Annotated in this window: 46 protein-coding genes; 31 read left to right on the forward strand and 15 right to left on the reverse strand. The window is 63.5% G+C overall.

The features are described from left to right. The first annotated feature begins 474 nt into the window (after window positions 1-474). The 3 genes from gmd to ACOJSI_RS18690 are packed head-to-tail and all read left to right on the forward strand — an operon-like array spanning window position 475 to window position 3,751. On the forward strand, window positions 475-1,548 hold the full coding sequence (gene gmd / locus ACOJSI_RS18680; protein WP_420139826.1) for a GDP-mannose 4,6-dehydratase: 1,074 nt from the start codon (window positions 475-477) through the stop codon (window positions 1,546-1,548). 1 nt (window position 1,549) lies between these two features. Continuing rightward, a complete protein-coding gene (fcl, locus tag ACOJSI_RS18685) occupies window positions 1,550-2,515 on the forward strand; it encodes a GDP-L-fucose synthase (protein ID WP_420139827.1) in 966 nt (321 codons plus the stop codon). 3 nt (window positions 2,516-2,518) lie between these two features. Beyond that, entirely contained in the window at window positions 2,519-3,751 is a 1,233-nt protein-coding gene (locus ACOJSI_RS18690) for a WcaI family glycosyltransferase (protein WP_420139828.1), read from the forward strand. Window positions 3,752-3,773: 22 nt separating this feature from the next. Here ACOJSI_RS18690 and asd read toward each other — a convergent pair whose 3' ends face one another. Then, window positions 3,774-4,631, reverse strand: a complete 858-nt coding sequence (gene asd, locus ACOJSI_RS18695) for an archaetidylserine decarboxylase (RefSeq protein WP_420139829.1) — start codon at window positions 4,629-4,631, stop codon at window positions 3,774-3,776. A gap of 38 nt (window positions 4,632-4,669) precedes the next feature. Between asd and ACOJSI_RS18700 the strand changes: the two genes are divergently transcribed. Continuing rightward, window positions 4,670-6,319: an aminotransferase class III-fold pyridoxal phosphate-dependent enzyme gene (locus tag ACOJSI_RS18700; protein ID WP_420139830.1), complete on the forward strand. Its 1,650-nt coding sequence runs from the start codon at window positions 4,670-4,672 to the stop codon at window positions 6,317-6,319. A gap of 114 nt (window positions 6,320-6,433) precedes the next feature. Here ACOJSI_RS18700 and ACOJSI_RS18705 read toward each other — a convergent pair whose 3' ends face one another. Continuing rightward, on the reverse strand, window positions 6,434-7,069 hold the full coding sequence (locus tag ACOJSI_RS18705; RefSeq protein ID WP_420139831.1) for a hypothetical protein: 636 nt from the start codon (window positions 7,067-7,069) through the stop codon (window positions 6,434-6,436). Between the two features lie 11 nt (window positions 7,070-7,080). Beyond that, window positions 7,081-7,713, reverse strand: coding sequence for a class I SAM-dependent methyltransferase (locus tag ACOJSI_RS18710; RefSeq protein ID WP_420139832.1), 633 nt, complete (start codon window positions 7,711-7,713; stop codon window positions 7,081-7,083). Between the two features lie 215 nt (window positions 7,714-7,928). Between ACOJSI_RS18710 and ACOJSI_RS18715 the strand changes: the two genes are divergently transcribed. The 4 genes from ACOJSI_RS18715 to ACOJSI_RS18730 are packed head-to-tail and all read left to right on the forward strand — an operon-like array spanning window position 7,929 to window position 11,755. Then, window positions 7,929-8,834: a UDP-2,3-diacylglucosamine diphosphatase gene (locus ACOJSI_RS18715; protein ID WP_420139868.1), complete on the forward strand. Its 906-nt coding sequence runs from the start codon at window positions 7,929-7,931 to the stop codon at window positions 8,832-8,834. Further along, complete coding sequence (locus ACOJSI_RS18720) at window positions 8,831-9,865, forward strand: glycosyltransferase family 4 protein (RefSeq protein WP_420139833.1); 1,035 nt, start codon at window positions 8,831-8,833, stop codon at window positions 9,863-9,865. The genes ACOJSI_RS18715 and ACOJSI_RS18720 overlap by 4 nt, the downstream gene beginning before the upstream one ends. A 52-nt stretch (window positions 9,866-9,917) precedes the next feature. Then, window positions 9,918-11,177 carry an NAD(P)/FAD-dependent oxidoreductase gene (locus tag ACOJSI_RS18725; protein ID WP_420139869.1) on the forward strand — a complete coding sequence of 420 codons (1,260 nt, stop codon included), beginning with the start codon at window positions 9,918-9,920 and terminating at the stop codon, window positions 11,175-11,177. Between the two features lie 2 nt (window positions 11,178-11,179). Further along, the gene (locus ACOJSI_RS18730; RefSeq protein ID WP_420139834.1) at window positions 11,180-11,755 is read left to right on the forward strand and encodes an NUDIX domain-containing protein; all 576 of its coding nucleotides are present in this window, start codon (window positions 11,180-11,182) and stop codon (window positions 11,753-11,755) included. Between the two features lie 464 nt (window positions 11,756-12,219). Here ACOJSI_RS18730 and ACOJSI_RS18735 read toward each other — a convergent pair whose 3' ends face one another. Next, entirely contained in the window at window positions 12,220-12,684 is a 465-nt protein-coding gene (locus tag ACOJSI_RS18735; RefSeq protein ID WP_420139870.1) for an Lrp/AsnC family transcriptional regulator, read from the reverse strand. Between the two features lie 127 nt (window positions 12,685-12,811). Between ACOJSI_RS18735 and ACOJSI_RS18740 the strand changes: the two genes are divergently transcribed. Both ACOJSI_RS18740 and ACOJSI_RS18745 read left to right on the forward strand, forming a co-directional pair. Next, window positions 12,812-13,885 carry a Leu/Phe/Val dehydrogenase gene (locus ACOJSI_RS18740; RefSeq protein WP_420139835.1) on the forward strand — a complete coding sequence of 358 codons (1,074 nt, stop codon included), beginning with the start codon at window positions 12,812-12,814 and terminating at the stop codon, window positions 13,883-13,885. Beyond that, on the forward strand, window positions 13,882-14,178 hold the full coding sequence (locus tag ACOJSI_RS18745; protein ID WP_420139836.1) for a hypothetical protein: 297 nt from the start codon (window positions 13,882-13,884) through the stop codon (window positions 14,176-14,178). Before ACOJSI_RS18740 ends, ACOJSI_RS18745 begins: the two co-directional genes overlap by 4 nt. On the opposite strand, the gene ACOJSI_RS18750 is transcribed toward ACOJSI_RS18745, so the two are convergent. From ACOJSI_RS18750 to ACOJSI_RS18760, 3 genes are read right to left on the reverse strand one after another with little or no spacing between them, the layout of a single operon-like run. Beyond that, complete coding sequence (locus ACOJSI_RS18750) at window positions 14,175-15,095, reverse strand: Gfo/Idh/MocA family protein (RefSeq protein ID WP_420139837.1); 921 nt, start codon at window positions 15,093-15,095, stop codon at window positions 14,175-14,177. The genes ACOJSI_RS18745 and ACOJSI_RS18750 overlap by 4 nt on opposite strands. Next, entirely contained in the window at window positions 15,088-15,726 is a 639-nt protein-coding gene (locus ACOJSI_RS18755) for a 2-dehydro-3-deoxy-6-phosphogalactonate aldolase (RefSeq protein WP_420139838.1), read from the reverse strand. Before ACOJSI_RS18755 ends, ACOJSI_RS18750 begins: the two co-directional genes overlap by 8 nt. Then, the gene (locus ACOJSI_RS18760; RefSeq protein WP_420139839.1) at window positions 15,723-16,607 is read right to left on the reverse strand and encodes a 2-dehydro-3-deoxygalactonokinase; all 885 of its coding nucleotides are present in this window, start codon (window positions 16,605-16,607) and stop codon (window positions 15,723-15,725) included. The genes ACOJSI_RS18755 and ACOJSI_RS18760 overlap by 4 nt, the downstream gene beginning before the upstream one ends. A 496-nt stretch (window positions 16,608-17,103) precedes the next feature. Between ACOJSI_RS18760 and ACOJSI_RS18765 the strand changes: the two genes are divergently transcribed. The 12 genes from ACOJSI_RS18765 to ACOJSI_RS18820 all read left to right on the forward strand — a co-directional run bounded on the left by ACOJSI_RS18765 (window position 17,104) and on the right by ACOJSI_RS18820 (window position 31,198). Next, entirely contained in the window at window positions 17,104-19,005 is a 1,902-nt protein-coding gene (locus tag ACOJSI_RS18765; protein ID WP_420139840.1) for a hypothetical protein, read from the forward strand. Window positions 19,006-19,219: 214 nt separating this feature from the next. Next, on the forward strand, window positions 19,220-20,359 hold the full coding sequence (locus tag ACOJSI_RS18770) for an aldose epimerase family protein (RefSeq protein WP_420139841.1): 1,140 nt from the start codon (window positions 19,220-19,222) through the stop codon (window positions 20,357-20,359). A 10-nt stretch (window positions 20,360-20,369) separates the two neighbouring features. Next, window positions 20,370-21,506 (forward strand): cellulase family glycosylhydrolase, encoded by a 1,137-nt coding sequence (locus ACOJSI_RS18775; RefSeq protein ID WP_420139842.1) that lies wholly within the window; start codon window positions 20,370-20,372, stop codon window positions 21,504-21,506. A gap of 266 nt (window positions 21,507-21,772) precedes the next feature. Beyond that, window positions 21,773-22,519: a GntR family transcriptional regulator gene (locus ACOJSI_RS18780; protein WP_420139843.1), complete on the forward strand. Its 747-nt coding sequence runs from the start codon at window positions 21,773-21,775 to the stop codon at window positions 22,517-22,519. A 202-nt stretch (window positions 22,520-22,721) separates the two neighbouring features. Next, window positions 22,722-24,113: an amidohydrolase family protein gene (locus tag ACOJSI_RS18785; RefSeq protein WP_420139844.1), complete on the forward strand. Its 1,392-nt coding sequence runs from the start codon at window positions 22,722-22,724 to the stop codon at window positions 24,111-24,113. Next, a complete protein-coding gene (locus ACOJSI_RS18790; RefSeq protein ID WP_420139845.1) occupies window positions 24,110-25,435 on the forward strand; it encodes an MFS transporter in 1,326 nt (441 codons plus the stop codon). Before ACOJSI_RS18785 ends, ACOJSI_RS18790 begins: the two co-directional genes overlap by 4 nt. Then, window positions 25,432-25,842, forward strand: coding sequence for a c-type cytochrome (locus tag ACOJSI_RS18795; protein ID WP_420139846.1), 411 nt, complete (start codon window positions 25,432-25,434; stop codon window positions 25,840-25,842). Before ACOJSI_RS18790 ends, ACOJSI_RS18795 begins: the two co-directional genes overlap by 4 nt. Window positions 25,843-25,847: 5 nt before the next feature. Further along, complete coding sequence (locus ACOJSI_RS18800; protein ID WP_420139871.1) at window positions 25,848-27,074, forward strand: iron-containing alcohol dehydrogenase; 1,227 nt, start codon at window positions 25,848-25,850, stop codon at window positions 27,072-27,074. A gap of 14 nt (window positions 27,075-27,088) precedes the next feature. Then, the gene (locus ACOJSI_RS18805) at window positions 27,089-28,573 is read left to right on the forward strand and encodes an NAD-dependent succinate-semialdehyde dehydrogenase (protein WP_420139847.1); all 1,485 of its coding nucleotides are present in this window, start codon (window positions 27,089-27,091) and stop codon (window positions 28,571-28,573) included. A 61-nt stretch (window positions 28,574-28,634) separates the two neighbouring features. Further along, the gene (locus ACOJSI_RS18810; RefSeq protein WP_420139848.1) at window positions 28,635-30,548 is read left to right on the forward strand and encodes a PQQ-binding-like beta-propeller repeat protein; all 1,914 of its coding nucleotides are present in this window, start codon (window positions 28,635-28,637) and stop codon (window positions 30,546-30,548) included. 15 nt (window positions 30,549-30,563) lie between these two features. Beyond that, a complete protein-coding gene (locus ACOJSI_RS18815) occupies window positions 30,564-30,743 on the forward strand; it encodes a hypothetical protein (protein ID WP_420139849.1) in 180 nt (59 codons plus the stop codon). Between the two features lie 8 nt (window positions 30,744-30,751). Further along, entirely contained in the window at window positions 30,752-31,198 is a 447-nt protein-coding gene (locus ACOJSI_RS18820; RefSeq protein WP_420139850.1) for a c-type cytochrome, read from the forward strand. Between the two features lie 202 nt (window positions 31,199-31,400). Here ACOJSI_RS18820 and ACOJSI_RS18825 read toward each other — a convergent pair whose 3' ends face one another. Then, on the reverse strand, window positions 31,401-31,604 hold the full coding sequence (locus ACOJSI_RS18825; RefSeq protein WP_420139851.1) for a hypothetical protein: 204 nt from the start codon (window positions 31,602-31,604) through the stop codon (window positions 31,401-31,403). Window positions 31,605-32,051: 447 nt separating this feature from the next. On the opposite strand from ACOJSI_RS18825, the gene ACOJSI_RS18830 reads away from it, so the two are divergent. Next, window positions 32,052-32,687, forward strand: a complete 636-nt coding sequence (locus ACOJSI_RS18830) for a hypothetical protein (RefSeq protein ID WP_420139852.1) — start codon at window positions 32,052-32,054, stop codon at window positions 32,685-32,687. A gap of 33 nt (window positions 32,688-32,720) precedes the next feature. Here the strand turns inward: ACOJSI_RS18830 and ACOJSI_RS18835 are convergent, their stop codons facing one another. Next, the gene (locus tag ACOJSI_RS18835; RefSeq protein WP_420139853.1) at window positions 32,721-33,581 is read right to left on the reverse strand and encodes a glucose 1-dehydrogenase; all 861 of its coding nucleotides are present in this window, start codon (window positions 33,579-33,581) and stop codon (window positions 32,721-32,723) included. A 5-nt stretch (window positions 33,582-33,586) separates the two neighbouring features. Then, window positions 33,587-34,387, reverse strand: a complete 801-nt coding sequence (locus tag ACOJSI_RS18840; RefSeq protein WP_420139854.1) for an SDR family NAD(P)-dependent oxidoreductase — start codon at window positions 34,385-34,387, stop codon at window positions 33,587-33,589. Window positions 34,388-34,654: 267 nt separating this feature from the next. Here ACOJSI_RS18840 and ACOJSI_RS18845 point away from each other — a divergent pair, with 267 nt between their 5' ends. Next, window positions 34,655-35,218, forward strand: coding sequence for a hypothetical protein (locus ACOJSI_RS18845; protein ID WP_420139855.1), 564 nt, complete (start codon window positions 34,655-34,657; stop codon window positions 35,216-35,218). Window positions 35,219-35,232: 14 nt separating this feature from the next. Here ACOJSI_RS18845 and ACOJSI_RS18850 read toward each other — a convergent pair whose 3' ends face one another. Together ACOJSI_RS18850 and ACOJSI_RS18855 are read right to left on the reverse strand one after the other, a co-directional pair. After that, window positions 35,233-36,015 carry an enoyl-CoA hydratase gene (locus tag ACOJSI_RS18850; RefSeq protein ID WP_420139856.1) on the reverse strand — a complete coding sequence of 261 codons (783 nt, stop codon included), beginning with the start codon at window positions 36,013-36,015 and terminating at the stop codon, window positions 35,233-35,235. Continuing rightward, on the reverse strand, window positions 36,012-37,199 hold the full coding sequence (locus ACOJSI_RS18855; RefSeq protein WP_420139857.1) for a CaiB/BaiF CoA transferase family protein: 1,188 nt from the start codon (window positions 37,197-37,199) through the stop codon (window positions 36,012-36,014). Before ACOJSI_RS18855 ends, ACOJSI_RS18850 begins: the two co-directional genes overlap by 4 nt. A gap of 177 nt (window positions 37,200-37,376) precedes the next feature. Between ACOJSI_RS18855 and ACOJSI_RS18860 the strand changes: the two genes are divergently transcribed. The 4 genes from ACOJSI_RS18860 to ACOJSI_RS18875 are packed head-to-tail and all read left to right on the forward strand — an operon-like array spanning window position 37,377 to window position 40,646. Then, entirely contained in the window at window positions 37,377-39,302 is a 1,926-nt protein-coding gene (locus ACOJSI_RS18860) for a PQQ-binding-like beta-propeller repeat protein (RefSeq protein ID WP_420139858.1), read from the forward strand. A gap of 13 nt (window positions 39,303-39,315) precedes the next feature. Continuing rightward, window positions 39,316-39,633: a hypothetical protein gene (locus ACOJSI_RS18865; protein ID WP_420139859.1), complete on the forward strand. Its 318-nt coding sequence runs from the start codon at window positions 39,316-39,318 to the stop codon at window positions 39,631-39,633. Beyond that, window positions 39,633-40,166, forward strand: a complete 534-nt coding sequence (locus tag ACOJSI_RS18870) for a gamma carbonic anhydrase family protein (protein WP_420139860.1) — start codon at window positions 39,633-39,635, stop codon at window positions 40,164-40,166. Before ACOJSI_RS18865 ends, ACOJSI_RS18870 begins: the two co-directional genes overlap by 1 nt. Window positions 40,167-40,205: 39 nt before the next feature. After that, window positions 40,206-40,646: a hypothetical protein gene (locus tag ACOJSI_RS18875; protein WP_420139861.1), complete on the forward strand. Its 441-nt coding sequence runs from the start codon at window positions 40,206-40,208 to the stop codon at window positions 40,644-40,646. A gap of 39 nt (window positions 40,647-40,685) precedes the next feature. Here the strand turns inward: ACOJSI_RS18875 and ACOJSI_RS18880 are convergent, their stop codons facing one another. Together ACOJSI_RS18880 and ACOJSI_RS18885 are read right to left on the reverse strand one after the other, a co-directional pair. After that, window positions 40,686-41,690 carry an SMP-30/gluconolactonase/LRE family protein gene (locus tag ACOJSI_RS18880; protein WP_420139862.1) on the reverse strand — a complete coding sequence of 335 codons (1,005 nt, stop codon included), beginning with the start codon at window positions 41,688-41,690 and terminating at the stop codon, window positions 40,686-40,688. A 33-nt stretch (window positions 41,691-41,723) separates the two neighbouring features. Then, window positions 41,724-42,626 carry a cupin domain-containing protein gene (locus ACOJSI_RS18885; RefSeq protein WP_420139863.1) on the reverse strand — a complete coding sequence of 301 codons (903 nt, stop codon included), beginning with the start codon at window positions 42,624-42,626 and terminating at the stop codon, window positions 41,724-41,726. 115 nt (window positions 42,627-42,741) lie between these two features. Between ACOJSI_RS18885 and ACOJSI_RS18890 the strand changes: the two genes are divergently transcribed. Further along, window positions 42,742-44,058, forward strand: a complete 1,317-nt coding sequence (locus ACOJSI_RS18890; RefSeq protein ID WP_420139864.1) for an MFS transporter — start codon at window positions 42,742-42,744, stop codon at window positions 44,056-44,058. Here the strand turns inward: ACOJSI_RS18890 and ACOJSI_RS18895 are convergent. Then, window positions 44,036-44,542 (reverse strand): hypothetical protein, encoded by a 507-nt coding sequence (locus ACOJSI_RS18895; RefSeq protein WP_420139865.1) that lies wholly within the window; start codon window positions 44,540-44,542, stop codon window positions 44,036-44,038. The two genes, ACOJSI_RS18890 and ACOJSI_RS18895, sit on opposite strands and share 23 nt — an antisense overlap. Window positions 44,543-44,640: 98 nt before the next feature. On the opposite strand from ACOJSI_RS18895, the gene ACOJSI_RS18900 reads away from it, so the two are divergent. Next, a complete protein-coding gene (locus tag ACOJSI_RS18900) occupies window positions 44,641-45,612 on the forward strand; it encodes a cupin domain-containing protein (RefSeq protein ID WP_420139866.1) in 972 nt (323 codons plus the stop codon). Window positions 45,613-46,009: 397 nt separating this feature from the next. Next, window positions 46,010-48,190, forward strand: a 2,181-nt coding sequence (locus tag ACOJSI_RS18905; RefSeq protein ID WP_420139867.1) for a TonB-dependent receptor plug domain-containing protein, incomplete at its 3' end; no start/stop codon positions are given.

Below are 48,190 nucleotides of genomic sequence, written 5' to 3' on the forward strand. Positions count from 1 at the left end.
AAGCTGTTCCGCAAGGGGAGGGGCGCTCCGGCGCGTCGCGCCACCACGCTACCGCCGATGAGGGATCGGCGCCGGCTACGGCCTGCAAGGCGGCAAGGCTGGTCTATCTCCCCATTGACTCTCCCTCTATGTTCGCTATATGTTCCACGAAGGACGTCTCCCGCCATCGGGCAAATCATCTAGTTCGTTTCTGGTGTTTTTTCGTTTTTAGCCATGTTTTGGGCTCTTTGAACCGTCGTCAGGCCAGCCGGGCCCGGACGATCTAAAAAAAATTGCGCGGAGGCGGGCGATGGCCCGAAGCCTCCTCGATGCGCCACCGCGCCGCGCTCTCGTGGGTCAGGCTCCGTTGATGACGCGCGGCTACCGCCGCCGTTCGCACCCGCGCAGCGATGTCGTCGATAATGCCGCGCCGCAGCAAACCCCTTGATAAACTCGCTCCGGTCTGCGACCTGAGGGCCCGTTATTCCGGGGGGAATGAAATTGACGGAACGTAAGGTCGCCTTGATTACCGGCGTGACGGGCCAGGACGGTGCCTATCTCGCCCATCTCTTATTGTCGAAGGGCTATGAGGTTCACGGCATCAAGCGCCGCTCCTCGTCGTTCAACACCGGCCGGATCGAGGATATCTATCAGGATCCGCATGTCGAAGGCGCCCGGTTCAAGCTCCATTATGGCGATCTGACCGATTCGACCAACCTGATCCGCATCGTCCAGGAAACCCAGCCGGACGAGATCTACAATCTCGCCGCGATGAGCCACGTCCATGTGAGCTTCGAGACGCCGGAATATACCGCCAATGCCGACGGCACCGGCACGCTGCGCCTGCTGGAGGCGATCCGCATCCTCGGGCTGGAGAAGAAGACGCGCTTCTATCAGGCGTCGACCTCCGAATTGTACGGCCTGGTGCAGGAAGTGCCCCAGTCGGAAAAGACCCCCTTCTACCCGCGCTCGCCTTATGCCGTCGCGAAAATGTATTCCTACTGGATCGTGGTGAACTATCGCGAAGCCTATGGCATGCACGCTTCCAACGGCATCCTGTTCAACCATGAAAGCCCACTGCGCGGCGAGACCTTCGTCACGCGCAAGATCACGCGCGCGGCCGCCGCGATCAAGCTGGGTCGCCAGGGCAAGCTGTATCTCGGCAATCTCGATGCCCAGCGCGATTGGGGGCATGCGCGCGAATATGTCCGCGGCATGTGGCTGATGCTGCAGCAGGATACGCCGGACGATTATGTCCTCGCCACCGGCCAGACGACGCCCGTGCGCACCTTCGTCGAATGGGCCTTCCAGGATGTCGGCATCACGCTGCGCTGGGACGGCGAGGGCGTGGAGGAGAAGGGCTATTGCACCGAGACCGGCGCCTGCCTGGTCGAGGTCGATCCGCGCTATTTCCGCCCGACCGAGGTCGATCTGCTGATCGGCGATCCGGCCAAGGCCAAGGCCCAGCTCGGCTGGACCCACGACACGCCGGTGCGCGAGCTGGCGCGCGAGATGGTGCTGGCCGACCTAGAGGTGATGAAGCTCGCGCCGATCGACAAGGGCGCCTAAGATGGCCCCGGGTGGCTCCTACGATCTGCGCGGCTCCTACGATCTGCGCGGCAAGACCGTCTACGTCGCGGGCCATCGCGGCATGGTCGGCTCGGCGATCGTGCGGCGCCTGGCGGCGGAGGATTGCACGATCCTCACCGCCACCCATGCCGAGCTGGATCTCAAGGATCAGGCGGCGGTGCGCGGCTGGTTCGCGGCCCACCGGCCCGACGCGGTCTTCCTGGCCGCGGCCAAGGTCGGCGGCATCCTCGCCAATGACAGTTTCCCCGCCGACTTCCTCTACGACAATCTGATGATCGAGGCGAACATCATCGAGGCAGCCCATGCCCAGGATGTCGAGAAGCTGATGTTCCTCGGCTCGTCCTGCATCTATCCCAAGATGGCGCCGCAGCCGATCGGTGAGGACGCGCTGCTGACCGGCCCGCTCGAGCCCACCAACGAATGGTATGCGATCGCCAAGATTGCAGGGATCAAGCTGTGCCAGGCCTATCGCCGCCAGCACGGCCGCGACTTCATCTCGGCCATGCCCACCAATCTCTACGGCCCCGGCGACAATTTCGATCTGCAGTCGAGCCATGTCATGCCGGCTTTGCTGCGCAAGGCGCATGAGGCGAAGCAGCGCGGCGCGCCCAGCATCGAAATCTGGGGCACGGGCACGCCGCGCCGCGAATTCCTCCACGTCGACGATCTCGCCGACGCCTGCGTCTTCCTGATGAAGACCTATTCGGGGGATGAGCATGTCAACGTCGGCTCAGGCTCCGATGTGACCATCCTCGAGCTTACCGAGATGGTCAGCCGCGCCGTCGGCTATGAGGGCACGATCGAGCGCGATCTGACCAAGCCGGACGGCACGCCGCGCAAGCTGATGAGCGCTGATCGCTTGCGGGCGCTGGGGTGGAGCCCCAGCATCGCGCTGCAAGACGGCATCGCCGCGACCTACCAATGGTTTCTGGACCACCGCGCCTGACGCATGCGCATTCTCGTCCTGGGAATCAATTACGCACCTGAAGCCATCGGGATCGCGATCTATACGACGGGGCTGTGCGAAAAACTGGTCGAGCTCGGGCACGAGGTTCAGGTCGTCACCGCCAAGCCTTATTATCCCCAATGGCAAGTCCATGAGGGCTTCCGGGGCAGGGGATGGCGAACGACCGTCGAACATGGCGTGACGGTGACGCGCTGTCCGCTCTACGTGCCGGCCCGGCCCGGCGGCGCCAAACGCCTTGTCCATCATGCGAGCTTCGCCGCATCGGCCTATCGGCCCATGATGAAGGCCGCGCGGTCCTTCAAACCCGATGTCGTACTGACGATCGCACCCTCGCTGGCCTCGGCACCTTTGGCCTTGCGCGCCGCGCGCGTCGCCGGCGCTAAAAGCTGGCTGCACATCCAGGATTTCGAGGTGGATGCGGCCGTCGCAACCGGCCTGCTTCCGAAAGACGGCGCCGCCGCGCGCGCCGCGCGCTCGCTGGAGCAAAGGGCGCTGCGCGGCTTTGATCGCGTGAGCAGTATCAGTGCCGAAATGTGTCGGAAGCTGGCGACCTCAGGTGTCGCGCCGGCGCAGATTGTGGAGTTTCGCAACTGGGCCGACATCGCCGCGATCACGCCGCTTGCGGCACCGTCGGCGTATCGGCTTGAATGGAGCATCGAAACGCCGCACGTGGCGCTTTACTCAGGGAATATCGCCAACAAACAAGGTATTGAGATCGTCCTCGACGCGGCAAATCTGCTCCGCCATCGCGAGGACCTTACCTTCGTGATCTGTGGGGAGGGGCCCAATCGCGCCACGCTGGAGGCACAGGCGGCGGAGCAGGGAATATCCCGGATCTTATTCCACGACCTTCAGCCCAAATCGCGCTTGAGTGAATTGCTTGGATTGGCGACGGTGCACCTGCTGCCGCAGAAGGCAGAAGCAGCCGATCTCGTCCTCCCCTCCAAGCTTACCAACATGCTCGCGTCGGGCCGCCCGGTCATCGCGACGGCGGATCCGGACACCGGCCTGGCGCGGGAGGTAGACGGTTGCGGCGTCCTCACCGCGCCAGGCGACGCGCGTGGTTTTGCGGATGCCATCCAGCATCTTCTCGACGCGCCTGCCGAGCGTCAGGCGTTTGGCACAGCCGCGCGCCGCCGTGCGGAAACGTCTTGGGATTACGACGCTATCGTGCGCGCGTTCGAACGCGAGCTGAACCAGCTTGTCGCAGTGTAAGGATCCGAGCGCTTGCCAGGCGCTACCTTCGATCGAACAGGCCGACTCCGGCGTGCATGCGGGCCGGGGTGTCGATCTCCCGCTTTAGTTCGTAGCCTCGCGGTACCAGCATCACGATCGTCGAACCATGTTCGAACCAGCCCATGTCAGCCCCTTTAGTCAGCTCTGTAGCCAATTTGACCTTCCGCGGCCCCCCGATCCGTAGCGCACGCTCCGTATCCATGAAGGTCAGCCGGATACTCGCCACCAGCACCGCTGCCACCGCCACCAGCATGATCGGTGTGCCGTCGTTCAGCCGACAGCGTATCGCCGCGCGCTCATTCTTGCAGAATAGACGCTCCACCCGCTTCAGCGCGATCGGGTTCACGTTCCAGCAGTCACCCGAAATATAGGTCACCTGTTCCACCGTCAGGTCATGCGGCGCGTGGAAACGATGATACATGCCGGCCGTCAGGCGCAGCGTCACATAGGTGCCGCCCTCAAAATCGCGCGCGGCATCCGCGTCGCCCAGCAATTCGCTGAGGCGATAGGGTGCGCCTTTGATCTGGTGTACTTCGTCCCCCTCGATGCGGCCATGCGCGCCGACGATCGCATCGCAGGGGCTGACGATCACGTCCGGATCGGGGTCTATCGGGCGTGCGCCCGGCCGCAGGGTACGTGTGAAGCAGGCGTGCATGCTCTTGAACCGCATCTCTTTGGCATCGGCCAGATCGACATCGGAGAAGAAGCGCCACACCGCGATCGACGTACGAGCCACCAGCGGCTGCTCGATCTTGCTGAACCAGCCGATGAAGTTCGTCGCCAGCCGCCGCGGCAGGCGGTTGGTCAGCAGGAAGTTCAGATCCTCGTTGGCAACGAGACGGCCGATCGCCTTACGCATTGTCATATTCCCGTTGCCGAAGCGCGGTAGCAAAAGTCATGAACTGGTCTCTCGCCTTCCTTGCGGCTGGATCGGTCGGCCTCGGCGCCACCGCCGGCCGGCGTCGCCTGTTGCTGTCGCAAGCCAAACACCCGTCGCTGGCCGGCCATTCCAAATGGTCGCGCCGCATCGCCCGGCTCATTCCGGCGGTCGAATATGATCGTGATCGCTTGTTCCGCTGCGATGGCGCCCCCGACGACATCGTCGTGAAGCGGGAGCAGGGCTTTGATCGCCTCGCCGCATTGTTCGCGGCCCGCTTCCCCAAGGGGCGGGCGCTGACGGCGGAGACGCGGACCGGACTGTCCGACCTTCAGTTCACAGGCAGCTATCGCGTGCCCTTCCAATTCGCGCGGATGGTGCGCGAGCATCTCGCCGTGAGCGCCTTCGTCGAGACGTCCGCCGGCGTCACCGTGACCGACCTCGACGGCAATGATTTCTACGATCTCACCGGATCCTACGGCGTCAACCTGCTCGGCTACGATGCCTACAAGACGATGATTGCCGACGCAGTCACGCAGGTGCGGGATCTGGGGCCGGTCCTGGGTGCGCTTCACCCTATTGTCGCCGACAATGTCGCGCGCCTGCGGGCGCTCACCGGACTCGACGAAGTCTCCTTCCACATGTCGGGCACCGAAGCCGTCATGCAGGCGGTGCGGCTCGCGCGCTATCATACCCGGCGCAGCCATGTGGTCCGCTTCTGCGGCGCCTATCATGGCTGGTGGGGCGATGTGCAGCCCGGCATCGGCAATCCGGTCTCGGCGGATCGCACCTTCACGCTCGCGGAAATGTCGGAGAAGGCGCTGCGCACGCTCGCGACGCGGCGCGATATTGCCTGCGTGCTGATCAATCCGCTGCAATCGCTTCACCCGAACGCCGCCGCCCCGTCCGATAACACCCTGGTTGATGGCAGCCGCAATGCCGGCTTCGATCGGGCTGCCTATGCGGAATGGCTGGCACGGCTGGCGGACGTCTGCCGCGATCGCGGGATCGTACTGATCCTGGACGATGTCTTCACCGGCTTTCGCCTCGCGCGCGGTGGAGCCGCCGAATATTTCGGGATCCGCCCCGATATGGTGACCTATGGCAAGACGCTCGGCGGGGGGCTGCCGATCGGCGTCCTGGTCGGCAAGGCAGCGCTGATGAAGCGCTTCCGCGACGATCGCCCGGTCGACATCTGCTTCGCGCGCGGGACCTTCAACGCGCATCCGTACGTGATGGCGACGACCAATGCCTTCCTGCGCACGCTCGACCTTCCGGAAACGCAAGCGCTCTACGCCGGGTTGGACGAGCTTTGGAGTGGTCGCGCGGCACGGATGAATGCCAGCCTGGAAGCGGCGGGCGTGCCGGTGCGGGTCGCCAACCTGTCCTCGATCTGGACGGTGCTGTACACCGCGCCGTCGCGCTTCAACTGGATGCTGCAATATTATCTGCGCGAGGAAGGGCTTCTGTTGAGCTGGGTCGGAACCGGCCGCATCATCTTCAGCCTGAACTATACGGATGCCGATTTCGACCAAGTCGTCGATCGTTTCACCCGCGCCGCGTTGCGCATGGCCGCGAACGGCTGGTGGTGGCACGCGCCGGACGCCACCAACAAGGCCGTTCGTCGCGGCATTCTGCGCGAACTGATCGCACGGCGGCTGGGTCGGTAAGGCAACGCCGCGTCCGCCCTGAGCCTGTCCAAGCGGCATTTTTCCGTCTGCACCGCCCCAACGAACAGGGCGGTGCTTCGACAAGCTCAGCACGAACGGATGTCTCAGATGCGCTTAACGGGTCGCAATCCCGGCATCGAGCCGCTCGCCCTTCAACAGCCGTACCGGCGCGTGGCGGTACTGCATGAAGTCGTTGAACGGATCGGTCACGATCTTGGCCGCCCATACCAACCCGGTCGGCACGTCGCGGATGAAGAAGAGCTGGAAGGTCCGGAATAATAGTCCGCCAATGCCCAGCACCAGCCACATCAGGCCGACATGGCGCAGGAAGCCCATCGGCCCGGGGATCGGCGCGAACACACCGAACAGCGTCGGGTTGATCAGCAGGACCAGCGGCATCAGCGCCCACATCGTCATGAAGACGACCTTGCGGGCCAGATTATAGCCGACCTTGATCTCTTCCTTATATGCGTGAGTCGCATCGTTGACCGCATCATAGCCCTTGGGCTCGAAGAAGAAGTGGCCCGCCTGGCGGCTCGTCATCGCCACGCACCAGCCGAGCAGGCTCGCCAGCGCCGGATCGTGGAACATCAGGATGTAAGCGCCGATGAAGGTGCTTGCGCTCAGGAAGTGCAGGCTCTGATTGATCAGGCTGTGATGATAATAACGGTGATCGTCCCAACGCTGCTCATCGAGTTGTGCGCGGAAGGCGGCGATCTTGCCGGTCGGTTGTTCCAACATTTCGCTCATGTGCGGTCCGTTCAGTTCTTGCGGAAGCGGAGGAGCTCGAAATGGCCGAGCGGGGGGAGGGGGCTGCGTTCGACCAGCTCGACGCTGCCATTGGCAGACGCCCAGTCGGCATAGCGTTCGAACGGGAATTCGGTGCGGAACCCCAATCGGCTGGTGATGGGCATCAGCAGCTTTTCGACCCGTCCCCGCAGGCCCTTGCCGGCGCCGATCCGCGTCGTGATGATGATCTCGCCGCCGCGGCGCACCGTGCGGGCAAATTCATCGAGCGCGCGTTCCGGGTTCGGGACGGCGGTGATGACATATTGCGCGACGACGACGTCGAATGCGCCATCGTCGAAACGCAGATCCTCCGCGTCCATCACGGCGATCGCCTCGACATTATCGAGCGTCTGCGCGCGCATGCGCGCCTTGCCGAGAATACCGTCCGAAATGTCGATGCCGTAGAGCGTGCAGCGTTTGCTGTAATGCGGCAGCGATATACCCGTGCCCACGCCGACTTCCAGCACGCGGCCGCCGATGCGGTTGGCCGCATCGATCGCGATGCTGCGCCCCTGGCGGAAGACTGCGCCGAATACCAAATCGTAAATCGGCGCCCAGCGGTCATAGGCCGCTGCTACCGATCGCGTCTGCATTGCTGTCGCCACGCCAACTTCTCCCGTGATCCGGAGAGCTATCGGTCAGTTCCGCGACAGACGCGCTACGGGTTGATCACGCTTTTGTGACAGTCGGCGGTGAAATGGCCGCGCGCGTTCATCAATCTGCCACGGGACTGACCCGCAGCTTTCATCAGTCTGCCGTACAAGGCCATCATTGAAACGGCGCGAGGAGCGAAAGCTTGGCCTCTCTCCCAGACCTTCCCGTGGCGCTACGCGTCAAGCCGGGTGGCCCCAAGAAGCCGTTTTCGGCGCCCACGAACTTGCCCGCCTGGTTCGATGAACCCGACGCGAAGCCGGCCCCACGCCAGCGCACGCACTATCGCACGATCTGGATCTCGGATATTCATCTCGGCACGCCCGGCTGCAATGCCGAATTGCTGTTGGATTTCCTGAAGTCCGTCGAGTGCGAGACGCTCTATCTGGTCGGCGACATCATCGATGCCTGGCGTTTGCGCAAAGGCTGGTACTGGCCGCCACAGCATAACGATGTCGTGCGCTGCATCCTCAAGATGGCCAAGCGCGGGACTCATGTCGTCTACGTGCCCGGCAACCATGACGAGGTGCTGCGCGATTATACCGGCCTCGCCTTCGGCGATGTGACGGTCGTCAGCGAGGCCATCCACGAAACCGCCGATGGTCGACGCTTGCTGGTGCTGCACGGCGATCAGTTCGACAGCATCGTGCTCTACGCCAAATGGCTCGCCTTCCTCGGCGATAGTGCCTACGAATTCCTGCTGAAGGCGAATTCGGTGGTGAACTTCGTGCGTCGCCGTTTCGGATTGCCGTATTGGTCGCTCGCCGCGCATCTGAAGAAGCGCGTCAAGAATGCGGTCCAGTTCATTTCCAAGTTTGAGGAAGTGGTGGCGCACGCGGCCGGCGAGCGCAACGTCGACGGGGTGGTGTGCGGACACATCCATTCCGCCGAAATCCGCGAATTTGGCGACATCACTTATTATAATGACGGCGATTGGGTCGAAAGCTGCACCGCGCTGGCCGAACATGACGATGGTCGCATGGAGATCATCGACTGGGCCGAGCATAAGCGGCAGGAAGCGGCGCGGGCCGGCACCGCCAAAGGTGTCGCTCCGCTCGTGCTTGTGCCTGCATGAAGCTGGCGCTGGTTACCGACGCCTGGCGCCCGCAGATCAACGGCGTCGTTCGTACCCTTGAGACGACGGTCGGCAAGCTGCGCGCGCGCGGCCACAGCGTCGAAACGATCACGCCCGACCAGTTCCGGACGATTCCCTGTCCGAGCTACCCTGAGATACGCTTGGCGCTCGGCTGCGGCCGTGAGGTTGCGCGCCGGTTGGATCATTGCGGCATAGAGGCAGTCCATATCGCGACCGAAGGGCCGCTCGGCTGGTCAGCGCGACGCTGGTGCCTGGATCGGCGCCTGCCTTTCTCGACATCCTTCCACACGCGTTTCCCCGATTATGTGGCCATGCGCACCGGCTTGCCCGCCGCATGGTTCTGGCCGGTCGTCCGACGCTTCCATGCGCCGGCCAAGCGGATCATGGTTGCAACCGGGATGCTCGCGGAAGAACTGGCTCAGCAGGGTCTGGCGCAGACACATCGCTGGTCGCGCGGCGTCGATCTGGATCTGTTCACGCCCGACGCGGCTGTTTTGCCCGCGCTCGCCGATCTGCCCCGTCCGATCCAGCTGTATGTCGGGCGTGTCGCTGTCGAGAAGAATATCGGTGCTTTCCTCGATACGCCTATCGCCGGATCCAAGGTCGTGGTTGGCGACGGGCCGGCGCGGGCGCATCTGGCGCACCAGCATCCCGAGGCGCATTTCCTTGGCGCCTTGCAGGGGCCGTCGCTCGCCTCGGCTTATGCCTCGGCCGACGTCTTCGTCTTTCCCAGCCGGACCGACACATTCGGCCTCGTCATGATCGAAGCCCTGGCCAGCGGCACGCCCGTGGCCGCCTATCCCGTCCACGGCCCGCTCGACATCATCGGTACTGCGCAGCGTCGCGTCGGGGCGATGGACGAGGATCTGGCCACCGCGATCCGCGCGGCGCTCTCCGCCGACCGTGCTGACTGCGCAACGGAAGGGCGGCGCTACAGCTGGGACGCCTGCACCGACCAATTCTTCGCAGGTCTATGCCCCTTCCAGGCCGGGCAACGCCTCGCTGCCTGAGCAAAGTCCCTCCTCCCTCCTTTGTTGCACCACATTGAGCCTGCGGGTCGCTATGCTACAGGCAGGGCGAAGCGGGGGAATTCGCGTGCAGCATTATGACATTGTCATCGTCGGTGGGGGGCATGCCGGCGCAAATCTTGCCATCGGTCTGCGGCAGCGCAAATTCGCCGGCTCGATCGCCATCGTCGGCGAGGAACCGGAGCTTCCCTATGAGCGCCCGCCGCTTTCCAAGGAATATCTCGCGGGGGAGAAGCCGTTCGAGCGGATGCTGATCCGGCCCGCCGCCTTCTGGCAGGAACGCGAAGTTGCGATGCTGACCGGGCATTGCGTCCTCGCGGTCGATGCGGAGGCGCACACCGTCACGACCGCGGCGGGGCTGGCAATCGGTTATGGCGAGCTCGTCTGGGCCGCTGGCGGGCACGCGCGACGCCTCAGTTGCATGGGCGGCGATCTCGCCGGCGTTCATTCCGTTCGCTCCCGCGCAGATGTGGATCGGCTCATGGCCGAACTGCCCACCACCGGCCGGGTTGCGGTGATTGGCGGCGGCTATATCGGTCTGGAAGCGGCTGCGGTCTTGACCAAGTTCGGCAAGACCGTGACCTTGTTCGAAACGCAGGATCGCGTGCTGGCACGCGTCGCCGGCCGCGCCTTGTCGCACTTCTATCAGGAAGAGCATCGCGCCCACGGAGTGGAATTGCGGTTCGATGTGATGGTTGATACCATTGTCGGCACGAATGGTCGCGTCACCGGCGTGCGCCTGGCAGACGGGGAAATCAGCCCGTGCGACATGGTAATCGTCGGTATCGGGATCGTGCCCGCGGTCGGTCCGCTGCTGGCGGCCGGTGCCGAGGGTGGCAATGGTGTTGCCGTCGATGAATATTGCCGGACCAGCCTGCCGCATGTTCACGCGATCGGCGACTGCGCGCTGCACGCCAACCCCTTTGCGGACAATCTGCCGATCCGGCTGGAGTCGGTTCAGAATGCAAATGATCAGGCCACCATCGTTGCCAAGGCGCTGACAGGTGCCCCCGAGCCCTACGCGGCGGTGCCCTGGTTCTGGTCGAACCAATATGACCTGAAGCTGCAGACCGTCGGGTTGAGCGCGGGCCATGACGCCGAGGTCGTGCGGGGCGATCCTGCCAGCCGCAGTTTCTCGATCCTTTACCTGAAAGAAGGGCATGTGGTCGCGCTCGACTGCGTCAATTCGACCCGCGATTATGTGCAGGGCCGCGCGCTCGTCATCGCCCGCAGTCGCGTTGCGGCCGATCGGCTTGCCGATACGGCCATCCCGCTCAAGGACATGGCCCAATAGCCATGGGCGACGTCGAAGCAGAGATTATCGACCGCCGGCTGATCCATGACCGCTGGTCCACCTTCTCCGAGGTGCTGTTGAAGCTTCCGAACGGCGCGGTGGAGAAGCGGGTGATCGAGGATCATGGCAATGCTGCCGCGGTCCTGCTGTACGATCCCGATCGGCGGGTGGCGCTTTTGGTACGTCAGCCGCGCGCCCCGGTTCTCGACCTGGGCCATGCGCCGCTGCTGGAAGTGGTCGCCGGGCGGGTCGAAGGCAAAACGCCAGAGGACACCGCCCGCGCTGAAGCGATGGAGGAGGCTGGCGTCGCGATCGCCCAATTGGAGAAAGTCGCGACGCTGTGGCCGATGCCCGCCGTCTCGACCGAGCGCATTTCGCTGTTTCTCGCACCATATTCCCCCGCACAGCGCACCGGCCCAGGTGGGGGCGCCGACGACGAGAATGAGTGCATCACGCTCCAGGAAATTTCACTGCTCGACCTTTCTGCGCTCGCCGACAATGATCTCCTGGGCGACGCAAAGACCTATATGCTTGTGCAGGCGCTCAAGCTGCGACAGCCACAGCTCTTCACATCTTAGGCTTGGGCTGTCGGGTCCTCACAGCAGCCGTCATTGCAGAAACTGCGCGAGACCCCCCAGCGCAATCGCGGTGGCACCAAGATAGAGAGCGCCGGTTCGTCCTGCCCGCACCCTGGCCTCACGCTTGCGGCGCACCGTCCAATGTTCCGCAACCGCCCTCGGCGCATTCTGCCAGGCAAATGAGAGCGAGGCAGACAGAATCGCACAGACAAGACACAGCAGGGCAATGACATACATTCGGGGCATCTCTCCTCCCGCGTCAGCGCCTCTCTAACGGGCTGCTTCGGGGTAGTTTGAACAGCTTCACAAGCGACGCTGATCGCCGCCAACGAAGAACGCTTGGTCGGTCTATGCGCGTGCGCAACGATCCCCGCAAGCGTCTCCTCGCTGATGGAAGACATTGGCCCAAATAGATTTTTCCCACACGCTGAACCGTGCTGGACAAGCAAGCGGGCGGCATCGGGTCAGCGGATGGGGAGAGCGGTTGTCGATTTCAGTTCTGACAGCGCCACGGTCGAATTGATTTCCTGGACGCCCGGCAGCTTCGACAGATGATTGAAGAAGAAGCGTTCGTAGGCGTGGATATCCTCCGCCACGATCCGTAGCATGAAATCGAACACGCCCATCAGCACATAGGCCTCCAATACCTCGGGGAAACCGCGGATGGCAGCGGCGAACTCGTCGAGATTGGCGCGGCCATGCGCATTCAGCTTCACCTGTGCGAAGATCTGGGCGTTTAGGCCGACCTTTTGGCGATCGACGATCGCCACGCGCTTGACGATCACGCCCTCCTTCTCGAGCCGTTCGATCCGCCGCCAGCAGGGCGAGGTGGATAATCCCACCTGTTCGGCCAGCTTCGCCGTGGGCTGGCTGGCATCCTCCTGCAGCGCATGGAGAATTTTGCGGTCGAACGGATCGAGCGAAGTCAGCAAAGAAATTCCTCCAAAGGGATCATTCCCGCAAAAATTGACCGATAGGCCCGACCTGAGCGCCAAGATAGCTCAGAAATTCCCGACAAGGGCTGCGAGAATGGTCGCGACGACGAACGGGAATGAAATGACGCGGCTCAGACATTTTGCAGGCTCTCCGCCGGAGCGGGTGGTGGTACTCGACGATGCGCGCGCTCGTCTGAAAGGCGTGGTCGTGCTGCATTCCAGCCGGCTCGGTCCAGCGGCGGGCGGGTGCCGCTTTTGGCGTTACCCCAACATGGCCGCGCTGCATTTCGACGCGCTACGGCTCGCCGAAGGCATGAGCTACAAGAATGCCCTGGCAGGTCTGCCGCTCGGGGGCGGAAAGGCTGTGCTGGCCCTACCCGACGGACCGTTCGATCGCACGCGGCTGTTTGAGGCAGTCGGCAGGGCCGTCGCTGATCTCGGCGGGAATTATGTCATGGCGGAAGGTGTCGGCACCACGATTGCGGATATGTCTGCAGTGCGCCGCACCACGGATCACGTTGCGGGGCTTCCCGCCATGCCCGGGCGCGCCGGCGGCGATCCGTCGCCGTGGACGGCGCGCGGCGTATTCCGCGCTATGGAGGTCGCGGCGCATTATCGGTTCGGCTGCAAACTCGAAGGATTGACCGTGGCCGTCCAGGGCCTGGGCAATGTGGGTACGCATCTGTGCGCACTGCTCCATCGTGCGGGTGTCCGGCTGATCCTCGCGGAGCCACGGCCGGGTGTGGCCGACGCTCTCGCCGCGCGCTATGATGCAGCCATTCTGCCGCCGGATCAGATTGTCGGTGCGCGAGCCGACATCTTTGCGCCATGTGCGCTTGGCGGCATTCTCGACACATCTGCCATCGCCGCGCTTCGGGCCAAGTTGGTGTGCGGCGCGGCCAATAACGTGCTGGCGACGCCTGAAGACGGCGATCGACTGGCGGATCGCGGCATTCTCTATGCGCCGGATTATGTCGTGAATGCTGGTGGCATCATCAACGTTGCCGCAGAATATCTCGGCTGGGATCTCGCTGAGGTGGAGAGACGGGTCGAGGCCACCGGCACTCGGCTGGAGCGCGTGTTGGCATCAGCCTGGGACGAGGGCGTGGCGCCATCGCGCGCCGCCGATCAGATGGCGCGTCGCATGATACGGGACAGCCCCGTCCGTGCGGGGCGGTCGCTGCTATGGGCGTGACCGCTTTTTATCTGGAGATGGCCGGCGCCGCAGACCTGCTGTGTCGCATCGTCGGCCTGCTGGCGCAGCATGATGTCCGGATCATCGCGATCGCGTCGGAAAGAATGTCCGTGGACCGCCTGCGTCTGCGGATCGACGTGACTGGGCTCGATCCCGCGTCCGCCCGCATCGTTGCCGCCAAGATGCTCCGATGTATCGGCGTTGAGCACGTCGAGACCGAGGCAATCGACGCGTGTTCAACCGGCAACGGCATTGCGTGCGCGCCGGCGGCGACGATCGTCGCGGCGCGTTAGCGGATTGTCAGCCGCTCTCCGACCAGCAAGGCGTCGGCGACGATCCGCAGCGGCTCGACGTCGACGTCGCTGGCCTGGTCCGCGATCAGCGCGGCAAAGCGCTGATAGATTTGGGCATATTCGCGATTGGCGGTTTCGCGGATTGGGCCGTCGTTGACCGACAGCTGTGCGCCGCCCGCGGACAGAGCGAGGCGGGTGCCCGCTTGCGTGGTGATATCGATCGTCCAGCGCTCGCCGGTCGTGTGCCGGAAGTGGAAATGGGCGGCGATGCCGATCTCGATGCCGCCGGTCGCCAGGCGCAGGGTTGCGACTTCCGGCTGTTGTCCTTCGTCGTTCATGTCCAGCCTGGCGCCCTTTACGAGCAGCGGGGCGGGGCAGAGCAAGGTCGCAATGGAGAGCGCGTTGATGCCGGGATCGAATACGCCAAAGCCGCCCGCCTGCCAAATCCACGCCTGGCCTGGATGCCATTTCTCGACATCCTCGAGCCACTGTATGTCGAGCGTCGCAATCCCTTCGCGCCGTGTGATCGCCGCCGCCTCGGCGACATTGTCGTTGAAGCGGGAATGCCATGTTACGAACAGGCTGCGTTTCGATGCGCCCGCGCGTGCCTGCAGATCCGCCACCTCCCCCAGGGTAGTGGCGGGCGGCTTTTCCAGCAAAACGTGCAAACCCGCCTCCAGGCAGGCGCGCGCAAGATCATGGCGGGGGCCCGGCGGTGTGCAGATCGCTACCGCATCCAGCGACATTGCCTCCAGCATGGCCTTCACGTCCGCGAAGGCCGGGACGGACATATCTGCAAGCGGCTCGGGCGAAACCACCGCGCTTAGATCGAAATCTGCGTTGGCTGAGATGGCTGGATAGTGCTGATCCCGCGCGATCTTGCCAAACCCAACCAGCCCAAGTCGGATTTTAGCCACGATGCGCCTTCACCGCCGCCACGAAGGCGTCTGCCTGCTGGCCGACCTGTGCGGCAGATTGGCCGGGTTTGTACAATGCGGAGCCCAGGCCGAAGCCGTTGGCACCGGCATCGAGCCATTTGCCGACATCGCCCGCAGTAACGCCCCCGACGATCAGCAAAGGCATATCCTTTGGCAGCACGGCGCGCTGCGCCCGCACCACCGCCGGCGTGGCGGCCTCAGCCGGAAAGAGCTTCAGCGTGTGGGCGCCGGCTTTCAAGGCGGCGAAGCCCTCGCTGGGCGTGAAATAACCTGGGGCCGAAACCAGCCCGGCGGCAACCGATGCGGCGATCACCTCGATATCCGTGGATGGCGAGACGATGATCCGTCCCCCGGCGGCCGCGACCTGGTGCACCTGATCCACCGTCAGAACGGTACCGGCACCGACGATGGCCGTGTCGCCAAGATGTGCCGCCAGCGCCTCGATGCTGCGCAACGGCTCGGGCGAATTGAGCGGCACTTCGATGATGCCGATCCCAGCCTCCACCAGGGCGTCGCCAATGGCGATGATCTCGTCGGGCTTCACCCCGCGCAGGATCGCGATGAGGGGCGCTTCTGCGAGCTTGGCCCGGAACAGGTCGAGTGCCGTCATGCAAGTTTCTCCGCTATGGCCTTGATACCGGCAAGGAAGGCCGTCTCACCATCGACTTCCAAAGTCTCGCGGCCAACTACCTTCAAGGCGGCAGCATAGAGCGCCGTGAGCCGGAGATCGCCGATCAGGGCGATCGTGCCGGGCGGCACCATATCGACCCCGATCGCGATGTCGGCACCGATCAGCAGGCCGCTGACGTAAGAAGCTGCATCGTCTGGCTCCAGCCGTCCCAGCAAGATGCGCGCTCGCGTGCCGAATAGATCTGCTGTCAACGCTCGGTCGTCAAAGCCGCGCGCCACGCCTTCGCGGAAGGCGGGCCCATCCACGGCGTCCCCCTTCATCTGCGCCGCCAGCAGCGAATGGGCGCGCAGCAGCGCGAACAATTCACCCGTCATCACGGTACGGAAATTGACCAGCGCGCCATCTTTTAGCTCGGCCCATTTGGCATGGGTGCCGGGATGGCACAGGCCGACATCCGCGGGTACCAAACCCGCCGCGGCTGCGCCCAGCAACTGAACCTCCTCGCCGCGCATGACATCGACGCGCGCACCGTCGGTGATACAGGCGCCGGGGACGATCGCGGTGCGACCAGGCTCGACCCATTCCAGGCGGCTGACCAGGTCGTCCAGCGACAGCGGGCAGGGGATATAAGGCGCCTCGACCCAGCCGCGATTGGACCCGATCATGCCGGCGAGCAGAAACAGGCGATCGCCGTGCACTGCGCGAAGGTCGTCGATGATCGCCTGAAAGCCGCCCGCGGCGACCGCCGTCACGCCGAGTGCGTCGGCCTGGCGCAGGCTGGTCTTGCCAGCGCTATCGAAGGCGAAGATGCGGCGATTGGTCGTGCCCCAGTCGATCGTGATCAGCTCGCCGACATCCATCCTCTGCTCCGCGCGATATTATATGATGAATCGTGCGGCTGGTTAGGGCGGATTTTGGGGCAGCGCAATCGTCCTGGCGGCTGGAATTGGATATGACATGCGCCAGCGTCGCGGCGGTTTGCAGCGCAGATTGGATCGAGCCTTGTCCTGCCTGTTGCGAAGGGGGGGCACCGCGACCGGCTCGAACCTTATGCCGAAGGACGTATCGAAACACCGATCGGCAGCACCTCTTCATCGAGCGTGTTTCCGCTGAAGCGCTAGAGGAGTTGGAGTGTCATGTCTGCCAGCCGAGCTGCAGCAGCAACTTCAAAGTAATAGCACCAAAGCGGATGTAACGAAGCTGCCTGTACTTTAGCATGATGGTAGCATGAGGTTATTGTAATCATGCCGGCTATAAGCCGATGCGATTCTGGGGCGCAGCATTGTACATGCTGCTTTGATAATGCTGAATCTGATGTTGTCTGTTTTCCGATGAAATATGATTTGGAGAAAGAGGATGGCAGCTGTTGGTGAAAATCAGCAATCAGGTGCGGGCGAGATCAAGGGAACCGATGTCGTTCCTGGCGAATATACTGCCACAGGCCCTTATTTTACGGAATTATTCCTGACGGGCAGCAGCGCCGCGCCGGACGACACCGGCAGCTTCGTCCCACGCCAGACCCCCGGCAATGTCGGCATTTGCCTGAGTGGGGGCGGTTCGCGCGCCTTTTCCGCGGGGATTGGTCAGCTCCAGGCGTTGCAGGCGCTGCAGGCAAACGGCTCCAGCTTGCTCAATCAAACGCGCGCTTTGTCGACGGTGTCGGGCGGCGGATGGATCGGGATACCCTTTATCTTCCTGCCCGATCGCTTCAGCGACAGCGACTTCCTGGGCGCGTATGTCGAGCCCGCAAACTTGACGGTGGATGGGCTGGGCAATTTGCCGCCCAACGGCATTGCCGGCCAGATTACCTCGGGCTTCTCGCTCGCGGCGCTCGCCGTCCAGGCGCTGCTGCTCTATGACCATTATGGCGTGCCAAGCAGCGAGTTATGGCAGGTGCTGATGGGGGAGACCTTCCTTCAGCCCTATGGTTTGTACGTGCCCGGCATCGATCAGCTGCCGACGCAGTTCTTTTCCTATGACGCGACCTCGCTTGCGAGAATCCGGGGCGACAATCCTGGGCTGGCGAACGAAAACGCGGATCTGGTGGCGTCCGTGTCAGGCCAGCAGCGGCCTTATCTAATCAGTTTGTGCAGTCTGTCGGTAAGCGTCGGATCGCAGCAGGCGCTGCTCGCTCCGGTCCATTCGACGCCGTTCATCACCGGTATATTGGCGAGCCCTCCCGGCGCTATCGACGTGAACAATCGTGCGGTCGGCGGCGGTGCGGTGTCCAGCTTCGCCTTCGATTCCGATCCGATCCCTCCGACGAACAGTCTCACCCGGATCATCCAGTCGAGCCAATGGTCTCTGACCGACGCGCTGGGCACAAGCAGCGCCGCCTTTGCGGAGACGCTGATCGAACATATGAAGCTCTGGGCAGGTTCGCCCGCGCGGTTCGCCGCCGCACTGCGCCTGCATGGACCGCGGGCGATCGAGAAGGTGGCGCGCGGGCCCGAGGAAAGGGCGCAGCTGCACGCCAAGGTCGACGCAGCGATCGCCGCATCGCCGGCCGGTCCACTGGCGGCTTCGGATCTCCACCAGAGCCTGCGGGACCTCGCCATCCTCCAGTCCATCGTGCCCAAATATCAATATTGGAGCCCGGTGAACCCGCCCGTTGCCGAGCGGGTGGCAGAGTCCGAATTTGCGGATGGCGGTTCGCTGGAAAATAGCGGCGTCGCGTCGATCCTGTCTTACGCCGATATCGATAACGTTATCGCTTTCCTGAATGTGGAGACGCTGCTGCGGTTGGATAGCGCCGGCACCATCGTGGTGGATGATTGCCTGCCGCCGTTGTTCGGCTACCAGCCGTATGTCGAGGGTCAGGGTTATGCTCTTTACGAGGGGGCGATCGATCCGCCCCAGCCCGTCTTCCAGTTCAACCAGGTTTTCAGTTCCTCCGATTTCCAGCCATTGCTTGAAGGTCTGTGGAACGCGAGCAAGAATGGAACTGCGGCGCCGATCTTCGCGCAGACGCTCACGACGGTGGACAATCGCTGGTTCAACGTGGCGGCGGGCAAGACGGTGACGCTGGTCTGGACCTACCTTGCTTATGCGAGCAGCTGGTTCGACAGCATCTCGGACAATTGGGTGCGAGGCCTCGTGGACGTCGAGCAGGACGTCTACGGTTTCCCGAATTATGACACGTTCAATACCGAGCTATCGGCGACCCAGGTCAATCTGCTGTCCAACCTGACGTCATGGTCCGTCCGGGCGAATGCGCCGACATTCCAGGCGCTATACGGCGATAAAGAGACCGGTTGAAGCGGCCGGCACGCTGACAATCTGGGTGCGACCGGCCGAGTGCTGGGATCCCCGGCCGGCCCATTGGCGCCTCGACGATCGACTGGTCTATTTGCCCCCTCCCTTCTGGCGGATCACATGCTAAATCGCGGCGGCCGTCGACACTCCGGCGGCGCCGAAATCATATAAAATCAACGTTCGGGTGAGCCGGGACGCTGGCGGAAAGGGAAGAGCGATGCGCAACTGGAGAATGATCATGTCCTTGCTGGCTGCTGCCGGCGCCGCCTCCGGTGCAAGCGCGGCAACCGTGTCCCGCGCCTCGTTCGGCCAGGCCGATGGGCGTTCCGTCGAGGCGATCACGCTCTCCAACGGCGCCGGCATGCAGGCGCGCATCATCACCTATGGAGCGTCGATCCAGTCGCTGATCGTGCCCGATCGGGATGGCCAGAAGGCCGACGTGGCTTTGGGTTTCCCGACGATCGAAGGATATCTGAAGAAGCCGGCCTTCTTCGGCGCAACCGTTGGGCGGGTCGCGAACCGGATCGCCAAGGGCCGCTTCACGCTCGATGGGAAAAGCTACCAGACCCCGGTCAATGACGGTGCCAATGCGCTTCATGGCGGTACCAAGGGCTTCGACAAGGTTATCTGGGACGTGGTGTCCGTCAAGGATGGTGCATCGGCCAGCGTGACCTTGCGCTATGTGAGCCCGGATGGTGATCAGGGCTATCCCGGCACGCTGACAACGCTCGCCACCTATGCGCTCGACGAGAAGAACCAGCTGACGATCGATTACAAGGCGACCACCGACAAGCCGACCGTCGTCAACCTGTCCAATCATGCTTATTGGAATTTGGCAGGCGAGGGGTCTCCACTCGGCGCGATGGGCCATCTCCTGACGATCCCGGCCGACGCTTACACGCCCACCGATGCCGGTGCGATCCCGACCGGCGAGATCCGCTCGGTGGCCGGTACCGTCTTCGATTTCCGCCAGCCCACCGCGATCGGTGCACGCGTGCGGGATGCGTCCGATCAGCAGATCGTCTTCGGCAAGGGCTATGATCATAATTGGGTGATCGATCGCAAGATCGCCGCGCAGCCGCGCCTCATGGTACGCGTCGAGGAACCGGTCCATGGCCGCGTGATGGAGATGCTGTCCAATCAGCCGGGCCTGCAATTCTATTCGGGCAACTTCCTGGACGCGAGCCTGATCGGCAAGGCCGGCAAGCTCTATCGCGAGGGCGATGCGATCGTGCTGGAGCCCCAGATGTTCCCGGATACGCCCAATCAGCCGTCCTTCGGCTCGGTCCGGCTCGATCCCGGCCAGACCTACCACAATGTGATCGTGCTGCGTTTCTCGACCGCGCCGGCGCGCTGAGCGCAGGCTGATGAAGGCCGTCGTCCGGTTTGCGCTTGGGGCGGTCGCGCTGACTGCCTCAGTCGCGCATGCGGCGGTGGCCGAGCGTTGGTCCACGGCTCAGGCCAATGGCTGGTATGCGCGGCAGCCCTGGCTGAGCGGGGCCAATTACGTCCCCGCCAACGCCATCAACCAGCTGGAGATGTGGCAGGCAGCAAGTTGGGATCCTGTCCGGATCGACAAGGAATTAGGGTGGGCGCAGACCCGGTTCGGAATGAACACGATGCGCGTGTTTCTCCACGATCTGGCGTGGCAGGAAGATCCGGCGGGGCTGAAGCAGCGGATCGGCCAATTCCTGACGATCGCGGCCCGCCACGGCATCAAGCCCGTATTCGTGCTATTCGACAGCTGCTGGGATCCGGATCCGCATATCGGCCCGCAACGTCCGCCGATCCCCGGCGTGCATAATTCCGGCTGGGTCCAGGGCCCGAGCCGCACCGACCTGGTCAATCCCAAACAGGATAGACGGTTTCGATCCTACGTCGAGGATATCGTCGGCAGCTTTGCCCGTGACGAGCGCATTCTCGCCTGGGACGTCTGGAACGAGCCCGATAATGGTGGCGGCGGCAATTATAACGGGCTGCAGCTGCCACAAGAAAAAGCGCGCATCACCGCGCTATTGCCGCAGATCTTCGCATGGGCCCGGGGCCAGCATCCCATTCAGCCCCTGACCAGCGGCGTCTGGAACGGCGGCGACTGGTCTCCCGGCAATCGCCCGAAGCTTGATCCCATCCAGCGGATCCAGCTCGATCAATCGGATGTCATCACCTTCCACAATTATGATTGGCCAGAGCAGTTCGAGCAGCGCGTGCGTCAGCTTAAAGAATATGGCCGGCCGATCATCTGCACCGAATGGATGGCGCGCAGCGCCGGATCCACCGTCGATACGGTCCTGCCGCTGGCGCGGCGGGAGAATGTCGGCATGGTCAACTGGGGGTTCGTGCAAGGCAAGATCCAGACGAACCTGCCATGGGACAGCTGGGAACGACCTTATACGCTGCAGCAGCCGGTCGTCTGGTTTCACGACCTGGTCCGGCCCGACGGCACACCCTATCGTGCACGGGAGGCGGAGATCTTCCGCGCGTTGCGCGCGCAGCCAGCCGGCTAGCGGCTCGTGGTCTTGAAGCAAGCCTGTCGGTCAACGGCGTCAGGCGCATGAGACTCGGCGATTAGCGCGCGCGAGCGAACGACCTTTCACAACGAATGAAGCGGCTCCGCCCCCGCACTGATACCGGCAAATCGGCGTGAACATGGGCTATCTCGCTGATCGTGATAGGTTTAAAATCGTTGCGATCGTCATGCGACGGATGGGGCGTGTAAGCGTGGATCGGCCTTTTCCCCAATGGCGCAATATCCTATAGGGTTTATGTGTCCATGCAGCCGGTCCCTCGCACTAACCATCGTTCCGCCATTACCGCATCGCCGCCGGCCATCGTCCCGCCGACGGCCAAGGCAGGGCGCCCCGCAGCCGGGCCGACTTTGGTCGAATGGGCTTATGATCATCTGCTGGAAATGCTGATGACGGTGCAGATCGCGCCGGGTGAGCGGATCGCGATCGACACGGTCGCGCGCCAGCTCGGCATTTCGCAAACCCCGATCCGGGAAGCTTTGAGCCAGCTGGAGGCGGAGAAGCTGGTCTCCAAGATGCCCAATGTCGGCTATCGCGCCAGCCCGCGCATGTCGCGCGAGGAGGTGCAGGACCTGTATGCGCTGCGGCTGCTGATCGAACCCTATGCGGCGGCGCGCGCGGCCGAGAAGATGGATGACGAGACGCTCGTCACGCTGCAGGAAATCGACGAGGGCATGCGCGGTGTCGCCGAAGGCAATGACCGCGATTTCGCACGCTTTGCCGAGGCGGATGCGAAGCTGCATCGCCTGATCGCGACCGGCAGCGGCAACCGCCTGATCGCGGAGACGATCGAGCGGCTGCATGCGCATCTTCAGATCTTCCGCTCGCTCTACAGCACTAATGCTCCGGAAGAGGCCGCAGCGGAGCATCAGCGGATCATCGAGGCATTGATGGCGCACGATCCGGCCGCTGCCGAAGAGGCGGTGCGTGAGCATTTGAAGCGTTCACAGGAACGTATGGATCGCGCTTCGGCGGGCGCGGCGGCAGAATAATCCGGGCGGTTCAACGTTCCCCAGGATCGGGCGTCCCCTCCTCAGAAGGAAGGGCAGGAGATGTCCAGCCGCACCAAAATTCTTCTACAAATCAACGGCGCATAAACTTGGTCGGGGGTGCTTGACGGCCCGCCGTCCGACCCGTACCACCATCCTAACCGGATCATATATGATATGAAACTAGGTCTGGAGAGGATGTCAGATGGGATCGATCAAGAGGCCGGTGTTCCGACGTAAGGCTGCCGTGATTGCAGCATTGGCGGCAACGGCATTGGCAGGCGGAGCGAGCGCGGAAACCGTCGTCCTTCGCAACTTTACCCTGATCGACGGTACCGGCAAGGCGCCGATCGCGAACCAGGCCCTGATCATTACCGATGGAAAAGTATCCTGGGTTGGTCCGTCCGCGCGGCTGAAGGCGCCGGCCAGTGCCACGACGGAAGATCTGTCGGGTAAATATCTGATGCCCGGCCTGATCGACAGCCATGTCCATCTCGGCCTCGTCAACGGCATCGCGCAGGATCTGAAATATCAGACTCCGGAGAATATCGACGGCCAGCTCCACCTCTATGCCGCCTATGGCGTCACCAGCGTGCAGACGCTGGGAACGGAGAAGGATCTGATCTTCCCGATCCGCGATGCCGAACGCGCGACCCGCCCCGACAAGGCGCGCGTCTTCACGGTGGGTCAGGGCGTCGTCTTCAAGGGCAGCTATGGCGGCGTACCCGGGCTCGACCAGCAAGTCGCAACGCCGGAAGAAGCGCGGCGCATGGTCGACGCCCAGGCCGCCAAGAATGTCGACATGATCAAGCTGTGGGTCGACGACGAATTCGGTCAACTCTCCGAAAGGATGCCGCCCGCGATCAGCACCGCGGTGATCGATCAGGCGCGCAAGGACGGCAAAAAAACGGTCGCCCACATCTTCTATTATGACAACGCCGCCGAACTGACGCGCGAGGGCGTGAGCGCCTTCGCGCATGAAGTACGGGATCGTGCGGTGGACGCGCCGCTGCTCAGCCAGATGAAGGCCAAAAGCGTGTGGCAGATGGCGGCGACGCTCAGCCGTGAAGCCTCCTTCACCTACGCCACGCTGCCTTTTCTGAACGATCCTTTCTTCACGCGCGGCGTCACCCCCGATGTGCTGACCCAGCTCGCCAGCCCGGAACGCGCGCAGAAGCTGTCGTCCGCGCCGAACTTCCCCAAATATGCGCCGACCCTGCGCTACGCGATGCAGAATTTCGCTGCCGAGGCGAAGGCCGGCATCCGCTACGGCATGGGGACGGACAGCGGCCCAACCGCGCGTTTCCCCGGCTATTTCGCGCATTGGGAGCTGGAATTGATGGTCCAAGCGGGGATCACCCCGCTGCAGGCGCTGACCGCCGCCACCAGCGCGAATGCCGAATTCATCGGGGCGCGAGACATCGGCACGGTGCAGACGGGCAAATGGGCCGATCTGCTGGTGCTCGACAAGAACCCCGTTGCCGACATCCGTAATACCCGCACGATCCATGAGGTCTTCATCGCCGGCAAGAAGGTGCCGACGATCTGGCAGACCTGCACCGGCCGTCCCGCCGACGCCTGCGGCGCGGCGCAATGAACGACACTATGGCCGATGCCATACCGCCGCGCGCCGTAGCGTCCGGCCTGCTCGTGCGGGCGAGCCGCGCTCGTTACAAGGTGCTCGGCTTCGTCATCGCCGCTTACTTCATCACCTATATCGATCGCGTGCTGCTGTCGGTCGCCGCGCCCTTCATCGAGAAGGATTTCGGCATCAGCACCATCACCATGGGGTGGGTGCTGTTCTGTTACAGCATCGCTTATGCCGCCTTCCAGATTCCAGGCGGCTGGTTCGGGGACAAGGTTGGCCCACGCCTGGCGATGACCTGCGTGGTGATCTGGTGGTCCGTCTTCACTGCGTTGACCTCGCTCACCTGGTCGGCCGCCTCCATGGGGGTCTGCCTGTTCCTGATCGGCATGGGAGAGGCGGGGTCCTTCCCGATCGCCAATCGTGCCTTGTCGCGCTGGATGCTGCCGTCCGAACGCGCGCTCGCGCAGGGCGCGACCCACGCCGGATCGCGGTTCGGCAGCACCGTCACGCCGATCATGGTGGTGACGTTGGTCGGCCTGACCGCGCTCAGCTGGCGCCTGCCCTTCCTGCTCTTCTCGCTCGTCGGTATCGTCTGGGCGCTGCTCTGGTATCGGTTCTACCGTAACACGCCGGCCGAGCATCCTTCGGTCAATGAAGGCGAACTTACCCGCATCAACGATGCGCTCGGCCATTTTCGCAAGGGCAAGCGCCAAGTCCCGTGGGGTCAGATCCTGCCAAACCCGCAAATGTGGCTGCTGGGGGCGATGTACTTTTGCTACGCCTATGACATCGGCGTTTTCCTGAGCTGGTTTCCCAAATATCTGAATGCCGCTCGCGGGCTCGATCTCAAGACGATGGGCTTCTACGCGAGCCTGCCGTTCCTGGCCGGTCTGATCGGGGATATCACCGGCGGTGTCGTCTCGGACGAGATCCTGAAGCGCACCGGCAAGTTGCGCTTCGCCCGCGCCGTTGTTTCCGTGTTCGGCTTCTGGGTCTCGGCTGTGGCCGTATCGCTTGCGGCGTGGGTGGCCGATCCGTTGGTCAGCATCGCCTGGTTCGCCTTGGCTCTGTTCGCGCTGGAATTGACGGTCGGCGTTTCCTGGGCGGTCACGCTCGACGTCGGTGGCGAATTTGCCGGATCAGTGTCCGCGGTGATGAACACACTCGGCAATATCGGCGCGGCGATCGCGGTCGCGGTCACGGCGCGCCTTGCCACTTATTATGGTTGGGGCTCGGCATTCGCCGTCATCGCAGGGCTGGCGTTCCTTGCCGGGCTGCTGATGCTCACGGTCAATCCCGAGCGCAGATTTTATCGTGAGGAGGCAGCGTGAAGAGTAAGCCAACGATCGGTCGGAGGTTCCTGATTGCCGGCGTGACCCTGATGTCGGCCGCTGCCGCATCGGCCGCGCCCAAGGGCGATGCCACGCACGGCCAGCAGCTGTTCGCACGCTGCGCTGCCTGCCATGTCATCGGCGCGACGCCGGGTACCCGCATGGGCCCTAACCTGAACGGGGTGTTCGGCCGCAAGGCGGGGACGCTGCCCGGCTATACTTATTCGGCCGCGATGAAGAAATTCGGCCTCACCTGGGATGCCCCTACGCTCGCCCGCTTCCTGCAGGCGCCGATGAAAGTGGTTCCCGGCACCAAGATGGCGTTCCCCGGCCTGTCCAACGCGCAGGACCAGGCGGACGTCGTCGCCTATCTCAAGCAATATCGGGCGAACGGCACCAAGAAGTGACAGACATGCATCCCATGTTCGGCGCGCTGCGCCTCCCGCGCTCGATCCTGTTCGGGCGCGGCCAACGCCGGGCGCTCGGCTCCGCCACCGCGAAGATCGGCAAGCGGGCCTTGCTCTGCACGGATCCGCGCCAGAGCGCGCAGCCGGAATTCCAGGACATGCTCGCCGATCTCGCGGCGAACGGGGTCGAGACGCGCGTCTTCGACCAGACCATCCCGGATCTTCCGATCGGCTCGATCGAGGCCTGCGTCGCGGAAGTCAGCGGCTTCGCGCCGGATGTCGTGATCGGCGTCGGTGGCGGCAGCTCGATGGACATGGCCAAGGTCGTCGCCGTGCTGCTGACCCATGGTGCCGACGTGCGCGCTTATTATGGCGAGTTCGCCGTGCCTGGGCCGGTCATTCCGCTCATCGCGGTGCCGACCACGTCCGGCACGGGCTCCGAAGTGACGCCCGTCGCCGTGGTGGCGGACGAGCAGCGCGGCGCGAAGGTGGGCATCGCCAGCCCGCATCTCATTCCCCTGATCGCGATTTGCGATCCCGAACTCACCGTCACCTGCCCACCCGGCTTGACCGCCTGCTCCGGTGCCGACGCGCTCACGCATGCGGTGGAGGCCTTCACCACGCTGGCACGGCCGATCGACGCGATGCTGACCGAACAGCATGTGTTCGTCGGCAAGAACGTGCTGTCGGATCATTTCGCCAAGCTCGCGGTCGCGAACGTCTTCAAATATCTGGAGCGCGGCTATCGCGACGGATCCGATGTCGAAGCGCGCGAAGGGCTCATGCTCGCAGCGCTCGCCGCGGGCTGCGCCTTCGGCACGGCCGGCACGGCGGCCGCCCATGCCCTCCAATATCCGGTGGGCAATCTCACCCACACCGCTCACGGTGACGGCGTGGCGACCTTGCTGCCCTATGTGATGCAGTTCAATCGCCCGTCCTGCGTCGGTGCCTTTGCCGAACTCGCGCAGACGATCGGCCTCCCGGAAGGATCGCCGGACGCCATGTCGCAGGCCTTCATCGACGCGGTCGCGGCCCTGTTGGCCTCGGTGAAAATCCCGGTCTCGCTCGCCGCGCTCGGCTTGCCGGCGGATCAGCAGGAATTCGTCGCGGAGAACGCGCTGAACGCCGCGCGGCTCGTCAAGAACAATCCCCGTCCTCTCGATCTCGCCGCCATGCAGAGCATCACGCGCGCCGCTTATTCCGGTGATCGCGCGGCTCTGCGCACGATCTGAACAAGGTATCCTCCATGTCCGCCGTAAATAGTTACGCCACCCCGCAGGACGGCCAGCCGGGTCCGTTCGCCATTCCCACCGATCTGCTGATCGGCAGCGCCTGGCTACCTTCTACCACCGGCAAGCGGATCGACATTCTCGATCCGGCTAATGAGCAGGTGATCACGTCTGTCGCGGATGCCGATGTCTCGGAGGGCATCGCAGCCGTCGATGCCGCGGCCGCAGCCGCAGCCGCGTGGGCGGCCACGCCCCCGCGCAAGCGTGCGGACATCCTGCTCGCCTGCTTCCACGGCATGATGGAGCAGCAGGAATGGCTGGCACAACTCATCTCGACCGAGAATGGCAAAGCCTTGAGCGATGCGCGCGGCGAAGTCGCCTACGCGGCCGAATTCTTCCGTTGGTATGCCGAAGAGGCGGTGCGCATCACCGGCGATCTCGGCATGTCGCCGTCCGGCGCCAACCGCATCCTGGTGCAATATCAGCCGATCGGCATCGCCTTGCTGATCACGCCGTGGAATTTCCCCGCGGCGATGGCCACGCGGAAGATCGCGCCCGCGCTTGCCGCCGGCTGCACCTGCATCCTCAAGCCGGCGGAGGAAACGCCGCTCACCGCGCTTGCCGTGGCGGAGATCATGCGCCGCGCTGGCGTGCCCGATGGCGTCGTCAACATCATCAATACCAGCGATCCCGGCCCGGTCTGCAGTGCCATCCTTCACGATCCGCGCGTGCGCAAATTGTCTTTCACCGGATCGACCGAGGTTGGCCGCATCCTGCTGCGCGAGGCGGCGGATTCGGTGATCAGCTCCTCGATGGAATTGGGCGGCAATGCGCCTTTCCTGGTGTTCGACGATGCCAATCTCGATGATGTGATCGAGGGGGCGATGGTCGCCAAGATGCGCAATGCCGGCGAAGCCTGCACCGCCGCCAACCGCTTCTATGTCCAGCGCGGTATCCATGACGCCTTCGTCGCCAAGCTGGTCGACCGGATGGGGGCGATGAAGATGGGTCCAGGTCTGTCCGACGGCACGCAATGCGGCGCGATGATCAACCGCGCCGCGATCGACAAGATCGAAAGCCTCGTCGCGGACGCGGTGAACAGGGGCGCCACGGTGGCGCTCGGCGGCGAAACGCCGGCGGGAGCAGGCTTCTTCTATCCGCCGTCGGTTATCTCCAATGTTCAGCCGGGCTCCGAAATCCTCCAGACCGAGGTGTTCGGGCCGGTCGCCGCGATTATCCCGTTCGACGATCCGGAAGAGGCGATCGCGCTCGCCAACGCCACCGAATATGGTCTCGCCGCTTATGTCTATTCGGACAATCTGAAGCGCGCGCTCCAGGTTGCCGAGCGGATCGAATGCGGCATGGTTGCCGTCAATCGCGGCCTTGTCTCCGATGCGGCGGCACCGTTCGGTGGCGTGAAGCAAAGCGGGCTCGGTCGCGAAGGCGCGCATCACGGCCTGCTCGAATATTGCGAAGCCAAATATATCGCCGTTAGCTGGTAGCGGACGGCGCGGACCAAAAAACAAGCACAAGGGCACCGATAAGCCCAACGTGAGGATGAAGATGGAAGGCATTTCGCGGCGGGGCTTGCTCGCCAGTACCGCATCGACCTTCGTGCTTTCGGGGCTGCTTCCCGGCGCCCGGCTCTCGGCTGCGGCGCCGGCGGCAGCATCTCCCGCGGCGCCCGTGGCCGATACCGAATGGCGCCATTATGCCGCGGATCAGGCCAATACGCGTTATTCGCCGCTGGCGCAGATCAATGCGGATAATTTCAACGATCTGCAGGTTGCCTGGACGTTCAAGACGGACGCACTGGGCGCGCGCAAGGAATATCAGTTCGAATCCACGCCGCTGCTGATCAAGGGGCGGCTGTTCACCACTGCAGGTTCAAGACGGGCCTGTGTAGCGCTGGATGCGGCGACCGGCGAATTGGTGTGGATGCATCGGCTTGACGAAGGTCGCCGCGCGCTCAACTCGCCGCGCCAACTGTCAGGCCACGGCTGTTCTTACTGGACCGATGGAACCAAGGAACGCATTCTCTACGTTACGACCGGCTATCAATTGATCTCCCTCGACGCTGCGACTGGTATTCCGGATCCGGCGTTCGGCACCGATGGCGTGGTCGATCTCAAGAAGGATTTCGATCAGGAGATCGATCTCGTCAATTCGGACGTCGGGCTGCATGCGACCCCGCTGATCGCCCGCAATGTCGTGGTGGTGGGGGCCGCCCATACGGCGGGTGACGTTCCGGCGACGCGCAAGAATGTGAAGGGCTATGTTCGCGGCTTCGACGTCACGACCGGCCGCCGCAAATGGATCTTCCACACCATCCCGCGCAAAGGCGAGTTCGGCTACGAAACCTGGCTGAACGGCGATGCCGATGAAGCCGGCAATGGCGGCGTCTGGGCCGAAATGTCGGCCGACGAAGAGCTTGGCCTCGTCTATGTGCCGGTCGAACAGCCGACCGGTGACGAGATGGGCATGTACCGGCGCGGCAATGCTCTTTTCGGCGAGACGTTGGTGGCGCTCGACATCGATACCGGCGTGCGCAAATGGCATTATCAGTTCGAGCATCACGGCCTGTGGGACCGCGATCTGCCCTGCGCGCCAATCCTGTGTGACATCCCGCACAAGGGCCGCATCGTCAAAGCCCTGGCGCAGCCGACCAAGCAGGCCTTCCTGTTCGTGCTGGATCGCACCAACGGCAAGCCCTTGTGGCCGATCATCGAGCGCAAGGTAGAGAAAGGCGACGTTCCCGGTGAATGGTATTCGCCGACCCAACCCGTGCCGAGCAAACCGCCAGCTTACGACCGGCAGGGGATCGGCATCGACGATCTGATCGACTTCACGCCGGAGCTGCGCGCGGCCGCGGTGGAATTCGTCAAGGATTACAAGCTCGGCCCACTCTACACGCCACCGGTGCTGAGCCGGCCTGGCCGCTGGGGCACGATCGCACTGCCTGGCGTGCAGGGCGGCACCAATTGGCCGGGAGGGTCCTACGATCCCGACAATTTCACCGTCTACGTCTATTCCAAGACGCAGCCGGCGCTTCTTGGGATCATTCCCAATCAGGATCCGGCTGTATCCGATTTCTCCTATGTCCATGGCGTCGCGGGCAACACGCCGCGGCCGCAGATTTCGATGGGCGCGGAATTGCCGCCGGGTGCGTTCCGCGGTCCGCCGCCGCCGCCGAAGGTTCCCGCCGGGCAAAAGGCGCCCACGCGTCCGCCGGGCTTCCTGACGGTCGAAGGGCTACCGATCATCAAGCCGCCTTACGGCCGCATCACGGCGATCGATCTGTCCAAGGGGGATATCACCTGGCAGGTGGCGCATGGTGAGACGCCGGACGACATCCGCAATCATCCCAAGCTCAAAGGGCTTAAGATCCCGCGGACCGGCCGCCCCGGCAACCTCGGCCCGTTGGCGACCAAGACGCTGGTCATCTGTGGTGAGGCCGGCTTCTACACCAATGAATAAGGCGTGCGCGGTGCGATGCTGCGCGCCTATGACAAGGCGACGGGGGAAGAAAAAGGCGCGGTCTATATGCCGGCCCCGCAGAGCGGCTCCCCGATGACTTATATGCTTAAAGGAAAACAATATATTGTCGTCGCGATCGGCGGCGGTAATTATAGTGCCGAGCTTGTCGCGTATCGTTTGCCAGGGAAAGCATGATGGTCAGGATGTCGAATATTCGTCGTATCGGTGCCGCCTCGTGCGGTGTTGCCATGCTGCTCGTTGGCGCCGCCATTGCTCACGCTCAGGCCACCGAACGTTCGGTCTGGTCGGGCGTCTATACGGCGGAGCAAGCGGGTCGCGGCAAGGCCGCGTATGACGAACAATGCGCCGCCTGCCACGGTGCCTCGCTGACCGGCGGCGATGTCGCGCCGCCTTTGTCGGGCAGCGCATTCCTGAACAACTGGAACAACACCTCCGCGGGCGATCTGTTCGAACGTATTCACACGACTATGCCGCAGAGCGCGCCTGGTAGCCTCAGCGGGAAGACGGTGTCCGATATCGAAGCCTATATGTTCCAGGCCAACGGATTCCCGGCGGGGCAGGTCGCGCTGCCACCGTCCCAGCCGATGATGGCGGGCATCAAGATCGTTGCGACCAAGCCCGCAGGGTAGGGGCGGCGCGGACCGCTGGCGCGGTCTTCGATGCTCCGGCCGCCAAGGCTGCATGAAGCCCTTTGACGTCGTACGCGCGTTCGCTTCGTGGAAGTCGTGAGGACGGACATAGGCGGGGCTCCGCGGTGTGCGCCTCCGGCTGGCCCCGCACATCATTTCTTGCCGATGCAGACCTCGTGTTGGAACGTCCGCAGGGTCCATTTTATCTATTTTCAGGAACATTCAACGGCTTATTCGCCGATTCATCGGACAGGCAAAGAAGAACGATCAAAGCGATCAGGCCACCGAAGAAGCCGATGAATCCCCACAAAGTGGTATCACGGCCCTTCTTCCCGGCGATCGTATAGCATGCCCATGCGAACAACGCGCCGAAAATGAGGCTGAAAAGTATCGTCATCAAGCTCATTGCAGACCTCCCATGTCACTCGACCGCGTGCGGTCATTGCTACGCTCAGCTGCAGCACATCGTCCGACACAGCGTATAGTTCCAAAAGATCGTAGAAAAGGCGTGGCTGTTCACTTGTGACAGGGTTCCGCCGGGCGCTGGGATATCGGTAGGCGCGGCAATTTATCCCGTATTTTTCGTAGGATAGCATTAGTCCTTTGATCTTTGACTATCCGGGCATGGAAATATTATGCTTATTCTTCGTGTCGTTACGTGACCAACGACCCATGTCGGCGCGCCCATGGAAGCGCGAAGGTATACGAGACAGTGGCAATCGGCCTGCCGTCCGTTGCATCCATCCCTTGGCGCCTCATCGACCCCCGCCTATCACCAACTGCTGGCGGCAGGCTGTTACGCGGACGGCTCGGTAAGAACGTCCCATGCCCCATATTATGCGGGGGGAATGCCATGACACCTTTATTGATGCTCGCCGCGATGCTGCTGGCCGCGCCTCAGGATGACGCTGCCGACGCCCAACCGCCACAGGACGAACTCATCCATTCCGATCTTCCATTGTGGGCAGGCGATGCCGACACGATGTGGCCGCGCTCTTTCCAGGATGACGCGTCGTTCGGCTGTGTGACCAAGATCGCATATGGTGATTGGCGTTTCGACAGCAGCGATCCTGAGGAAGATCCAACTTGGTATCGCTGGACCAATTATGGTGTCGTCCATTGCATCATGATGTCGCGCGATGCGGAGCGTCGAAGCATGCTTCGCGCAGCACCGAGCAGAGCAGCCTACCTGATCGAATTGGGAACGGCTGTGGGGCGCCAAGGACCGGTCGCGCTTTGGGCACTGCAGCAGGGGGCAATGCCCGGCAGCGACTACATCTTGCTGTCGAGTGCACCGCAATCCGGCGTGGTCACCGCCTTCGACGTGTTGCCCCGCGAGTGCCCCGCCGAATATTGGCGCCAAGGGCCGCAACTGAGCATCCTGAAAACCAGTTACTGCGCGATCACAAGCCGCGATGCCCTGATTGCGATGGCGCGTCGGATGGTGCTGCGGCCGCCGCTTGGACGCCTGGTTCTGCAGTCGAAGTGAAAGCCGGTCGGCCGCAGGGCCCACCAGCCAAATTTAAATGATCGGCTTGCCACCTGTGACGGCCACCGTCGCGCCGGACACATAGCTCGCCTCATCCGTGGCCAGCATGACGTAAACCGGCGCCAGTTCCTTCGGCTGCGCTGGGCGACCCATAGGGTAATCTTCGCCGAAGGATTTCACCTGATCCGGCGGCATCGTCGACGGGATCAACGGGGTCCATACCGGCCCCGGAGCGACGCAATTCACCCGGATGTTGCGGTCTGCCAGCATCTGGGCAAGGCCGCCGGAGAAATTCTGGATCGCACCCTTGGTGGTTGCGTAAGGCAGCAGCGATTGCTTCGGCATGTCGGCATTGACCGAAGTGGTGTTGATGATAGCGCCACCCTGCATGTGGGGCACCGCTGCCTTGGCGAGATAGAACATGGCGTGGATGTTGGTCTGGAAGGTCTGCTCCCATTCCTCATCCGGAATATCTTCCAGTCGCTCGAACGTCATCTGATGCGCGGCATTGTTGACGAGGATATCGATTTTCCCGAATTCGGCTACGGCGCGGTCGATGATGTCATAGCAATGGTCGGCCGAGCCGATATTGCCGGCAACCAGCACGGCTTTGCGTCCCGCTTGTTCGATCCAACGCGCCGTTTCGTCGGCATCCTCATCCTCGTTTAGATAGGCGATCAGGATGTCGGCGCCTTCACGCGCGAAGGCGATCGCGACGGCACGACCGATGCCGCTGTCTCCTCCGGTGATGATCGCTTTCTTGCCTTCCAACCGCCCGGTACCGCGATAGCTTTCCTCGCCATGATCCGGCCGCGGCGTCATCGCCGCGGTGCTGCCTGGCACGTCCTGCTGTTGGTCGGGGAGGGGCGGGCTGATCGTCTCGGCGTTATCCATCTGGTTCACTCCTTCTCGCCAGATCCGGGCTCGGACAGGGCACGATGCACGCGCGCACCGACTTGGGCCGGGATGATGTCGGCGATCCCGCCGAGCACCTTGTTCTTCACGGTCGGCAGGATCTTGTGCTTGTCGGCTATCAGCGCATCGAAGGCGGCACGCGCGACGTCGGCCGGGTCATCCTTGCTGTTTGACGCGCCGGCATTGGTGTCGAGCATGTCGGCGCGCGCGAAGAAGTCGGTATCGGTGACGCCGGGCATCAGGACGGTGACGCCGACGCCACTATCCTTCAATTCGTTACGCAGCGCCTCGCCGAACCAGCGCAGGAACACCTTGGTTGCGCCATAAACGGCTTCGAACGGATCCGGGTGGGTGGCGGCGATGGAGGAGGTTAAGAGAATCTTGCCGCTTCCGCGGGCCACCATGCCCCTTACCACAAGCTTGGTCAGCTGAACCGCGCCGCGCACGTTGAGGTCGATCATGCGCAGTTCGCGCTGCAAATCGGTCTCGACGAACGGCCCGCCCAGCCCAACCCCGGCATTGACGCATAATATGTCGACCGCCCGGTCGCCAATCGCGGCGTACAGGCTGGCGACGCCCTCCTCGGTGGCGAGGTCGCTTGCATGCGTATGGATCGTGGCGCCGTCCTGTGCCAGCGCATCCTGCGCTTCTGCCAGATGCTGAGCATTCTCCGCGGCGATCAGCACGTCATAGCCATGATCGGCAAATTGCAGTGCCAGCTCATAGCCGATGCCGTTGGATCCGCCGGTCACGACCGCGAACGGCCTCGCTTCTGCATCCGTCATTGATGAGCCTCTCAGTTAATCTCTCCGGGCAGCAGCGATCCGGGCCGGCTGGCCAGGGCCGCTGCTGACGGGAAGGATCGTTCGTATTGTGTGTTGGAGGAACGGGTGCCCGCAAACTTCCGTTCCCGGCACTTCGACCCAAAAACCACGTCATTAACGTGCGTTATGACGATCTTTGCGATTGTCCCGGAGTCTTCAGAAATTCGCAGGATTGCGAAATGCAACTTAGATTAGTTCTTCTCGTTCAGCGGAAAAGAGGGAGCAGGCATGGCTACAGCTGATCGGCCCGCATTCTGGAAGTTTCCGTGGATCGTCAAAGGACCGCTGATCGGCGGTCTCGCCTTGCTTCTCATCGCCATGGCGCTCGTCGCGGCGCGCTGGCAGTTCCTTGCCACCGCATCGCATGCAACCGCCACCGTGAGCGCGGTCACCCTGGAGGCGATGCAGGATAACAGTCCGGGCTATCGGATATCGGTGTCCTTCCGCGATCCAGCCCGCGGCCTGGTGACGGTGCGCTCGTCGGTCGTCAGCAGCTCGACATCGTGGCGCGTGGGGGACCAGGTCGGTGTCGATTATCCTGCTGGCGAACCCGAGCAGGCCCTCATCGCGACATTCGTCGATCGCTGGCTTGCACCATTGGTCATCGGCGGCATCGCAATGGTCGCGCTCATCATCGGCGGCTGTGGTGCCTGGATGATGGGCCGCCCGGAAACACGGATCCGGCGGGTCGGCAACGCCGTCGTCGGCATGTCCTGGCAGCGCGGCGCGACGTTCGAAATGCCTCCGCCAGACACGGCCGCGCCGCCGCCGGGAGAGCGCCCGCAGCGCTGAGCGCCCCTGATGCCTCAGTCGCCGGTCCAGTCCGGTAGCGTCTTCGTGCCGCCCAGAAAGGTCGCCACGCCACGCCGGAAATCGGCGCTGCCATAGACTTGAGCGATAAGATCCTCGACGTCCGGCAAACCGGCATAACGTAGTCGGCGTAGCATTTCCTTGGTGGCCGCCGTGGTCAGCGGCGCATTCTCTGCCGCGCGCCGAGACAATGTTTCGGCGGCACTGTCCAGTTCGTCCGGCTCGACGATCTGGTGGAGAAAGCCGCTCGCGAGCAATTCCGGTGCCGGGATCAGCTCGCCGAGCAGCACCATCCGCTTGGCGAACTGCACGCCGATAGCGGCACCGATCCGCGCCACGCTATGGGCCGACAGACAATTGCCGATCGTCCGGCCGATGGGGGAGCCGAAGCGCGCATTCGGTGTCGCGATGCGGAAGTCGCAGGCCGACGAAATATTGAGGCCGCCGCCGACGGCCCAGCCTTCGACGATCGCGATCGTGGTGCACGGGATAGCATCGATTGCACCCATGCAGATGTCGATGTCGCGCTCATAATCGACGCCCTGCTGGCCGGTCGCATAATCGGCGAATTTGGTGATGTCGGTGCCGGAGATGAACGCTTTGCCGCCGACGCCTCGAAAGGTGGCGACACGGATGGATCGATCCTGCGCAATGTCATAGGCGGCGTCGCGCAGGTCGTGCCACATCTGACTGGTCAGCGCGTTATGCGCGCGCTGATTGTCGAAGCGGACATGGGCTGCCCCATCCTTCTTCTCGTAGACGAGACGGGCGTCGCTCATTCCGCCGCCTCCGCCGATGGCTGCAGCAAGCCCTTGTCGATCAGCTCCTGCCGGATCGCATCGCCATGTTCGTTGAGGAGGGGCGGGGGCATGCGCACCTGCTGTGGCGTACCGCGCATCTTGACGGGGAAACCCAGCGCCTTGAACTCGCCCTCCACCGGGTGCGGCACCTGCATGACCATCTCGCGCGCGACTGCCTGCTCGCTTTCAACCGCCTCGCCATAGTCCAGGATCGGTGCGGCGGGCACGCCGGCGGCCAGCAGGGCATCGATCCACTCCTGCTTGGTCCGCGCCAGAAAGGTCGGTGCCAGATCCTCGATCAGCACCAGCCGGTTCTGCACACGCGCTGCATTCGTGGAATAGCGCGGATCCTCCTGCAGCTCGGTCCGCCCGATCACCTGCAGGAAAGTCAGCCACAGCCCCTGATTGGCGGCACCGATGACGAACCAGCCGTCGGAGGCATGCACCGCCTGATAAGGAGCGGACATGCGGTTGGCGGAACCGATTGGCGTGGGCGACTTGCCCGTGCCCCACAATTCGGTCGTTTCCCATACGGAAAGGCCGAGCGCCGCTTCCAACAGCGACGCATCGACATATTGTCCCCGCCCGGACGTCTGGCGGCCAATGATCGCGCTCAGCACCGCATAAGCTGTGAACAGGCCGGCGCCCAGATCGGCAACGGCGATCGAATTCTTCGCCGGCTCCATATTGGGGAAACCATTCGAACTCAGTATGCCGGACATGGCTTGCGCGATCAGGTCGAAGCCCGGGCGCTGCGCCCACGGGCCGGTCTGCCCAAAGCCGGAGATGCTGGCATAGACAAGCCGGGGATTAATCTTCGAGAGCGTCTCATAATCGATGCCCAGCCGGCCTGAGACACCTGGCCGCGCATTCTCGATCAGGATATCGGCGGTCTTCACCAGCGCATACAGCACCTCGCGGTCCGCCTCGTCCTTCAGATTCAGCGTGATGCTGCGCTTGTTGCGATTGAGTGCCAGGAAGCCGGGGCTGTCTTCCCCCTTCAGGCGGAAGCCCATGGAATGGCGGGTCGAATCGCCGGTCTTGGGCGGCTCGATCTTGATGACGTCGGCTCCCATGTCGCCGAGCAACATGCAGCAGAATGGCCCGGCCATCACTTGCGAGATGTCCAGCACCCTCAATCCCGCCAGCGGCAAATTCGCCATTTCCATCTCCTGTTTTTCGGCGTCTTCTGGATCGGCTGCCGCTCTTGCGATGTAAACACCTCAGCAGCGTCAGATCATATTGTATATGATTTTGCCCGCTGCTAGCATCGCCTTCGATAAAGAACAATGACGGCCTGTCGATGTCGGCGGAGCCCGCCTGTGATGAGAGGAAGCCGCTTGGAAAAGCAGCATATTTGCCGTTTGCGCGGCGTTGGACCGGCGCTGCTTGCGACGTTGGCTGCGGTGTCTTTTACGTCCGTCTGCGCAGCTGCGGATGCGCCTGGTGACTGGGCTCATTATGGCCGCGACGGCGGCAATGCGCGCTTCTCCCCGCTGAAGGAGGTGACGCCTGCCAATGTCGGCAAGCTGCGCCAGGCCTGGGTCTATCATATGCGGCCCGCCGGCTTCAAAGTGGAAGTCTATCCCGGCTTGCCGGAAGCGGTACGCAAGCGTTTCGCCACAGGCTTTACGCCGTCCGAGGCAACCCCGCTGGTCGTGAAGGGCGTCATGTATCTGCCCACACCCTATTCGCGCGTGGTGGCACTGGATGCCGCCACCGGGCGTGAGCTATGGGCCTATACGATGCCGCCGCGCGATCAGGCCGCGACGCGCGGCGTCTCCTATTGGCCGGGCGGCGACGGCGTCGGTCCGCGGATCGTCTTCGGAACGCGCGCGGGCAAGCTGATCGCGCTCGACGCCGCCACCGGCAAACCCGCCGCCGATTTCGGCGCCGCCGGCATCGTCGACATGAAGACGCCGGAGGTGATGAACGGCAATCGCGGCGCACCGCTCGGTCTGAGCAGTTCGCCCACCGTCTACCGCAACCTCATCATCACCGGCTCACGCGTGCAGGAGATGCCGGTCAAGGGCGCGTCGGGCGACGTACGCGCGTGGGACGCACGCACGGGCAAGCTCGTCTGGACCTTCCATTCCATTCCCCGTCCGGGCGAATTCGGCAACGATACGTGGGAAGGCGACAGCTGGAAGGGGCGTTCGGGCAATAACGTCTGGACCAATGTCGTCGTCGATGCGCAGCGCGGCATCGCCTTCCTGCCTTTTGGTGCGCCCACCTTCGATCGCTGGGGCGGCGATCGCAAGGGTGCCAACCTGTTCGCCAACTCGATCGTTGCGGTCGATGCGAACACCGGCAAATATCTGTGGCATTTCCAGACCGTCCATCATGACATCTGGGATGTCGATCTGCCCGTCGCGACGCTGATCGAGGTGCGCCGCAACGGCCGCACGATCCCGGCCATTGCGGTGATGAACAAGACTGCCCTGATGTTCATCCTCGATCGCACCACCGGCAAGCCGCTCTACGATGTGCGCGAAGTGCCGGTGCCCACCGATACCGATATCCCGGGCGAACAGCCCTGGCCGACCCAGCCAATGCCGGCCGCACCGCCGCCGCTCGCGCGGGTCAGCTACAGCGCCGACGAGATCAACGATCTGACGCCGGCGATGAAGTCGGTCTGTGAGAAGCTGACCAAGGATCTGCTGGTGGTTCCCAGCAAAATGTTCCAGCCGCCCCGCGCCGACAGCGCCGTCAACGGTTTCCCCAGCAGCCTCGGCGGGGTCGACTGGGGTGGCGGCTCGTTCGATCCGCGCACCGGCCTCTATGTGATCAACGTCAATGCGCTGGGCAGTCCGCAGCAACTCGCGCAGCAGCCTGACGGCAGCTGGGGCATGAAAGCGGGCTATGTCTACTTCCAGGATCCCGAGACCCTCAATCCGTGTCAGAAGCCGCCATGGGGTGAGCTGGTCGCGGTAGACGTCAACAAGGGCACTGTTGCGTGGCGTCGTCCGCTCGGCGACAATGCCGATCCGGTGTTCAAGGATGCCGGCCGGATCAGTGCCGGCGGACCGATCACGACGGCGAGCGGCCTGACCTTCATCGGCGCGACCACCGACGACAAGATCCGCGCCTTCGATACCAAGTCCGGCAAGTTGTTGTGGGAAGCGACTTTGCCCGCCTCCAATTACGGTACGCCATTGACCTATCGGGATAAGTCGGGGCGACAGATGATCGGTGTCGTCGCAACCGGCGGCTTTTCAGGCTCCCCGCCGAACAGCGATGCGGTCGTGGCATTCTCGTTGCGTTGAGTTAGGATGAAGCATGCGTAAGATCCTCGGAATTGCCGCCCTGCTGCCTCTGTTCGCCTTGGGTGCCCGCGCGCTCGCGGCCGATGCCCCCGCCGCGCCGCCGCCGGGGCCTGGGCTGGATCTGATCAACGAACGCTGCGTCTTCTGTCACAATAGCGCGCAGATCTTCTCGCAGCACAAGACGGCGCCGGCCTGGGCGGCCACGGTGGAACAGATGGCCAATCGCGGCGCCGAAGTCTCGCCGGAAGAGATGAAGGTGATCGTCGACTATCTGTCCAAAAATTACGGCGGCCCCGATCAATCGACCGCGCCGCCGGCGCCGCAGAAATAATGCCGCTCTACGAAATTGACGGGTTCAGCCCCAGCGTACCCGACACCTCGTGGGTCGCGCCATCTGCCGATCTGGTGGGCGACGTGCAGTTGGGCGAGGGGGTCGGCATCTGGTTCGGGGCGGTAATCCGGGCCGACAATACCCCGATCATCCTCGGCGATCGCACCAATATCCAGGAAGGGGCGATGCTCCACTCCGATCCCGGCAGCCCGCTGACGCTGGGCGAGGATTGCACGGTGGGTCATCATGCGATCCTGCATGGCTGCACCCTGGGCGACCGGGTCCTTGTCGGCATGGGCGCGACCATCTTGAACGACGCCATCATTCCCGACGATTGTCTGATCGGGGCCGGGGCATTGGTGACCGAGGGCAAGACGTTCCCGCCCGGAAGCCTCATCATCGGCTCGCCCGCCAAAGCGGTGCGCGAATTATCGCCGGAAATGCGGGACGGGCTCAAGCGCTCGGCCGCCGGTTATGTCGAGCGACAGGCTCGCTTCGCCGCCAACCTGCGCCGCGTGGACGATCCTGCCTGAGACAAACGCGCAATCGCTGACAATAAAGGGGAGAGGAAGATGCGCACCAGCTTGAAGATCATGGCCTTGCCGCTCGCGATCGGCGGCGCCTCGGCCGTTGCGGCCGCCACGCCGACGCAGGTCGTCGCCCACCATGTCGCGGCGATGAAGAAGGGCGATTTGCGCGCCATCATGTCCGATTATGCCGCCAACACGATCGTCATCACGCCGCCCGGCCTGGTCGCGGGTCAGCCGGCGCGGGAAGCGGGCGTGTTCGTCGGCGCCCGCGCGCGCGCCGTCTTCGCGACGCTCACCGACAAGGATCACCACCCCGGCGTGCGCACGATGCAGTCCAGCATCGCGCCTGCCGGCCCCGATGTCGCGCGCTTGCGCTGGGTGCAGTTCAAGGGCACGCCCCAGCAGGTCAGCGGCGAGGACATCTTCGTCGTGCGCGCCGGCAAGATCGCCTATCAGGCGATCCTGGTCGATCCGCCGCACTGACGAAACGGCGCCGCATGCCGTGAAGGAGGCGGCGCCCGCTTACCGCCGATAGAGCGGCATCTCGCCGCCAACGCGGGTGCGCAGCCGATAAATGCTGGATGAGGCGGTGATGTACAGCACATGCCCATCCTCGGCGAAGGCCAGGTTGGCGGCCACTTCCGGCAGCTTGATCTGGCCCAGCACCTTGCCCTTGGGCGTGACGATGCGGATCCCGCCCGGCCCCGTCGTCCACACATTGCCGGCGCGATCGACCTTCAGCCCATCCGGCCCCTCCGGCCCGTTGCCGGCGGGATAGCGGATCAGCATGCGCGGCCGCGACAGCGCGCCATTCTTCCCGACCGTATAGGCCCGCACATACATGTCCGGCCCGTAATTGCTGACGTACAGCGTCCCGCCGTCAGGCGAGAAGCCGATGCCATTGGGCAAGGTCATGTCGCGGATCGGCGCGGTCAATTTGCCGTTGGCGTAGCGAAACACGCCGTTGAACGGCAGCGCCTTGGCCGGATCCTTGTCCATGCCGTTGAACAGGCCGAACGGCGGATCGGTGAACCACAAGGATCCGTCGCGTGCGAACACCAGATCGTTGGGGCTGTTCAGCCGCTTGCCCTCGAACGCCGTGACGAAAGCATGCGGCTTTCTATTCGCATCCAGCCGCGCGATCCGTCGCGCGCCCATCTGCATCATCAGCACGCTGCCGTCCTTGTCGGTGGCGAGCGCGTTCGAACCGATATTCGCGCCCTTGGGCGGATTCGGATAACCGCCGGAATTGCGCAGGACGACATCCACCTTGCCGGCCGGCGTCACCGTCAACAGCCGGTCGCCCTGAACGTCGGAGAACCATAGCTTGCCCTGGCGCCACATCGGCCCTTCGGCGAAAATGAAGCCGGTGGCGACCCGCTCGATCCGCGTGCCGGGTGCGATCACCGCGTCCAGCGCCGGATCCAGCCGCTCGATCCGCGTCGGCGCCGGTGCCGCCTGGGCCAGCGCGCCGGACGCGCCCAGCAGCACCCATGCCGTCGTCGCCAGCAAAGATCTTTGCCCCACTCTATCGTCTCCCTTGTATGATGAGGTCGTGCTTCAGCGTGGCCGGCGCGGAGCCGTGGCGGCGCGATAGGCAGCCTTGGCATCCAGATCCTTGGCGACGCCGATCACCATCAGCTCCAGCGGCGCCGAACCGGTCGCGCGCAACGCGCGTGTCTGGCCGACGTCGACCGGCACCGCATCGCCGCCATGGATCGCCGCCGTCTCTCCCGCGACATTGATCTCGCCGTCGCCGGACAGAACATAATAGGCCTCGCTGAGACCCGGCTTGCTGCCCGCGCCGACGCTCGTGCCCGGCGGCAGCATCAGATGATCGACATAGGCCCAGGGCGTCGCGAACACGGTCGGATCCAGCAGCCGCCGATAGAGGACGTCACCTTTGCCGCCGTCCATCGCCGTCACCGGCTTCAGCAAGGATCGGTCGAACCGCATGCTGATGAATTGCGGGATGGGGTCGAGCACGACGCCGTCGGTGCGCGGATCGCCAAGGTCGAAATTGTCATAGGCCTTGGTCATGCCGACATTGATGTTCAGCCACTGCAGCGGCCGGTCGGTCGGGTTATAGATGGCGTGCGCGTGGCCCATTCGGTCCGGTACGCCCGCCGGCCCTTGGATGCGCGACGTACGCCCGTCGATCGTGAACTCCGCCTCCCCATCCAGGATGACGAACATCTCCTCAGACTGATTATGGAAATGCTGTCCGATCCCGCTGTGCGGCGCGATCACGCCACGATGGATGAAGATCAGGTTGGTGCTGAGCGCGCCTGCGCCGAGTATCTGGCCGAAGTCCATCGTGCCGGCGCCGGCATGCACCTTGGACAAATGCTGGAATTTGGAGGGATCACTATGGCCGATCCGTTCGGCCAGTGGCGGCGCGGCGGCAGCGCTTCCGGCCAGCAGCATGGCGAACGCAGGCGTCCACGCACGACGTCGTCCCATCATCATCCCCTCTCATGCCGGTGACCGGTCTTTACGCGGCCATACAAGCATCGTAGTAGAAATCATATAGGATATTATAGCGTCACGAAAAACCGACGCTGATTGAGGGGATGTCATGGCGGAATTGACGCGCTCACGGGTGAGGCTCGGCCTCGTCTTTTTCCTGTTCATCATCAGCGCCATCGCTTTCCTCGATCGCACCAACATCTCGGTCGCGGGCGTCGAGATGCGTCAGGAATATGGGATTGATCAGGTTCGTCTCGGCTGGGTCTTCAGCGCCTTCCTCGTCGGCTATGCCCTGTTTCAGGTGCCGGCCGGCTGGCTCTCCGCGCGTTTCGGGCCGCGCAAGGTGCTCACCTGCGCGCTCGTCTGGTGGGGCGTCTTCACCGCCTTGACTGCCCTGGTTCCACCGGGCGCGCCGCACGCGCTGATGATGCTGGTCGGGGTGCGTTTCGCGCTCGGCATCGGTGAATCGGTCGTCTACCCGTCGGGCAACCAGTTCCTGTCGCGCTGGATCCCGGCGCAGGAACGCGGCAAGGCCAATGGCCTCATCTTTGCCGGCGTCGGTGCCGGCTCCGGCATCACGCCGCCGCTGATCACCGCCATCATCCTGTGGGGCGGCTGGCGCGCCTCCTTCTACGTCTGCGCCGCCGTCGGCCTGATCGCGGGCCTGATCTGGTATTGGCTGGCACGGGATCGGCCTCAGGACCATGCCGGCGTCAACGATGCCGAGCGTGCGCATATCGAAGCCGGCCTGCCACCCGCACCGGTCGGCATGCAGGCGCCGGTGCCGTGGCGCGCCATCTTCGGCAGCCTCAACGTCTGGGGCCTGTTCGTGAGCTATTTCGCGTTCGGCTATGTGATCTGGATCTTCTTCAGCTGGTTCTACACCTATCTGCACGACGCGCGCGGCCTGGATCTGAAGGCCACCGCCGCCTACGCCATGCTCCCCTTCCTGTGCATGACCGGCGGCTGCCTCGCCGGCGGCGTGCTGAACGATATGATCGCCGCGCGGCACGGCCTCTATTGGGGCCGCTCCGGCGTGGCGATCGTCTCCTTCATTCTGACCGGCCTGTTCCTTATGATCGGATCCACGGCGGACAATACGGTCGTGGCGGTGGTCGTGCTCGCCGCGGGGGCAGGGGCGATCTATTTGTCGCAAAGCTCCTTCTGGTCGGTCACGGCCGACATTGCCGGGCCGCATAGCGGTGTCGTGTCGGGCTTCATGAACATGGGGTGCCAGATCGGCGGGGCGCTCACCTCCTCGCTGACGCCCTGGATCGCCCAGCAATTCGGCTGGATGGCCGCCTTCTTCGTCGGCGCCGGCATCGTGCTCGCCGGCGTCATCGCCTGGGCGGTGGTGGATCCGAACCGCTTGCTCGAACCCAAGGGCGCCGCCGACGATCTGCTTACTGCTCCCGTGCCAGCCTGATCGCAATCGGATCGCGCCCGGCCGTGTCGAGATAGGTGGTACCGGCAAAGGTGCGGCGGATATGCACGGCCGCGCCGACCGGCACCGGCGGCGCAACGCTGGTGGTCAGATAGGCGCTGCCATCCTCCAGCACGAGCCGGTAATAGCCATGCCGCTGCGGCACCACCGCTGCGATGCGGCTGTCGAAATTGGATCGGCGCTTCAGATCCTCCCGCTGGGCGCGCGCCGTATCGTGTGCAGGCCTGGTCATGATCGGGGCTGCGGGCTGCGCGCTATCAGTCGATCGCGTCGGGGCGGGCACATAAGGGGCCGGGGCAGGGCCGGGCGACGGCGCTTCCCCGCCGATCATGTCGTAACAGCGCAGCCGCGTTGGTGGATCGGACAGCGCCCGGCACTCGGCCATCGTGCGCGGTGCGGCCGATGCGGCCGACGTGGCGAGGGCGATCGCGACCGCGCTTAACGCCAGGTTTGAACTGCGCTTCATCATCGTCTCCTGCACCTGATTATTCGTTTGACTGCACTCCAAGCATCATATCATATATGATGCAACAACAAGCCGACACAGGCTGGGAGGAGAGGAACATGCTGCGGATCAGGACCGCGCTGTCGCTGTGCGCGATTGCATCCATTGCTTCGATCGGGGCCGCGCAGCCGCCCTCTCCGGCCGGCGCCCCTGCAGGCGGGCGACCCCCACTGGAAATCGCCTGGTCGCCGAAGCGGACACCTTATCGCGCCTATGAAGCGCCCAACCGCGCCTGGTGGAAGCTGGCCGACGTCCGCGCGATGCACAAGGGCCAGAAGAGCTGGGTGCAGCCGATCGTCCGCAACAAGGATCTGATGGCGGATTGGCATCAAATGGCGGTGGGCGAACGCACGCCGCAGCTCGGTTATCCGGACAATCGGACCGCACTCATCGTGTGGGACGGGCAGCTCAAGGTCAGCATCAAGGGGCAGGATCCCTTCGTGGCCACCAAGGGCTTCGAGATCGACATACCGTTCCGCGTTCCGTTCACGCTCGAAGCGGTCGGCGACACGCCCGCTTTGTGGTTCGAAGTCCACGCGGCGGGGGATCTGCCGATCTATCCGGTGGAAACCACCCCGCAAAAGCCCAAGGATGTCGCCGGCTTCAGCTATCAGCAGGCCGTTCTGGGCGGCGGTCCGGGCCGATATGACGAGACGAACAAACCCTACCTGGATTACGTCAAGGACGTCGTTCGGGGTGGCGCGCGCGCCGGCGCCTTCATCTCCGGCGATCACATGTTCGTGAACAACATCCGTGGCAAGGGCACGCCGACGCCGCCCGCCAGCAACCTCGGGCACTTCCACTTTGGCCATGACGAATTCTGGTTCATCATGGAAGGCGACATCGATTATCAGATCGAAGGCGTGCCTTTCTTCACCGCGCATGCCGGCGACATCGTCCTGGCCGCCCAGGGACGGTGGCACCGGGCGAGCTTCGGTGGACCGGTCGGGCAGATGGATACGCGGGTCGCGATAAATCCCTACCCCTACGGCCTTCATAATTACTCGGTGCAGTCCGGCGGCCGCCAGTGAAGCGCTCCTGACACCTTATCCGATGGCACTCTGCGCGTGGACCCCTCGTTCGCGCTATGCGGTAGAGTAGCGTAACAAATAAAGATCATGAAACGCGACTCTGTGCGATGAATATCGCGCCGAGCGATTCCGCTTGCCGCAAAGCCGGCAAGATGATGATTCGGAACGGCGCTTGATATATCCCGATCTATTGAGAATTTATCTCCATAATATTTGTGCAACGCAGCGTAGAGCGCGGATAGAAGCATTGTAGACTTGCGCTATATCGCAGGTGCACAGGCATAATCATGCGTAAACTTGACGAGTTGTGATATCCGCCGTACTTCGCGCTGGATCGTATATGATATGAAAACACGAATACGGTCGCTGGATGGGCAAAAACCAAAGGGGTGGAGAGATGCGAGTCACGTCACGCATGAACTATCAGGGCTCTGTGCTTGCCATGGCGGTCGCCGTGTTGGCGGCCAACGCCGCCCGCGCGCAGACCGCGGGCGATCAGGCGCCTGCTAACCCGACACCGGTCATCGCCGCAGAGGTGTCCGCCGAGAATGTCGGCGAAATCGTGGTCACGGGATCGAAGATCCGTGGCGTGGCGCCGATCGGCTCCAATCTGATTTCGGTGGGTGAGGCGACGATCGAGAAGACCGCGCCCGTTAACGTGTCACAACTCGTGAATACGGTTCCATCGATTTCGACGGCGGGGTCCGCGTCCCAGGGCGAAAACGCATATTCCTATTATTCGCCGCAGATCCACAGTCTTGCCGGCTCGTCGTCAAACACGACGTTGGTCATCCTCGACGGCCTGCGCCTGCCCGGCGGCGGCACCCAATTCGCGCAGACCGATCCGAACATCATCCCCGTCACCGCGATCCAGCGGGTCGAGGTCCTCGCCGACGGCGCGTCCTCGGTCTACGGTTCGGACGCCGTTGCGGGCGTGGTCAACTTCATCACGCGCCGCACCTTCGACGGGTTCGAGGCCAATGCCCAATATGGCTTTGGCGACCATTATCACAATTCCAACCTCAGCTTCATCTGGGGCAAGAAGTGGGACACCGGCGGCGTCTATGTCGCAGGTGCTTATACCGATCAGTCGAAGCTGCTGAACCGCCATCGCGATTTCTCAAGCCTGGGCGATTATCGCCCGCTCGGCGGCAGCAACAACAACAGCTATCAATGCAATCCCGCGACGATCCAGGTGCCGGGCGTCAGTGGTGTCTATCTTTCGCCGGATGCCACCAGCACGGTACCCAACATCGTCGCCAATTCGCCCTGTAACAACTCGGTCTACGCGACGCTGCTGCCCAGCCAATATCGTGCCAACGGCATGATCAAGGTGACGAACGACTTCTCCGATAAGCTGACCGTCACCGCCATGCTGAACTACAGCCGGCAGGAAACGCATTCGCCCAACGGACCCGGCACGCTCAGCAACATCACGGCCTTCGGCCCCGGCTATACCGATGCCCGCCAGATCAACCCCTTCTACCTCGCCCCGGCGGGGTCGCCGGGTGCGCCGCGCCAGACCATCAGCTGGGTCGGCCTCACCAAGGACGGCAAATACGGGCAGACGGAATCGCAGGCGGACTCGATCTACGCGACCGCGGTGGTCGATTATAAGATCACCAGCAGCTGGACGGCGACGCTCAGTGACGCCTTCGGGTGGAACCGTTCGGCGCTCAACACGATCAACGGCTTCTGCACCGCCTGCGCTACGCTGGCGCTCAACGGAACGGCGCAGGCCAGCGGCAATCCGTTGGTCAGCGATATTGCCGGCCAGAACGTTATCGCGCTGAACGTGCCGCTTACGACCGCGAATTCGCTCGACGTGTGGCGGCCTTTTGGCAGCGCGCTAACGTCCGATGCGGTTCTGCGCTCGCTCTACCGCAACAATAGCGAGAATACGAACTTCAACACGTTCAACCAGATCAAGCTGGACTTCCAGGGCTCCCTGTTCGCGCTGCCCGCCGGCTCGGTCAAACTGGCCTTCGGTGGTGAATATTATTGGGCGGAGGAAACCCAGAAGATCACCGGGTCCAACAATACCGGCCCGACCAGCACGGGATCGAACTTCCGCGTCTTCAATTACAGCCGCAACGTGAAGTCGGCGTATGCCGAATTGTACATTCCGGTCATCTCGCCAGAGATGGACATTCCGTTCGCCCACCGCATCGACCTCAGCATTTCAGGCCGGTACGACAAATATAGCGACGTCGGGTCGACCAAGAATCCCAAGTTCGCGGCAAATTGGGAACCGGTCGAAGGGCTGAAATTCCGCGGTAACTATTCGCGTGCGTTCGTTGCGCCGCCGCTCGCCGTGATCGGCGATCCGTCGCAGGGTTATCTGTACGCGTCGGGCAGCGTCGGCGTGAACGGCACGCAGATCGCCGTCCCGCTCGCCAATTACCCGACGGTGGCGCAGATTCCGGGCGTACAGTGCACCGCCACCACCTGCACCATCGGCACCAATGCGGTGCAGGGCCTGCGGCGTCAGTTGGGCGGCGGCTTCAGCAACATGGTCCCGCAAAAAGGCCGCAGCTGGTCGGCGGGTGCGGATTTCGCGCCACGCTTCCTGCCCGGC

The sequence above is a fragment of the Sphingomonas sp. genome, assembly GCF_048595155.1.
Taxonomy (GTDB): Bacteria; Pseudomonadota; Alphaproteobacteria; order Sphingomonadales; family Sphingomonadaceae; genus Sphingomonas_I.

Coding starts and splice junctions, on each gene's coding strand:
- gmd (WP_420139826.1), top strand. CDS start 475: ATGAAATTGACGGAACGTAAGGTCGCCTTGATTACCGGCGTGACGGGC.
- fcl (WP_420139827.1), top strand. CDS start 1,550: ATGGCCCCGGGTGGCTCCTACGATCTGCGCGGCTCCTACGATCTGCGC.
- ACOJSI_RS18690 (WP_420139828.1), top strand. CDS start 2,519: ATGCGCATTCTCGTCCTGGGAATCAATTACGCACCTGAAGCCATCGGG.
- asd (WP_420139829.1), bottom strand. CDS start 4,631: ATGCGTAAGGCGATCGGCCGTCTCGTTGCCAACGAGGATCTGAACTTC.
- ACOJSI_RS18700 (WP_420139830.1), top strand. CDS start 4,670: ATGAACTGGTCTCTCGCCTTCCTTGCGGCTGGATCGGTCGGCCTCGGC.
- ACOJSI_RS18705 (WP_420139831.1), bottom strand. CDS start 7,069: ATGAGCGAAATGTTGGAACAACCGACCGGCAAGATCGCCGCCTTCCGC.
- ACOJSI_RS18720 (WP_420139833.1), top strand. CDS start 8,831: ATGAAGCTGGCGCTGGTTACCGACGCCTGGCGCCCGCAGATCAACGGC.
- ACOJSI_RS18725 (WP_420139869.1), top strand. CDS start 9,918: ATGCTACAGGCAGGGCGAAGCGGGGGAATTCGCGTGCAGCATTATGAC.
- ACOJSI_RS18730 (WP_420139834.1), top strand. CDS start 11,180: ATGGGCGACGTCGAAGCAGAGATTATCGACCGCCGGCTGATCCATGAC.
- ACOJSI_RS18740 (WP_420139835.1), top strand. CDS start 12,812: ATGACGCGGCTCAGACATTTTGCAGGCTCTCCGCCGGAGCGGGTGGTG.
- ACOJSI_RS18755 (WP_420139838.1), bottom strand. CDS start 15,726: ATGACGGCACTCGACCTGTTCCGGGCCAAGCTCGCAGAAGCGCCCCTC.
- ACOJSI_RS18760 (WP_420139839.1), bottom strand. CDS start 16,607: ATGGATGTCGGCGAGCTGATCACGATCGACTGGGGCACGACCAATCGC.
- ACOJSI_RS18765 (WP_420139840.1), top strand. CDS start 17,104: ATGGCAGCTGTTGGTGAAAATCAGCAATCAGGTGCGGGCGAGATCAAG.
- ACOJSI_RS18770 (WP_420139841.1), top strand. CDS start 19,220: ATGCGCAACTGGAGAATGATCATGTCCTTGCTGGCTGCTGCCGGCGCC.
- ACOJSI_RS18775 (WP_420139842.1), top strand. CDS start 20,370: ATGAAGGCCGTCGTCCGGTTTGCGCTTGGGGCGGTCGCGCTGACTGCC.
- ACOJSI_RS18780 (WP_420139843.1), top strand. CDS start 21,773: ATGCAGCCGGTCCCTCGCACTAACCATCGTTCCGCCATTACCGCATCG.
- ACOJSI_RS18785 (WP_420139844.1), top strand. CDS start 22,722: ATGGGATCGATCAAGAGGCCGGTGTTCCGACGTAAGGCTGCCGTGATT.
- ACOJSI_RS18790 (WP_420139845.1), top strand. CDS start 24,110: ATGAACGACACTATGGCCGATGCCATACCGCCGCGCGCCGTAGCGTCC.
- ACOJSI_RS18800 (WP_420139871.1), top strand. CDS start 25,848: ATGCATCCCATGTTCGGCGCGCTGCGCCTCCCGCGCTCGATCCTGTTC.
- ACOJSI_RS18805 (WP_420139847.1), top strand. CDS start 27,089: ATGTCCGCCGTAAATAGTTACGCCACCCCGCAGGACGGCCAGCCGGGT.
- ACOJSI_RS18810 (WP_420139848.1), top strand. CDS start 28,635: ATGGAAGGCATTTCGCGGCGGGGCTTGCTCGCCAGTACCGCATCGACC.
- ACOJSI_RS18815 (WP_420139849.1), top strand. CDS start 30,564: ATGCTGCGCGCCTATGACAAGGCGACGGGGGAAGAAAAAGGCGCGGTC.
- ACOJSI_RS18820 (WP_420139850.1), top strand. CDS start 30,752: ATGTCGAATATTCGTCGTATCGGTGCCGCCTCGTGCGGTGTTGCCATG.
- ACOJSI_RS18825 (WP_420139851.1), bottom strand. CDS start 31,604: ATGAGCTTGATGACGATACTTTTCAGCCTCATTTTCGGCGCGTTGTTC.
- ACOJSI_RS18830 (WP_420139852.1), top strand. CDS start 32,052: ATGACACCTTTATTGATGCTCGCCGCGATGCTGCTGGCCGCGCCTCAG.
- ACOJSI_RS18835 (WP_420139853.1), bottom strand. CDS start 33,581: ATGGATAACGCCGAGACGATCAGCCCGCCCCTCCCCGACCAACAGCAG.
- ACOJSI_RS18840 (WP_420139854.1), bottom strand. CDS start 34,387: ATGACGGATGCAGAAGCGAGGCCGTTCGCGGTCGTGACCGGCGGATCC.
- ACOJSI_RS18845 (WP_420139855.1), top strand. CDS start 34,655: ATGGCTACAGCTGATCGGCCCGCATTCTGGAAGTTTCCGTGGATCGTC.
- ACOJSI_RS18850 (WP_420139856.1), bottom strand. CDS start 36,015: ATGAGCGACGCCCGTCTCGTCTACGAGAAGAAGGATGGGGCAGCCCAT.
- ACOJSI_RS18855 (WP_420139857.1), bottom strand. CDS start 37,199: ATGGCGAATTTGCCGCTGGCGGGATTGAGGGTGCTGGACATCTCGCAA.
- ACOJSI_RS18865 (WP_420139859.1), top strand. CDS start 39,316: ATGCGTAAGATCCTCGGAATTGCCGCCCTGCTGCCTCTGTTCGCCTTG.
- ACOJSI_RS18870 (WP_420139860.1), top strand. CDS start 39,633: ATGCCGCTCTACGAAATTGACGGGTTCAGCCCCAGCGTACCCGACACC.
- ACOJSI_RS18875 (WP_420139861.1), top strand. CDS start 40,206: ATGCGCACCAGCTTGAAGATCATGGCCTTGCCGCTCGCGATCGGCGGC.
- ACOJSI_RS18885 (WP_420139863.1), bottom strand. CDS start 42,626: ATGGGACGACGTCGTGCGTGGACGCCTGCGTTCGCCATGCTGCTGGCC.
- ACOJSI_RS18890 (WP_420139864.1), top strand. CDS start 42,742: ATGGCGGAATTGACGCGCTCACGGGTGAGGCTCGGCCTCGTCTTTTTC.
- ACOJSI_RS18895 (WP_420139865.1), bottom strand. CDS start 44,542: ATGAAGCGCAGTTCAAACCTGGCGTTAAGCGCGGTCGCGATCGCCCTC.
- ACOJSI_RS18900 (WP_420139866.1), top strand. CDS start 44,641: ATGCTGCGGATCAGGACCGCGCTGTCGCTGTGCGCGATTGCATCCATT.